This is a genomic window from Xanthomonas sp. WHRI 7064 (assembly GCF_040202355.2).
Classification (GTDB): Bacteria; Pseudomonadota; Gammaproteobacteria; order Xanthomonadales; family Xanthomonadaceae; genus Xanthomonas; species Xanthomonas arboricola.
On the sequence record NZ_CP167821.1, the window covers coordinates 1,032,034 to 1,089,704 of the forward strand.

A 57,671-nucleotide genomic window follows, 5' to 3' on the forward strand; every position below is an offset into this window, starting at 1 on the left:
GCGACTGCAACGCTTCGCCCGCGTGCTGCCGCAACTGGCCGACCCGCAACGCCCGATCGCCCGCGCCGACCTGCGCTACACCAACGGCTTCACGGTCGAACGGCGAATGGAGAATGGGGAATCGGGAATAGATAAAAAGCCCAAGCCGGCATCGCCCGCTGCGCCTCACGCTCTTGTCCTCAATTCTCCTCGCATTCGTGCACCGCTGTTGACCATTCCCCATTCGCTATTCCCTATTCCCGGCTTTAAGACATGAACCGCAAAGGCGACAAATCCCTTATCGTTGGACTGGACATCGGCACCTCCAAGGTCGTCGCGCTGGTCGGCGAGTACTCGCCCGGCAATCCGATCGAAGTGATCGGCATCGGTTCGCATGAATCGCGCGGTCTCAAGCGCGGCGTGGTGGTGGACATCGAGTCCACCGTGCAGTCGATCCAGCGCGCGGTGGAAGAGGCCGAGCTGATGGCCGGTTGCGAGATCCGCTCGGTATACGCGTCCATTTCCGGCAACCACGTGCAGTGCAAGAACTCGCCCGGCATCGTGCCGATCCGCGACGGCGAAGTGACCTGGAGCGATCTGGAGCGCGTGCTGGATGCGGCCAAGGCCGTGGCCATTCCTGCCGACCAGCGCATCCTGCATGCGATCCCGCGCGAGTACGTGCTGGACGATTCGCAGGAAGGCATCCGCAATCCGGTCGGCATGACCGGCGTGCGCCTGGAGGTGCACGCGCATCTGGTGGTGTGCGCGCAGTCGGCAGCGGCCAACATCACCAAGTGCGTGCAGAAGTGCGGCCTGCAGGTGGACGATCTGGTGCTGTCGTCGCTGGCTTCCAGCGTCGCAGTGTTGACCGCCGACGAGCGCGAACTGGGCGTGGTGCTGGTGGATATCGGCGCCGGCACCACCGACCTTGCGGTCTACGTGCAGGGCGCGATCTGCCACACCGCCTCGCTGCCGATCGCCGGCGACCACGTCACCAACGACATCGCGCACATGCTGCGCACGCCGACGCCCGAAGCCGAACAGATCAAGGTGCGCTACGCCTGTGCGCTGGCGCAGCTGGCCACCGCCGAAGAAAGCATCCAGGTGCCGTCGGTCGGCGATCGCCCGCCACGTCGCATGCCGCGGCATGCGCTCGCGCAGGCGGTGCAGGGCCGTTACGAGGAAATCTTCGAAATGGTGCAGGCCGAACTGCGCCGCTCCGGTTTCGAGGAAATGGTGCGCGCCGGCATGGTGCTCACCGGCGGTGCGTCGAAGATGGAAGGCGTGGTCGAACTGGCCGAAGAAATGTTGCAGATGCCGGTGCGCGTGGGCATTCCCCAGCACGTCACCGGCCTGGGCGAAGTCGTCGGCAACCCGGTGCACGCCTCCGGCGTGGGCCTGCTGCTGATGGGCAGCCAGATCGAACACCCGCGCCGCCCGTCGATCCCGACCGGCCGCGCCGGGAGCTTGTTCAAGAAATTGAAGAACTGGTATCGCGGGGAATTCTGAAGAATCGGGAATCGGGATTCGAGAATTGGTTGAAGCAAAGGCAAAGCGGTTGCGGCAGATTTGAGTGGAGAGCGGTGAGAGCGGGCAGGGCGTAGTTTTTTTGTGGTTCCGCCGAGGAAGTAGTGGTTGGCGTGGAGGTGATTCGCTGTTGCGATTCCCCATTCCCGACTCCCCATTCCCGGCATTCAAACAACAACATTCGCCGACATGCGGGTGTTGGGCTGGCGAACGGAGCAATCCGATTCCCCATTCCCGATTCCCCATTCACGGCATCTAAAGAGGACACTGACATGGCACATTTTGAACTGATCGAAAAGATGGCTCCCAACGCGGTAATCAAGGTCGTTGGCGTGGGCGGCGGCGGCGGCAACGCGGTTGCGCACATGGTCAACACCAATGTCGATGGCGTGGAGTTCATCACCGCCAACACCGACTCGCAGGCGATCAAGAACTGCGGCGCCAAGCTGCAGCTGCAGCTCGGCACCAACGTGACCAAGGGCCTGGGCGCTGGCGCCAATCCGGAAGTCGGCCGCCAGGCCGCGCTGGAAGACCGCGAGCGCATCATGGACGCGCTGCAGGGTGCGGACATGGTGTTCATCACCGCCGGCATGGGCGGCGGCACCGGCACCGGCGCAGCGCCGGTGGTTGCACAGCTGGCCAAGGAAATGGGCATCCTGACCGTGGCCGTGGTCACCAAGCCGTTCCCGTTCGAAGGCCGTCGCCGCATGCAGGTCGCGCTCAAGGGCATCGAGGAACTGAGCCAGCATTGCGACTCGCTGATCACCATCCCCAATGAAAAGCTGATCACTGTGCTCGGCCGCAATGCCACCATGATCCAGGCCTTCCGCGCTGCCAACGACGTGCTGCAGGGCGCCGTGCAGGGCATCGCCGACCTGATCGTGCGTCCGGGTCTGATCAACGTCGACTTCGCCGACGTGCGCACCGTGATGTCGGAAATGGGCCTGGCCATGATGGGCACCGGTTCGGCTCGCGGCGACGATCGCGCGCAGGCCGCTGCCGAAGCCGCCATCCAGAACCCGCTGCTGGACGACGTCAACCTGGCCGGTGCCAACGGCATCCTGGTCAACATCACCGCCGGCCCGGACTTCACCATGTCCGAGTTCGACGAGATCGGCCGCACCATCGAGGCATTCGCTTCGGAAGATGCGACTGTGGTCGTCGGCACCGTGCTTGACCCGGACATGCAGGACGAAGTGCGCGTCACCGTGGTGGCCACCGGCCTGAACCGTGCGGTTGCCCGCCAGACCCAGCGTCCGGACCAGCGCGCGCCGATCAAGCTGGTGCGCAACGCCACCACCGGCCAGCCGGAGTTCGGCGATTTCGACACCAGCGGCGGCGATGCGGTGTCCAAGGCCGTCGGCGGCAGCATGGGCCTGGGCCTGCGTCGTCCGAGCAGCGACTCGGTCGGCAGCGGCAGCAACAACGGTGGCGGTTCGGCTGCGCCGGCCGCAGACCTGCCCAACGACTACCTGGATATCCCGGCGTTCCTGCGCCGCCAGGCCGACTGAGGATCGTCGGCTGCGTCGCTACGGCGGCGCGGTCCGTTCCGCCCCGGGGTTCGCCTCGGGGTGCAGTGCCATGTCCTTTCTGCCGGATCGGCCACGATCCGGCAGCTTTTGCAGTGGCGTGACCCGGGGATTACAGTTCCCGTCACGCGCGACTTGTTAAAATTCAGATAATCTCTACGGATTAGACAGCCGGTTCAGCGTCTGTCTGCATTGTTCATCCAGACTTCGCATATGACCCAGCAACGCACTCTCAAGAACACCATTCGCGCCACCGGCGTCGGCCTGCATAGCGGCGACAAGGTGTACATGACGCTACGACCGGCTCCGGTCGATCATGGCGTGGTGTTCCGGCGTGTGGACCTGGAGCCAATCGTCGAAGTCCCCGCCGATGCCGAACTGGTCACCGAGACCACGCTGTGCACCGGCCTGACCTGCAATGGCGCCAAGATCCAGACCGTCGAGCACCTGATGTCGGCACTGGCCGGCCTGGGTGTGGACAATGTCATCGTCGAACTGTCCTCGGCCGAGTTGCCGATCATGGACGGTTCGTCCGGCCCGTTCGTGTTCCTGCTGCAGTCGGCAGGCATCGTCGAGCAGAACAAGGCCAAGCGCTTCATCCGCATCAAGCAGACGGTGGAAGTGCGCGAGGGCGACAAGGTTGCGCGCTTCGAGCCGTACGAGGGCTACAAGCTCGGCTTCACCATCGAATTCAATCATCCGATGATCCCGGCCAAGCAGTCGCGCCAGGAAATCGAGTTCTCCACCTCGGCCTACGTCAAGGAAATCTCGCGCGCCCGCACCTTCGGCTTCATGCGCGACCTTGAATACATGCGCGAGCGCAATCTGGGCCTGGGCGGTTCGATGGACAACGCCATCGTGCTGGACGAGTTCCGCGTGCTCAACGAGGACGGCCTGCGCTACACCAACGAATTTGTGCGGCACAAGATTCTGGACGCCATCGGCGACCTGTACCTGGCCGGCGGTGCCATTCTGGGCGCCTACGAAGGCTTCAAGTCCGGCCACGCGCTCAACAATAAGCTGGTGCGTGCACTGCTGGCGGATCAGGCCGCCTGGGAATGGGTCAGCTTCCCCGAAGGCACCGTGCAACCGCCGGTCACCTACGCCAGCCCTGTCTACGCCTGATGTCGGGGAATGCCGCAGTTGGCGTTCGAAGTGTGAACTGCGTCGGATTACCGGCCAGTTCTTAACTTTTATTTAAGACTTCTCTAACTCCTGCGTGGCTGAGGCCCGCTAGGATGCGTCGGGTCGTGCGCGGTCTTCGCAATTCTTTCACGCTGCGGCGGCCGCTTCGCACCAGCGGCGCGGTGCTCACCGTTTGGTGGGTGGAACGTCCTGCAGGGAGGCCAGCGCATCGCGCAGACCTCTGTGCGTGGCCTCCGAGACGGGGCGCGGACGCTCGCGATTCTGCTGCATTGGGGAATGCAGCGGGGTGGTGGTGGTCTTGATGGTCACTGCGGTGGCCTTCAGTCCGATGGATCGGGCGGCATCCAGTAATTGGGTCTCGGCAAGTCGCAACTTGGCATGCCAGACAGGTGAATCAACCAGAAAAACGAGCTGTTCGTCTCTGACATTGGCCAGCCGGCAACGGGTGGCCAGATGAGGCGGTAACAGGGGGCGCAACTGCCGGTCCAGCGCATCGAGCCACAACGCTCGGCGCAAGGGGTCGCCAGCCTTTTCACCCAACGCGGCTTCGATGGCCGGTTGTGGGACGGAAGGGTTGCGTGCGTTGGACTTGGGCTTGGACATGACACTCATATGGCGTTGAAGAAAGTTGTAATCAAATCTCGCGAAACCCGGGCGCAGCGGTTGGCCCGCCAGTTCCAGGGCTTTGCCGCGGATCGACCGATGGTAGTCCTCGGCGCCGTGCTTGGGCTGGGCATGTTGATCGGCATCGGTGCCAGCACCGCCACCGGCATGGTGACCAATTCCGCGTTGCAGGCCAAGGTTGCCCGGCAGCAGGCCGAGCTGGCCCAGGCGCAGCGCGCCTCGCAGGCGCAGGTCAACGCACTGGCCGCGCGCATGGGCGAGCTGCAGGCGCAGGCCACCCGTCTCAATGCATTGGGCGAGCGGCTGACCGAAATGGGCAAGCTGAAGGACGGCGAGTTCGACTTCGACGCCCCGGTCGGCGTCGGTGGCGGCGATGAGCCGGTCAGCGACATGCCGGTCGAGTCGCTCAAGCAGACGCTGGGGCAGGTCGAACAGCAGTTCTCCGCCTCGGGCCAGCAACTGAACGTGCTGGCCGCGCTGATGTTCGATCATCAGCTTGAACAGAATTCGGTGCCCTCGCGGATGCCGATCCGCAACACCTACATCACCTCCGGCTTCGGCGGCCGCGCCGATCCGTTCGACGGTGGTTCGGCCTTCCACAAGGGCGTGGACTTCCATGCCAACGTGGGCGACCCGGTGATGTCGGTCGCCGACGGCGTGGTCAGCTATGCCGGCGTGCGCGGTGGCTACGGCAACGTGGTGGAAGTGGATCACGGCAACGGCTATGTGACCCGCTACGCGCACAACTCGCGCCTGGTGGTGAAGGTGGGCGACCTGGTTCGCGCCGGCCAGCAGGTGGCCCGGGCCGGATCCAGCGGCCGCTCCACCGGCGCCCACGTGCATTTCGAGGTGTGGGCGGACGGGCGGGTGGTCAATCCGCGCAAGTTCCTGGGCGATACCAACACGCCGGTGGGCCGCCGCGGGCGCGGTTGACGACGGCGCGGGCGGCGCTTGATTCGTGAAGGCCCGCCCCAAGCTACAATAGGGTGTTGCCATCGACAGGGCGCAGTGCGCCCTGTTTCGTTTACGGCGGCCGGGTCTTGGGGACCGGCGTCGGTCAAACCGTTCCTTTTCAACCGGTTTCTTCAATGATCAACAGTCTGCTTACCCGTGTCTTTGGCAGTCGTAACGAACGCCAGCTGCGCCAGCTCAACCGCCTCGTCACCCAGATCAATGCGCTGGAGCCGACGATCGAGAAGCTCTCCGACGCCGAGCTGCAAGCCAAGACCCCGGAGTTCAAGCAGCGACTTGCCGCCGGCGAGTCCCTGGACAAGATTCTTCCCGAAGCCTTTGCGGTGTGCCGCGAGGCCAGCCGCCGCGTGCTCGGCATGCGCCATTACGACGTGCAGCTGATCGGCGGCATGGTGCTGCACCTGGGCAAGATCGCCGAGATGCGCACCGGTGAAGGCAAGACCCTGGTCGCTACGCTGCCGGTGTACCTCAACGCGCTGCAGGGCGAGGGCGTGCATGTGGTCACGGTCAACGACTACCTGGCGCGCCGCGACGCCGCGCAGATGGGCAAGCTGTACAACTGGCTGGGCCTGAGCGTGGGCGTGGTGTATCCGGGCATGCCACATAGCGACAAGCGCGAGGCCTACGGCAGCGACATCACCTACGGCACCAACAACGAGTTCGGTTTCGATTACCTGCGCGACAACATGGCGCTGTCCAAGGCCGACCGTTACCAGCGCAACCTGCATTACGCGATCGTCGACGAAGTCGACTCGATCCTGATCGACGAGGCGCGTACCCCGCTGATCATCTCCGGCCCGGCCGACGAGTCGCCGGAGCTGTACATCCGCGTCAACCGCATCGTGCCGCAGCTGACCAAGCAGGAAAGCGAAGAGGGCGAGGGCGACTTCTGGATCGACGAGAAGGGCAAGCAGGTGCATCTGTCCGAGGCGGGCATGGGCCACGCCGAAGAACTGCTGATGCAGGCCGGCATCCTGGAAAATGCCGAAGACGGCCTGTACGCCGCGCAGAACCTGAGCGTGGTGCATCACCTCAATGCCGCGCTGCGCGCGCATGCGATCTATCAGCGCGACGTGGACTACATCGTGCGCGATGGCGAGGTGGTGATCGTCGACGAATTCACCGGCCGCACGCTTAGCGGGCGCCGCTGGTCCGACGGCCTGCACCAGGCGGTCGAGGCCAAGGAAGGCGTGCCGGTGCAGCGCGAGAACCAGACGCTGGCCAGCATCACCTTCCAGAACCTGTTCCGCATGTACAAGAAGCTGTCCGGCATGACCGGTACGGCCGACACCGAAGCCTACGAATTCCAGAGCATCTACGGGCTGGAAGTGGTGGTGATCCCGACCAACCGCCCGACCGTGCGCAAGGACCATCCGGACCAGGTGTTCCTCAACCGCAAGGGCAAGTTCAACGCGGTGCTGGCCGACATCGAAGACTGCGCCAAGCGTGGCCAGCCGGTGCTGGTGGGTACCACCTCGATCGAGACCTCGGAGATGCTGTCCGAGCATCTGCGCAAGGCCGGGGTCAAGCACGAAGTGCTCAACGCCAAGCAGCACGAGCGCGAAGCCACCATCGTCGCCAATGCCGGCCAGCCGGGTGCGGTGACCATCGCCACCAACATGGCCGGTCGCGGTACCGACATCGTGCTGGGCGGTTCGCTGGAAACCGAGCTGCATGCCATGGGCGACGACATCAGCGACGAGCAGCGCCTTGCGGCCAAGACCGAATGGCAGCGTCGTCACGATGCGGTCAAGGCGGCCGGTGGCCTGCACATCATCGGTACCGAGCGGCACGAGTCGCGCCGTATCGACAACCAGCTGCGCGGCCGTGCCGGTCGTCAGGGCGACCCAGGTTCGTCGCGCTTCTATCTGTCGCTGGAAGACAACCTGATGCGCATCTTTGCCTCGGACTGGGTCCAGAAGGCGATGCGCATGATGGGCATGAAGGAAGACGACGTCATCGAAGACCGCCTGGTCAGCCGGCAGATCGAAAAGGCGCAGCGCAAGGTGGAAGCGCACAACTTCGACATCCGCAAGAACCTGCTGGACTTCGACGACGTCAACAACGACCAGCGCAAGGTGATCTACGCCCAGCGCGACGAATTGCTGGATGCCGAATCGGTCAAGGACAACGTCGACGGCATCCGTGGCGATGTGATCTACGACCTGGTCGCACGTTTCGTGCCGCCCAACTCCGTCGATGAGCAGTGGGACCTGAAGGGTCTGGAAGCCACGCTGGAATCGGAACTGGGCATGCCGCTGGCGCTGAGCGAGATGGCACGCACGCAGGAAGAACTGGACGCCGAGCAGATTGCGGCCAAGGTGCAGGCAGCGGTGGATGCGCACTTTGCCGAGAAGGAAGCGGCGGTGGGCAACGACACCATGCGCGCATTGGAGAAGCACGTGATGCTGACCGTGCTCGACCAGGGCTGGAAGGAGCATCTGGCCAAGATGGATTACCTGCGCCAGGGCATCTATCTGCGTGGCTATGCGCAGAAGCAGCCCAAACAGGAATACAAGAAGGAGGCCTTCGAGCTGTTCTCCGAGATGCTGGAGAACGTCAAGCGCGAAGTGATCAACCTGCTGGCGCGCGTGCGCATCCGCAGCGAAGAGGAAGTGGCCGAGCTGGAAGAGCAGGAGCGTCTGCAGGCGCAGGCGCGCTTGATGGCCTCGCAGTTCCAGCATCAGGACGCCGGCGGCTATGGTGCCGACGAGGAAGTGGAACAGATGCATGGCGGCAACGCGCCGGTGCCGGTGTCGCAGGTAACCCGCGACGAGCCCAAGGTGGGCCGTAACGATCCGTGCCCCTGCGGCAGCGGCAAGAAGTACAAGCACTGCCACGGTCAACTCAGCTGAGCTGAGTTGACCGTGGCGCAGCCCGCGAAGCGGGCTGCGCACCAGGCATCCGCTACGCGGATGCCTGGTGCACGGTCCTTGCTTCCGATCCCCGCGCCTTTGGCGCGCCCCCTTACCAAGGGGGCTCTGCTTACGGACGGGATCCGCTGGAGCTGCTGATGTGCAGGGCATGGAGTGTCGGAGGCCGGGTGCAGTGCCCCGCCGGAACCTCGCACCCTTGTCCAGCTCCCTGCCAATGGCATTGCCTGCATCGTTGCCAGGCAACGACGGGACACCAACGGCATAGACGCTGGAAGAATCTGGCGAGCTGTCTTGCGGTGGGCCTCGGCAGGGCAGCTCTGCCGCGCGCTGTCCATCTCTCGCGGCGCCAACGCGGCGCCTATTTGTATGCAGGCGTCTCCGCCGGTGCCACTGCGGGGCGTATGCTCGATCCACATCCTGCGTGGAGTGCGGTCATGGCGTTGCTGTCCAGCCAGCAATTGAAGGTGTTCGTGCCTGCGCGCGACTACGCGGTGTCGCAGCAGTTCTATCGTGCGCTAGGCTTCGTGCAGGAGGACGAGGTAGGCAATGTGACCTGCTTCCGGCATGGCACGCATTGCGCATTCCTGCTGCAGGATTTCTATCTGCGCGAACTGGCCGAGAACCTGATGCTGCACCTGTGGGTGGACGATGCCGACAGCTGGTGGCAGCACGTGCACGACACCGGCCTGGGCGCGCAGTTCGGGGTGAGCTGCAGCGCGCCGGAGGATCGGCCATGGGGCGCACGCGATTTCACCTTGCACGATCCCAGCGGTGTGCTCTGGCGCATCGGGCATCCACTGTAGGCGTGAATCGGGAATCGGGAATGGGGAATTGCAAAGGCGGGCATGGTGCGTGCTTCAACCGATTCCCGATTCCCGAATCTCCATTCCCCGCCCCCAAGCGATTGCACTGAACGGCTCACTCGCGGCACTCTTGTGCCATGCCTGATTCTCTAAGATCCACCCACGTCGTTGCCGGCGTGATCACCGACGCCCGCGGCCGCATCCTGCTGACCCGCCGTACCGAAACCCGTGACATGCCCGGCCTGTGGGAGTTTCCGGGCGGCAAGCGCGAGCCTGGCGAAACCTCCGAACAGGCACTGGTGCGCGAACTCAACGAAGAGCTCGGTATCGAGGCGCAGGTCGGCGAGTGGCTGATGGACGTGCCGCAGTTGTACCCGGACAAGCGGCTGCGCCTGGAAGTGCGCCACATCACCGCATGGAAAGGCAGCCCGCGCGGCCGCGAAGGCCAGGCGATGACCTGGGTGGCCGCCGACAAGCTGGCCCGTTATTCGATGCCGCCGGCCGATGTGCCGGTGGTCGGTGTGCTGCGCCAGCCCGACCGCTATCTGATCACGCCCGAGCCGGACGATGACGTGCTGTGGCTGGAAGGTCTGGAGCGTGCGCTGCAGCACGGCATCTTGCGCATCCAGTTGCGTGCGCGGCAGGCCGAACCGGCGCGCTGGCAGGCCATGCTGCAGCAGGTGATGCGCCTGCGCGGCCGTGCGCGCGCGCAACTGCTGCTCAACCGTGACATCGCACTGGCCGGCGAACTCGGCATCGGCGTGCATCTGGGCTCGGAGCAACTGGCCAGCCTGCAGCAGCGCCCGTTGCCGGCCGAGCAGCCGGTCGCCGCCTCCTGTCACGGGCTGGAAGACCTGCGGCACGCCCAGCGTCTTGGCTGCGATTTTGCGGTGCTGGGCCCGGTGCAGGCGACCGCGTCGCATCCGGGTGCGACACCCTTGGGATGGGATGGGTTCGAACGCTTGCGCGAGCAGGTCTCCTTGCCAATCTACGCACTCGGTGGCATGCAGGTCGACGACCTGCGTGAATCACGTTCGCATGGCGCGCAAGGCATCGCGGCGATTCGCGCGCTGTGGCCGCAGTGACCCTGCAGTCAGCGATCTTGGTGGTGTTTGGCGGATTGCCGGGCGTCGGCAAGAGTTCCATTGCCCAGGCGCTACTGACGCAATGCACTGGGTTTTATTTGCGTATCGATACGATCGAGCAGTCACTACGCGAAAGTGGTGCACTCGCCAACGATGTCGGAGCATCGGGCTACATGGCCGCTTACGCACTTGCCGAGGCCAATCTGCAACTGGGTCACGTGGTGGTCGCCGATTGCGTGAACCCGTTGCCGGTCACCCGTGAAGCGTGGCGCGATGTAGCGCGTCGCACACGGAGCCGTTTGCTGGAGATCGAGGTAGTGTGCAGCGATCGCAACGTGCATCGGCAGCGCGTGGAATCGCGGCAAAGCGACGTGGTCGGATTGCGCGTCCCGGATTGGGCCTCCGTGCTCGCGCATGACTACGTGGCCTGGACCGAGCCGCACTGGGTGATCGACAGCGCCGTGCTGAGCCCGCAGCAGGCGGTCACGCAGATCATGGGCCGGCTTGTCGCATAGCCTGCAGGCGTCACCTATGAGGCATGAGGCTCGGGGTCTCTGAGCCGATACGCTCACTGCCTCGCAGCCCACACCACCATCGTCACCATCACCGATTGCCGGGGCGATGCGCCGTCGCATGTACTTGGCCGCTGCAATCCGCTTACGCCGGGCGCTGCGCTAAAACGTCACCCAGAAGCAGTTGTACTGCCGGCGCAGCCGCAACACGCTGCTTGCGGGCGCACCGCTGGCGAGGTTCTGTTCCAGGCGCAGGCCCCAGGGGCGTGGGCGGCTTGGCGGTGCCGGGAGTGGGGCGTCGATGGCGCTGCCGTCCAGGGGTGAAGCCGCTGCCGTGCCGGCATCGGCTTCCCAGGTTGGCGGATCGCGTTGCGGGTACATCGGCACGATGTCCAGCAATGGGCGTTGCACGATCGCCTCCAGCCGGCTCAGCACTTGGTTGGCAGCGGCGTCGGACTGGCCGCTCCACAGGTAGAGGCTGGAGAGCCGATTGACGTCGCGGCTGTCCACCGCCAGTTGCAGCAACGACACCAGTTCGCTCAGCCGGCGCGGGCAGCCGTAGCGCTGCAGGCCGGTGTTGCCCTGCGTGCGCGGGGCCGGCGGCGCGCGCGCCGCGGCGCCGACATCTTCGCAGCGGCGGTCTGTGAACATGGTCTGCCCGTTCGCTGTCACGCAGCGGCGGATCTCCTGCGCCTGCACGCGCGTGGCCGGGCATAGGCAGAACAGCAGCAGTAACGGCAGCAGGAGGCGAGGCATCGGCGCAGCGTAACGGGGCCTGCGTGAGCCGGCGAGCAACGCGCCGGGACCGTGGCAGCTTGCACGGCGTTTGCGCATCATGCGTGCGTTTGCCGCTGATGTGCCCGCACAGATACGCCCGCCAAGGGCGTGGCTTCGAGCGGCTGGCTCAGCGCCCGAGCAGCTGCAGCACCTGCGTGGTCGGCTTGGCCAGGTTGAGCGTGTAGAAGTGCAGGGCAGGCGCGCCACCGGCGATCAGGCGCTCGCACACGGCGGCCACCACTTCGGCACCGAAGGCGCGCACCGCATCGGCATCGTCGCCGTAGGACTGCATCTTCTTGCTGATCCAGCGCGGAATTTCTGCACCGCACTGCTCGGAAAAGCGCCGCAACTGCGAGAAGTTGGAGATCGGCATGATGCCGGGGATGATCGGGATCTCCACGCCCATGCGCTGCACGGCGTCGCGGAAATGAAAGTACGCGTCGGCGTTGTAGAAATACTGGGTGATTGCAGCATCGGCGCCGGCATCCACCTTGGCCTTGAAGTAACGCAGATCGCTCAGCGCGTCGGTCGCCTGCGGATGGGTTTCCGGATACGCACCGACTTCGATCCGGAACGCATCGCCGTGTTCGGCGCGGATGAAGGCGATCAGGTCCGAGGCATAGCGCAGGTCGCCGGGATGGCCCATGCCCGAGGGCAGGTCGCCGCGCAGCGCGACGATGCGGGTACAGCCGATCGCGCGATAAAGCTTGAGCAGCTCGCGGATCTCCTGGCGGCTGCCGCCGACGCAGGACAGGTGCGGGGCGGCTTCGAAACCGTGCTTCTGCTTGAGGTGACGCACCGTCTCGGAGGTATAGCTGAGCGTGGAGCCGCCGGCACCGAAGGTGCATGACACGTATTCCGGCGCGTAGCCCTTCAACCTGGCCGCCGTGCGGTCCAGCTGGGCGCGCTGGTCGTCGGTCTTGGGCGGGTAGAACTCGAAACTGAGATGCGTCATCGCGGCGGGTCCGGCGGATCGTGCCAGCATAATATCGCTTCATCGCGATGAATGCATATTTGGTTGCGGGTGTCCTGCATCCGGTTACCTCGCGTGCTGTCAGCGGAATGACGGCGCGATCTGCGGGGCCCTGCAGGCGCTTGCCGCGCGGCGGCGAGCGAAGCCTCGCATCGACCAGGTGAACCGCTTCTGTTGTAGCACTGGTTTCACGCGTGATGCCGGCCATCGCGTCATTGCCTGCCGTGAGTTGTGGAGACGGTGGTTGCGCCGCGCCTGCGTGCCATGTCGCGACCCGGCTTGCGCCGGGCGTTGACGCAGGCAGCTCTACACTGGGCGCACTTTCTACGGAGTGCTGCGCATGAGCGATACCACGATGACTGCAATTGCCATCCGCGATGGCAAGGGCGATGCGGATGCACTGTACGCCAGCAAGCAGCCGCGCCCGCGTCCCGCGCCGGGGCAGGTGCTGATCCGCGTGCATGCGGCCGGGATCAATCGTCCCGATCTGTTGCAGCGTGCCGGCCACTATCCGCCGCCACCCGGCGCGCCGCAGACGCTTGGGCTGGAAATTGCCGGGGAGATCGTGGAGCCGGCCGGTCGCTGGAAGGTCGGCGATCGGGTATGTGCGCTGCTGGGCGGTGGCGGATACGCACAGTACGCCGCGGTCGACGCGCGGCATGTGCTGCCGATTCCGCCGGGCATGGATCTGGCGCATGCCGCCGCGCTGCCGGAAACCATCTTTACCGCGTACACCAACCTGTTCGAGCATGGCCGGCTGGCGGCCGGGGAATGGCTGCTGCTGCATGGCGCCACGTCCGGGATCGGTGTGACTGCGATCCAGATGGCCAAGGCCGCCGGTGCGCATGTGCTGGCGACTGCGCGTTCGGCGGGCAAGGCAGCGCAGGCGCGCGAGCTGGGCGCCGATGTAGCGATCGATTCCACCACCGAATCGTTCGTCGATGTGGCCAAGGCGCACGGCGGGGTGGATGTGTCGCTGGACATGGTGGGCGCTGCGGTATTCGCCGACACCCTGGAGGCGCTCAACCCACGCGGGCGCATCGTCTACATCGCCTCGCAGGCCGGCTCCACCATCGAGGTGCCGATCCCGCTGCTGATGCGCAAGCAGGCCATCCTCACCGGCTCGACGCTGCGCCCGCGCAGTGCCGACGAAAAGGCGCGCCTGGCCGCGGAAGTGGAGCGCGTGGTGTGGCCGTGGATCGCGCAGGGCAAGCTGCGCGTGCTGCTCGACAAGCGCTTCCCGCTCAACGAAGCCGCTGCAGCGCATCGCTATCTGGAGCAGGGCAGCCACCTGGGCAAGGTCGTGCTGGAGATGTGAGCGCATCGCAAGGCGCATGCAGGTCGCTCTGTCTGCAGCCGGCGTCGCAGGCCTGGCCATACATCGGCCGCAGGCCGGGCGCCCCACCGCAGCTGCCGCCGTGCTTCAGCGCGACCAGGTGGAAGGCCACGAACAGCAAGGCGTTCCGTGCAGTTGCACCGATGCAGCATGGCGGCTCCTGCGCGGCCACCGGGCGGCGCAGGTATAGCAAAACAAGCAGGAGCGATGTCTCGCAGCGAACCGCAGCCTGACCTTACACTGCGCCGTTGCGTGCGCTGTTGCAGCGCGCCGCTGCACCAGTCTCCGTGCATGTGCCCGAAACGGGCGATCGCGCGGGTCCCGCCACGTCCCTATCAGCCCGAAGGTTTCGATGAAGCATCCAGACGCATTGCGCATTGCCCTTGTCGGCATCGGCAAGATCGCCCGCGACCAGCACGTGCCCACCATCGCCGCGCGTGCCGATGTGCAGCTGGTGGCCACCGTGAGCCGGCATGGCACGGTCGATGGAGTGCCGGCCTATCACAGCCTGGAAGAGGCCTTCGCGGCGCATCCGCAGATTGAAGCGGTGGCGCTGTGTACGCCACCGGTCGGGCGGCATGCGCAGGCACAGGCCGCGCTGGCCGCGGGTCGCCATGTGTTCCTGGAAAAACCCCCGGCCGCCACCCTGGCCGAAATCGACGATCTGCGCGCGTTGGCGCAGCGTGCGCAACGCAGCCTGTTCACCAGCTGGCATTCGCGCTGCGCCGCTGCCGTGGAGCCTGCGCGGGCGTGGCTGGCCGACAAGCAGATCCTGCGCGCGCACATCACCTGGAAGGAAGACATTCGCCATTGGCACCCGGGCCAGGACTGGATCCTGGAGCCGGGCGGTATGGGCGTGTTCGACCCCGGCATCAATGCGCTGTCCATCGCCACGCATCTGTTGCCGCGCCCCTTCGCGCTGCGCGAAGCAGAGTTGCACACGCCGGAAAACCGCCAGGCACCGCTGTATGCCAGGCTCGGTTTTGTCGATACCGCAGGGGTGCCGGTAACGGCGGAACTGGATTTTCTGCAGACCGGCCATCAGCGCTGGGATATCGAAGTGGACACCACCGATGGCCTGCTCATGCTCAGCGAGGGCGGTGCCAGGCTCAGTATCGATGGCCAGCCGCAGCCAGTGGAAGCCGCCGGCGAGTACGACGGCTTGTACCGGCGTTTCGTGCAGCTGGTGCGCGCCGGCGAATCGGAGGTGGATGTCACCCCGTTCGTGCATGTGGCCGATGCGTTCATGCTCGGCGCGCGCAAGGTCACCGCGCCGTTCGCCTGGTAGCCGGTCGCACCATCCAACGTGTTGCAGCATCCAGAACACCGGCGATGAGCCGGTGTTTTCCTGTGTCAGGGGGGGCGCGTGTCTTTGCGATCAGGCTTCAACCACGCAGCGGACGCCTCGTGCTGGCCAGACAGCTCAGCGGCGCCACATGCGTGCACCGCGCGCCGGCAGCGTGAAGGTATAGGAGCCGCTGGAAATGCGCACCACGCTGCCCGAGCCCAGTGCATCCACATAATCCGCATTCCAGTACAGCACGCTGCCATTCATCGCCACGGTGGTGGTGACCGGATTGCCGCACTTGTTGATGCCGACGATGCCCAGGCTGCCGCGCCGGAACAGCACATGGCAGGAGCTGGACGACAGCACCTGCATGTCGCTGCCCTGCACGCCGTTGTGGAAGCCGATCATGCGGCGCAGGTCGTCGCGCAGATAGGCATTGACCCAGCGGTTGTCGCCGCTTTCGTTGTTGTCGGTGTAGACCATCGGCATGCCGCCGTTGCGGCCGATCAGATACGCGTATGCCAGCGTCTCGTCGACGGGGTCGAGGATGGCGTAGCGGAAACCGGCATTGTTGGGGATGTCGTGGGTGACGGCGAAGGTCACCGCGCGATTGCCCGGCAACGCCTGTCCGGTGGACGCGGGATCCACCAGCTGCTGCAGGCTGGCGCCAATGGCGAATGCATTGCGCACCGCGTTGAACAACGGGAAGTCGTAGGCTGCATGCGGCGTGGACTGCAGGTACGGCGCCAGGAACTGGTCGTAATCGCCGTTGCCGCTACCGCCGCCGGTGATCACTTCGCCGAACACATACACGCCGGAACGAATGCCCGCATCGAAGACCCGATTGAGATGGTCAAAGCTCATATGCTTGGCCGCATCGACACGGAAGCCGGTCACACCCAGGCCCTTCAGCGCTTGCAGATAGGCGCGCTGCTGTTGCACCACCCAATCATTGCCGACCAGGTCCGGCAGGCCCGGATCGCTGCCGCCACCGCAGATACGATAGGTGCGCACCTGATAGGCGTCGTTGTAGTTGGTGATGCACTGGGCCGGACCAAAATCGCTGGCGCCCAGGAAATTCGATTGCAAGGTGCCGAACAGGCGCAAGGTGTCATAGCGGCCTGGATTTGCAGCGTATTGCGCGAGCACGGCGCTGCCGGGGTAGTTGAGATCCGAGCGTGTCGCGGCCTCGTTGGCCATGTGGTTGAGCACCACATCGGCATAGGTTTCCACGCCGTTGTTGGCCAGCGCCTGCACCATGCGCGAGAACGCGGCGGTGTCGCCCAGCGGGCCATCGATCACGCGCAGATCCTGCGGCTGGTAGCGTGCCCACCACGCGCTGCCTTGCGAGTGATAGGCGGGAGCGACCAACACCTTGCGATAGCCTGCGTCGGCAATCTGCTTGGCGCGTGCCTCTACGGTGGCATACGGCCAATTGAAGGCGTGCAGGATCACATCGGCCTGCACATTGGCGGTGGTCATCAGCAGCACCAGCGCGGCGAGCAGCAGCCGCGAGCTGCGTTGAAGCCGTGCGGGTGGGGGTGGAGTGTGCGTATCGCGCATCGGATGGATCTCCAGTCGGTAAGCGCGAGCACACGCATGCTGCGCGATGCCCGCATCAAGGCCTCCGGCCCCTGTTCCGGAAAGCGCGCGCACGGCGTGCAGCGCGCGGTGATGCTAAGCGTGCATCGCGGCGCAACATCGCTGTTGTGCATACGTATTCAATGCGAGTACCTGCGAAAACCCCGATGCAGGTCGCGCTTTGCGCGGTGCGGGTGGATCGCGGTACCGCGGCACGGCGCGGTGCTGCAGCCGGCGCGGGCTTGGGCAGTCAGGCTGGGTGGCGCGGGGCGCGGTAAACTGGGCGCACATTCACCGGTTCCCCTCCCATGCGCAATCCGCTGCAAGAACAACTGCTCAAGGCCGGCCTGGTCAAGAAGGCCCAGGTGGACAAGGTCGCGCGCGAGCAGAACAAGCAGCGTCATGCCAAGGGCGCGGCCGTGGCACCGGCCGAGGTCGACAAGGTGGACGCGGCGCGGCTACAGGCCGAGCGCGCCGAGCGCGATCGCGCGCTGGCCGAAGAACGCAAGCTGCAGCTGCGGCGGCAGGAAGTGCTGGCCCAGGTCCGGCAGATCGTGGAGACCAACAAGGTCAAGCGCGATGGCGAGATCGACTACCGCTTCAACGACGGTAGCGTCATCCGCAGCGTGCTGGTCAATCCCACGCTACGCAGCCAGCTGGCCAGCGGGGCGCTGGTGATCGTGCGGCATGGCGATGGCTTCGAGCTGATTCCGCGCGCCGCCGCCGACAAGGTCTACAGCCGCGATGCGGACACTGTGGTGCTGGATCATGGCCGTAGCAGCACGCCATCGGCGCCGGACAGCGACGACGATTATTACAGCCAGTTCAAGGTGCCGGACGATCTGATCTGGTAAGTGGCCGCATGGCAGGGCTGCAGGCTACCCTGGCGTTCTTTGCCACCCACCACCGTCATGTCCATCGTTCTCACACCGTTTGCCCGCACCCGTCTGTTTCCCCGCGATGGTCGTCGCAACGCCATCCAGGATTGCACGCCCGAGCAGTTCATCCAGCGGCTCAATGAAGAGGCGCCGGTGCGTGTGATCGAAGGCTATGCGCCGTTTTGTCAGCTGCATGTGCACCGCAACTGGACCTCGACGCGCTGCCTCACTGCGCCGATCACCGACGACAACCGCCACCAGCTGCGCTCCGGCTACGAGGCACGCAGCACGCAGGAATTGCCGGTGCTGGTGCGCTGGTTCGAAGGTGTGGAGCCAGCGGTGGCGACGTATCTGCTGCCGATCCTGTATAGCCGCGATCAGCTGGCCAAGGAGGGCGCGCCGATCGACGCCGACTGGGGCGTGGTCGGTTGCCTCTACACCACCGAGCCGGAAGAAATTCCGATGGCGCCCATCACCATGCTGCGCAATGCACTGGGCGTGGAAGAGGGCGGCTCCGGTGTGGCACTGGACCGCGATGCCTACCGGCGCAGCGTGGCGTTCTGGGAACGCAATGCGAACTGGCGGCCGTAGCAGGTAGATGGCTCGCTTTGTGTCGTGGGATTTTCCCGTGGTAGGGAAAGCAGCGCTGCTCTTGAACTCCGGCGTGACGGCGGCGCGGTGCCACTTCGCCGCCACCGGTGCATCCTTTCGTCGAGCGTGACACGTGGTTGCACGTACGGCTGCAGAGTCGAGCTGCGTCTGCTGTTTCGGACTCGCCGCAGCTCGACATGCTGATGGCTGTCAGAACCGGTACTCGGCATTCACCGATGCCATGTCGGTGCTCAGATCGACATCGAGTTTCTTGGCGTTGTAATGGTCGTAGTTGGCGCCGATGCTGAAGTGCTCGCCCAGGTTGTAGCCCACGCCGGCGCCTGCATACCACGACAGCTTGTCCAGGTCGGAGCGGTCGGACACGGTGTCATTGCGCAGGCCCTGGCCCTTCCAGCCATACAGCCCGCCGCGCATGCTGGCGTACCACCTGTCGCCCAGTGCGAAGCGTTGATTCAGGCCAACGGTCCAGCCATGCAGCTGGCTTTCGTCTTCCACGACGGCATCACCGTTGAACAGGTTTTTCGCCTGGATATTGCCAAGATCGTTGTAGCCAGCTTCCAGGCCAAGCGATAACCATGGAAACAGCACGTTCCAGCGATACCCGGCGGCAATGTTGTAGCCGGTAGCGCTGCCATCGTAGGGCCCGCTCTTGAGCGAGGTGCGGCCGACGCCGCCGTTGACGAACCAACCCGCACCGTCGCCGGATGCGGACTGCGCAAAGACATCGGGTGCGGCCGTCAATGCCAGCGCCGAGAGCGCCAACGTGAGCATGCGTTTGTTCATGACAAATTCTCTTGAAAGTGCGAATGCGGTAAGGAATCACCAACGCACGCCATGACCGGGCGCAAGCGTTGCAGCGCCATAGTGGTCAGCGGAATTTGGAAAGTTATTAGCCGCAGGCGTATGTGCAGCAGCCGACATTCTCAAGCGCAGCCTTGCGTGGATTGCACCTGGCGAGCTGCCGGCAACCCTGGCGCTGATGCGTGCTAGCCGACGCCGAGCACGGGCATGTCCGGGGCGACCCATACGACGGTAGTGATCGCGCCTTGTACCAATCCCTGATCCCTGAGCTGCGCAAAGACGGCCGCCGGTGGCCAACCCGCAGGTGCGTCGGCAAAGGGAATCTGCAGTGACTGCAGCAGGCTGAGGATTTCGGAAAGTTCTTCAGAGCTCTTGAAGCTCAGACTGATGCGGTCTCGCATCGAAGTGCCACGCGTCAGCAATCGCTGGCGCATGGCACTGTCGCAGATCACATGGACATGTTGATCCAGGACAGCGGAAACATGGTTCATGCGTTGCAGCCGCTGCTCAGATCTCGCTGAGGATATGGCTGCGGCGCTGTTGGTACTCTGCATCCGTGATCAACTGCTGCGACCTCAGCGTGTCCAGCTCCAGCAGTCTGGCTTGAGCGCTCTTCGGCACTGCTGACCCCGTCGTTGCCACAGTCGATTTGCGCGACGCGCGCTTTGCGACCCAGACGATCAAGCTGATCACGGCAGCGATGCTGCAGAAGAAGAAAAGAACGATGATCCAGTGCCAGATGCTGAAGCCGCCCATGTTGGTTCCTTTTGACGATGGGTGTTACGTAGTGGTTGACCAGTCTTGCTGCCGCGCAGGTAAGCCGCAAGCCTTGCGCGAGTATCGTACACGGCAACAGCTGCCATGCCGACGGCAACGCTGTCTGGCGTGCTGGATTTCATGGTGTATTGCTCAAGGCGTTGCATGCGATGCATGTCGATGTCGATGTCGATGTCGCATGGCGCGAACGCAGATTGGTCGCCATGTCGGTCCGCTTGCACGCGGGGCCATCCGGCATCCTGCAAAGAAAACGGGCGCCTTGCGGCGCCCGTTCTGTTCAAGCTGTGACATGCGGGCAATCAACCGCCCGGCTGATCAGTAGCGGTAATGATCCGGCTTGTACGGGCCGGCCACGTCCACGCCGAGGTAGTCGGCCTGGTCCTTGGTCAGGGTGGTCAGCTTGACGCCGATCTTTTCCAGGTGCAGACGCGCGACTTCTTCGTCCAGGTGCTTGGGCAGGATGTAGACCTTCTTCTCGTAGCTGTCGCGCTTTTCCCACAGGTCGATCTGCGCCAGGGTCTGGTTGGCGAACGAGTTGGACATCACGAAGCTCGGGTGGCCGGTGGCGCAGCCCAGGTTGACCAGGCGGCCGTCGGCCAGCAGGAAGATCGCATTGCCGTTGCCGAACACGTACTTGTCGACCTGCGGCTTGATGTTGATCTTTTCCACGCCCTTGAGTGCGTTCAGCGCATCGACCTGGATCTCGTTGTCGAAGTGGCCGATGTTGCAGACGATGGCCTGGTCTTTCATCGCCTGCAGGTGCTCGACGGTGATGATGTCCTTGTTGCCGGTGGTGGTGACGTAGATGTCGCCGCGGCCCAGGGTGGATTCGATGGTGTTGACCTCGAAGCCTTCCATCGACGCCTGCAGGGCGCAGATCGGGTCGATCTCGGTGACGATCACGCGGGCACCGTAGGCACGCAGCGAGGCGGCACTGCCCTTGCCGACGTCGCCGTAGCCGCAGACCACCGCGACCTTGCCGGCCAGCATCACGTCCATCGCGCGCTTGAGGCCATCGGCCAGCGACTCGCGGCAGCCGTACAGGTTGTCGAACTTGCTCTTGGTGACCGAGTCGTTGACGTTGATGGCCGGGATCAACAGCTTGCCGGCTTCGGCGATCTGGTACAGGCGGTGCACGCCGGTGGTGGTCTCTTCGGAGACGCCCTTCCAGTCCTTGACCACGCGGGTCCAGTAACCCGGACGCTCGACGGCCACGCGCTTGAGCAGCGCCTTGATCACACCTTCCTCGTGCGAGGAGGCCGGCTCGTCGACCCAGGTGCTGCCGTTTTCGAGCTCAAAGCCCTTGTGGATCAGCAGGGTGACGTCGCCGCCGTCGTCCACCACCAGCTCCGGGCCGGTCTGGGTGCCGTCGGGCAGGGTGAAGGTCAGCGCGTCCAGGGTGCAATCCCAGTACTCTTCCAGCGTCTCGCCCTTCCAGGCGAACACCGGCGTGCCGGAGGCGGCGATCGCGGCGGCCGCGTGGTCCTGGGTGGAGAAGATGTTGCACGAGGCCCAGCGCACGTTGGCGCCGATGTCCTTGAGCGTTTCGATCAGCACTGCGGTCTGGATGGTCATGTGCAGCGAGCCGGTGATGCGTACATCCTTCAGCGGCTTGGTCTGCGCATGCTTGCGGCGGATCGACATCAGGCCCGGCATCTCGTGCTCGGCGATGTCCAGCTCCTTGCGGCCCCAATCGGCCAGAGAGAGGTCGGCGATCTTGTAATCGGTATGTGGGGCGATTTTCGTGACAGCGTTCATGCAATAGCTCCGGTAAGCAGACCAATGTCTGCAATGCGGGGCGCCGTTGAACGATGAATGCTTGTCGAGCCTGGCCGTATTTCCCGCACTCTTCGTGCAGTTGGCGGATCAGTCCGCCATACCGGTCGCAGCGCCCCTCGACGAGAGCGTTGATTATATCGGCAGCACCCCCCTCCGGCATGAATTGGCCGGCTTGAAGTGGCACGCGCCCCAACCAACGGCAGGGGAGCGGGGCGCGCGTGACTGTTATGGTCCGGAGTCGATCGACACTGGGGATGGACAATGCAGGCGACACCCGATGCACGGCACGGCAAGCGGCAGCAGCGATGGGCCCTGGCAGGCGTACTGGCGCTGAGCGCACCACTGGCTGCGGCCGCAGCCGTCGCGCCGGCTGGCCCGCCTGCCGCTGCGGCAAGCACTGGCTACCAACTGCCCTCCAAGGCGCTGCAGGCAGTGGTGGATGCCCCGCGCGCGCCGATGCTGCACCTGTCGCCCAAACGCGACCTGGGCGCGATGGTGCAGTTGCCGGCGTTGCCGGACATCGCCGAGGTGGCCCAGCCCGAACTCAAGCTGGCCGGCCTGCGCATCCATCCCAAGACGTTTGCCAGCAGCCGGTTCTCCTTTGCCGACAAGCTGTGGCTGCTGTCGGTGGCCGACGGCAGCGAGCGGCAGATCGCCGGGCTGCCGTCACCACTGTCGCTGGCTACGTTGAGCTGGTCGCCGGATCAGCGCTACCTGGCGTTCCGCCGCGAGGACGCGGCCAGCGGTGCCAACGAGCTGTGGCTGGTCGACGTGGCGGCCGGGCAGGCGCGGCGTTTGGTGGCCGGTTTGAACACCAGCGTCAACGACGATCTGCGCTGGTTGCCCGATGGCAGCGGCCTGCTGCTGCAGCAGCAAGTGGCCGGGCAGGGCGCGCCGCCCACCCGCGATGCGGTGCCCGACGGCCCGGCGATCCAGCAGACCAGTGCCGCTGCCGGCGTGCGTTCGCTGCCGACCTATCAGGACCTGCTGCGCAACGAGGCCGATGCGCGCGTGTTCGAGTATTACGCCACCGGCCAGCCGGTCATCGTCAGCGTGAGCGGGCAGGTGCGCCCGATCGCCACGCCCGGCATCTATCTCAATCTGTCGGTGTCGCCGGATGGCCGTTACATCCTGAGCGAACGCAGCGAACGGCCGTTCTCGTATCTGGTGCCGGTAGACAACTTCGCACGCCGTATCGAGGTGCTGGACCTGCAGGGCAAGCTGGTGCACCAGATCGCCCGGCTGCCATTGGTGGAAGGCCTGCCGACCGGCAACGATGCCGTGCCCACCGGCGTGCGCGACATCGCCTGGCGCGTCGATGCGCCGGCCACGCTGGTCTGGGCCGAGGCGCAGGACGGCGGCGACCCGGCACGCGAGAGCAAGATCCGTGATGCGGTGCTGATGCAGGCTGCGCCATTTACGCGTGCGCCGGTCACGCTGGCGCAACTGGGCAGCCGCTTCGAAGGCATCCAGTGGGGCCGCGGCGATCTGGCCATCCTCAGCGAAAGCTGGTGGAAGACCCGCCGCACCAAGCAGTGGCGCATTGCACCGGACCAGCCGCAGCGCGCGCCCGAACTGCTCTGGGACCGCTCCTCGCAGGACCGCTACAACGATCCCGGCACGCCGGCGACCGTGGCCGACGGCAAGGGCCGCACGCTGCTGCAGACCGGCGCCGATGGCAACAGCCTGTTCCTGCTCGGCAAGGGCGCCTCGCCGGAAGGCGACCGCCCGTTCGTGGATCGCTTCGATCTGCAGAGCAAGCGCGCCACGCGCCTGTTCCATTCGCAGGCGCCGAGCTATTGCGCACCGCTGGCTTTGCTGGATGCGCAAGGCACGCAGTTGCTGCTCAGCCGTGAGTCGCCCGAGGAGCCGGCCAACTATGTGGTGCAGGCATTGGGCGATGCAGCGCCTGCGCCGCGTGCGTTGACGCATTTCGCCCATCCGCTGCCGCAGTTGCGTGGCGTGCAGAAGGAGCAGATCCGCTACAAGCGCGCCGATGGCGTGGACCTCACCGCCACGCTGCTGCTGCCGCCCGGTTACGACCCCAAGCGCGACGGCCCGCGGCCGCTGCTGATGTGGGCCTATCCGGGCGAGTTCAAGAGTGCCGACACCGCCAGCCAGGTCACCGACTCGCCCTATCGCTTCAATGCGATCAGCTACTGGGGGCCGCAGGCGTTTCTGGCGATCGGCTATGTGGTGCTCAACAACCCGACCATGCCGATCGTCGGCGAAGGCGATGCCGAACCCAACGACACCTATGTGCCGCAGCTGGTCGCCGATGCGCAGGCCGCGGTGGACGAAGTGGTGCGGCGCGGGGTCACCGACCGCGAGCACATCGCCATCGGCGGGCACTCCTACGGCGCCTTCATGACCGCCAACCTGCTCGCGCACACGCGGCTGTTCAAGGCCGGCATCGCGCGCAGCGGTGCCTACAACCGCACGCTCACCCCGTTTGGGTTCCAGGCCGAGGAGCGCAACTACTGGCAGGCGCAATCGGTGTATCAGGCGATGTCGCCGTTCAACTACGCCGACAAGATCAAGGATCCGCTGCTGTTGATCCACGGCCAGGACGACAACAACACCGGCACCTTCCCGATCCAGAGCGAGCGCATGTTCGCCGCGATCAAGGGCCTGGGCGGCAACGCGCGGCTGGTGCTGCTGCCCAACGAATCGCATGCGTACCGCGCGCGGCAGTCGATCCTGCAGATGCTGGCCGAGAGCGAGCAGTGGTTGAAGACCAATCTCGGCGAGCCGGTGAAGGAGACCGGCGCTACGCGCACGCAGTGATCGATGGTGCGCTGGCACCGGTAGGAGCGCGCTTGCGCGCGATGAGGCTTTATCGATAACGCCTCGTCGCGCCCGGGTGCGCTCCTACGGTGAATGCGTCCGCCTCGCGTCCCGGGAAGATTCGCTGCGCCGTCCACGCGATTGCCGCGATCACCGGTAGGAGCGCACCCGGGCGCGACGCAGCATGACCAGGACAGCCACCTCGCGTAGCAGCGGACCTGCCCGCGATGGGGCATCACCGGGAAAGCCCCCTCGCGCGCCAGCGCGCTCCTACGAGGGCCATCGGCAGGGAGCGCCAGCACACGATGGTTGGTGTTGAAACCGTCGTGCCGGTCGCGATCATCTAATCCTTTTGGGTTAGTCTTCGACGACTTTGCGCTTGAGAGGGTGTGCGTTTCCGATGAACGAGTACCGCAGCAGTCTTGTGTTCGCTACCCCCGATCTTGCCTTGCGCGACGATGTGCGTCGGCTCGGTGCACTGGTCGGTGACCTGCTCGCCGAGCAGGTCTCTGCGGAATTCCTCGATGAGATCGAACGCGTCCGCACCACGGCGATCGCGCGCCGCGAGAGCGATGCACCGCCGTCGACGCTGAGCGAGCAGCTGGCCGGGCGCGAGCCGCGCGAGGCCGAGTCGCTGGTGCGCGCCTTCAGCACTTATTTCCAGGTGGTCAACATCGCCGAGCGCGTGCACCGCATCCGCCGCCGCCGCGAATACCAGCGCAGCGGCACCGACACGCCGCAGCCGGACGGGTTGCACGATGCCTTGCGCCGGCTCAAGGCGCAGGGCGTGACGCTGGACGAACTCAGCGAGTGGTTGCCGCGGATCGACGTGGAGCCGGTGTTCACCGCGCATCCCACCGAGGCGGTGCGCCGCGCGCTGCTGGAAAAAGAGCAGCTGATGGTCGCCAGCCTGGTCGACAACCTGGACGGCATGCGTACGCCCAACGAGCGCGCCACCGACGCGGCGCGCTTCCGCATGGCCTTGACCGCGTCCTGGCAGACCGCCGACTCCTCGCCGGTGCGCCCCACCGTGGAGGACGAGCGCGAGCATGTGGGCTTCTATCTCACCCAGGTGCTGTATCGCGTGGTCCCGGTGATGTACGAAACCCTCGAACACGCCATCGAAGAAACCTACGGTAGCGTGCCGACCCTGCCGCGGTTGCTGCGCTTCGGCACCTGGGTCGGCGGCGACATGGACGGCAACCCCAACGTGGATGCCGTCACCATTGCCGGCACGCTGGATGCGCAACGGCGTGCGGTGCTGGACCGTTATCAGAAGGAACTCTGGCAACTGGCCAGCCTGCTCAGCCAGTCGACCACGCTGGTGGCGGTGAGCCCGGCATTGAGCGAGCAACTGCAGCGCTATCGCGCGCTGTTGCCGGAGGACGCCGCACGCTCGCGTCCGCGCCACGGCGACATGCCGTACCGGCTGCTCAACGATCTGATGCGCGCGCGCCTGCAGGCCACGCTGGACGATGCCGAGGGTGCCTACGCCAGCCCGTCCGAGCTGGAACACGACCTGCAATTGATCCTGGACAGCCTGCAGGCCAACAAGGGCCTGCATGCCGGTTGGTTCGCGGTGCGTCGCCTGTTGTGGCGCGTGCGCACCTTCGGCTTCCACCTGGCGCGGCTGGATGTGCGCCAGGAATCGAGCGTGCATGCGCGTGCGGTGGCCGATGCACTCGGCCAGGCAGATTGGGACGAACAGGATGCCAGGCAGCGCGCTGCATTGCTCGGTCCGTATGCAGCCGGTGAGCAGGCGTTGCCGCGCGTGGATGACGAAGGCAATGCACGGCTGGATGCGGTGTTTGCCGCGCTTGCCGATGCGCGCAGCCGCCACGGCGCCGATGCGCTGGGCAGCTACATCATCTCGATGGCGCACAACCGCGCCGACGTGCTCACCGTGCTGGCGCTGGCGCGGCGCGGCGGCCTGGTCGACGACGCCGGCGCGGTACCGCTGGATATCGTGCCGCTGTTCGAAACCGTGGACGATCTGCGCGGCGGCACCGGCACCGTGCAGGATCTGCTGGCCGACCCTGTATACCGCCAGCACCTGGCCGCGCGCGGCGATACGCAGATGGTGATGCTGGGGTATTCGGACAGCGGCAAGGACGGCGGCATCACCGCCTCGCGCTGGGGGCTGCAGCGCGCGCAGGTGGAACTGCTCGAAGCCGCCGCCGAGCTGGGCGTGCGGCTGACCTTCTTCCACGGCCGCGGCGGCTCGATCGCACGTGGCGGCGGCAAGACCAGCCGCGCGCTGGATGCCGCGCCGCGCGGCAGTGTCGATGGCCGGCTGCGCGTGACCGAGCAGGGCGAGGTGATCCATCGCAAGTACGGCATCCGTGCCCTGGCGCTGCGCTCGCTGGAACAGATGACCGGCGCGGTGCTGCTGTCCAGCCTGCGCCCGCGTGCGCCCGAGCCGCGCGAGGATCGCTGGCGGCCGGTGATGGACCTGGTCGCCGAACGCAGCACCGTGGCATATCGCGCCTTCGTCGGCGCGCCGGATTTCATGCAGTATTTCCGCCGCGCCACGCCGATCGATGTGATCGAACGCATGACGCTGGGCTCGCGCCCGTCGCGCCGGCTTGGCCAGGACGCGGCCTTGTCCAACCTGCGCGCGATTCCGTGGGTGTTTGCCTGGAGCCAGGCGCGTGCCGTGATCCCGGGCTGGTACGGCGTGGGCAGCGGCCTGCAGGCGGCGGTGGATGCCGGGCACGAAGACACCTTGCGCGAGATGGCGCAGGACTGGCCGTTCTTCCGCACCTTTCTCGACGACGTGGCGATGGTGCTGTCCAAGGGCGACCTCACCATCGCCGAGCTGTTCTCGCGGCTGTCGGGCGACCTGCACGAGCGGTTCTTCCCGGGCATCGGCGCCGAGCTGGCGCTGACCAAGGGCTGGGTGAAGGCATTGACCGGCCAGCAGTCGCTGCTGCAGCACGACCCGCGGCTGGCCTTGTCGATCCGCCTGCGCAACCCCTACATCGACCCGATCAGCGTGCTGCAGGTGGACCTGCTGCAACGCTGGCGTGCCACCGATGGCGAAGACGACGAGCTGTTGCGCGCGCTGGTCGCCTGCGTCAACGGCGTCTCGCAAGGCGTGCAGAACACCGGCTGATCCGGTTCGCTGATTGGACCGTCGGATTCGATTGTCCAACCCGATCCGACCGTTGGTCGGAGAGGGCGCGGAATCGGCAAGCGGACTCTGGCGTAACCGGACAAATCTGTCCGATAATGCCACGATGACGACTTCCCGCCCTGATGCCGCGCTGCGCCGCCGGCAGATACTCGATGCCGCCGACGAAGTGTTCAGCGAACACGGCGTCAATGCCCCGCTGGAGCTGGTGGTCGAGCGTGCCGGCCTTGGCCGCGCCACGCTGTACCGCAATTTCCCCGACCGGCTTGCGCTGATGACCGCGCTGATGACCCGTGGCCTGGATGGCCTGGAGCGGCTGGCCGCCGATCTGGCCGAGCGCCCGGACGGACTGGCCGTGCTGCTGCACGACGTGGCCGAGCACATCGCCCAGTCCGCGCCGCTGGTGGATTTCTGGCGGTCCATCGAACGCGCGCACCCGGCGGTGGAAACCGCCGACCGGCGCGTGGTGAGCATCTTCCTGCCGTTCGTGCATCGCGCCCGCGACGCCGGCCTGTGCCGCGCCGATGTCGACGACGAACAGCTGCTGCTGGTGATCGACATGCTGGGCAGCTGCCTGCGCGGCAATGACGAATCCGAACGCAAACGCCTCGCCCATCGTTCGGCCGATCTGTTGATGCACGCATTGGGCATGCAGGTACCGGAAGGCGGCACCCGATGAAATCGGCCACGCGTTCGCGCATCAGGCGCTGGGCGCTGCGGGTGGCGCTGGTGCTGGCCGCGCTCTGGGGCGGGCTGGCGATCTACTTCGCACTGACCGGCAACGCGTTCGTGCGCGCAGCGTGGGTGGGCTCGTGGTGCGCGATGGCAATCGCGGCATTGTGTGGCCTGCGCCGTGGCCGGGAGAACTGGGCCTTGGTGGGCATCTTCAGTGCGGCATTTGCGGTGCTGGCGGTGTCGTGGTGGATGATGCAGCCCAGCCAGGACCGCGACTGGGCCGACGATGTCGCCCAGCGCCTGCAGCCCGAGGTGCACGGCAACATCGTCACGCTGCACAACGTGCGCAATTTCGACTGGCACAGCGAAACCGACTACCAGCCGCGCTGGGAAACCCGCCAGTACGATCTGGACCGTCTGGTCAGTGCCGATCTGGCGCTGTCGTACTGGATGGGCCCGGCGATCGCGCACACCCTGGTGTCGTTCGGTTTCGACGACGGCTCGCACGTGGTGTTCTCGCTGGAAATCCGCAAGGAACGCGACGAGTCGTTCTCGGCATTGGGCGGGTTTTTTCGCAGTTTCGAAGAGACCCTGGTAGCCGCCGACGAGCGCGACATCCTGCGCGTGCGCACCAATGTGCGCGGCGAGGACATGTATCTGTATCGGCTGGCGATTCCCAAGGCCGGGCTGCGCCGCATGTTCATGGGCTACGTGGGCCTGGCCAACGACTTGAATCGCGCGCCGGCGTTCTACAACACGCTCACCAGCAACTGCACCACGATCGTGTTTGCGTTGGCGCGGCAATTGCAGCCCACATTGCCGCTGGATCATCGCCTGCTGCTGTCCGGCTACGCCGACGCATACGCCTACGATCACGAGGGGCTGATGCCCGGCTACGACTTCGCGACGCTGAAGCAGCGTGGGCATTTCACCGCACGTGCGATCGCCGCCGACAAGGCGGCCGATTTCTCCGAGCGCATCCGCGCCGGCATGCCGCAGGCACCGGCGCCTGGGGCCACCGCGAGCGCACCCCGGTGAAGGCTTGCCTGCGTGGATGTCGTACCGCTGCAGTGCTGGCGGGTGTACTGGCGAGCCTGTGGCTGAGTGGCTGCGCCATGGTCACGGTGCAATCGCACAGCAGCGGCGACTTCATCGCGCGCACGCGTGGCGATGTGCTCAGCACTGGCGCGTTGAGCCAGGCCAGCGGCGAGACGGTGCAGGTGGCCGGTCTGCAACCCAAGGCCTGCCGCAGCGACCCGCTGCCCTGCCTGCAGCAACTCGCCACCGTCGCAGGCATCGGCGATGAGCGCCGGCTGGCAACGCAGGCCGAGCTATGGACCGCGCATGCGATTGCGCTGGGCGGGCGCGACCCGACAACCATGAGCGATGCCGCAGTCGACGCCTGGCTGGAGGCCGCGCGGCATGCGTACGCGTATCTGTTTTTCACCGATCGGGCACCGAGTGCGCGTGCGTTCGAAAATCGCCAGACGCAGGTGCGCGACTATTACAACTACGCCGTGCAGCAGGTGATCGAACGCCTGTTCGCACGCGCGCAGCAGACCGGCCAGAGCGAGCGCGAACCGACCAGCATAGGCCGCTGGCAGGTGGGTATCGACATGTCAGCGTATCGGTTGCCGGGCGGCGGCAACACGCCGCGCGCGATCTTCGCCGCCTCGGCGTTGCGCTTCGATGGGCTGCGCAGCACGTATCGACGCGACGGCTTCGGCGCCGAACTGGTGGCCGAGGTGGACCCGCAGGTGGTCGGCGACCCTGCTGGACTGGCCTTGCAACAATCTGCTGCCGCCGTCGCGACACCTGAGCGTCCGCTGCCCACCTTCAGCGAGATGCCGTATGCACCGGCAACGCTGCTGCTGCGCTTCGAGGGCGATACGCTGGATGCGGTGCTGCGCGGTCGTGGCGTCACCGTGGTGCCTTACGATCCGTATCGCCAGAACGAAGTGGTACTGCATGGCCAGCGCGTGCCGCTGGCGGCCAACTTCACCGCCGCGTATGGCTTGTGGCTGGCCAGGTCCGGGTTTGCCGCGCAGTCCCTGCGCTCGATGCTGGGCAGCGCGCGCGGCATCGACCGCCCGCATCTGTATCTGATGCAGCCCTACGACCCGGACCGACGCGTGCTGCTGATGCTGCATGGCCTTGCCAGCAGCCCGGAAGCCTGGGTCAATGTCGCCAACGAAGTGATGGGCGATGAAGCACTGCGCCAGCGCTACCAGATCTGGCAGGTGTACTACCCCACCAATGCGCCGGTGGCGGTCAACCGCGCCGAAATCCAGGCTCTGGTGGAGCGCAGCCTGCAGCACTTCGATCCGTCCGGCACGGCGATCGCATCGCACGACATGGTATTGATCGGCCACAGCATGGGCGGGGTGATCGGGCGCCTGCTGGTGTCTTCGTCGGGCGAGCGCCTGTGGAATTCCCTGCTGGAAAACTACCGGCTGGACGGCGAGCGCGGCGCACGCGTGCGCGCGAAGTTGTCGCCGTTGCTGCATTTTTCGCCGATGCCGCAGGTCGACCGCGCCATCTTCATCGCCGCGCCGCATCGCGGCACGCCCCTGGCCGAAGGTGGGCTCGGGCGCTTCGTCGGCCGCCTGGTGCGTTTGCCGATCGCCTTGCTGGATCGCTTCGGCGATGTGTTTCAGGACCTGGCCAGTAGCGAGCGGCGCGCGCAGGGCGGCGACCCGCGACGCAAGCGGCGCCTGCTGCCGCCGACCAGCATCGACAACCTGCGCGATACCGACCCGTTCGTGCGCGCCAGCATGGACCTGCCGATCTCCCCGCAGGTGCATTACCACACCATCGTCGGACGCGAAAAACCGCAGGTGCCGCTGGCCGATTCCGACGATGGCCTGGTGCCGTATCGCAGCGCGCATCTGGACGGTGCCGAGTCGGAGCTGGTGGTGACCTCCTGGCACAGCGTGCAGGAAACCCCGCAGGCGATTCTGGAAATCCGCCGCATCCTGCACGAGCAGCTGCAATCGGAAGCGGCAGACACAAACCAGGCGCAGGCCGCGCGCCCGGCTGCGACGCCGGCGACGTTCTGAGTGCGCTGCACCATCGCTGGAAAACGTGGCTGCTAGTCACGCACCGCGGGGTGTGGAGTTTGTCCGCTGCCAATGCGCACCATTGTCCGGTACGCGTCCCGGCGTTGTGATTGCTCATGCCTAGGCCGGCCAACCTGGGCAACGCGCGGTCATCCGGTGGGTGCGGACGACGCGCAGTAGCCGGAGTACACGAGCATGCCGATCCCGGCACCACCGCACTGCCTGACGGTCGCGTAGTCGTTGCGTTGGCCGCGTTTAGCGCGTTGTTTACCTGGCCCGTGCTATCAGGCGGTTCTCGAACACGCTCGAACCAGGGAAGACGCAATGCGCAAGACGCTGTCGGCAGTGATCTGGGTGCCCTTGCTGCTGTCCGGTTGCGGCCGCGGCGAAGGTCAACGCGAGGCAGCCGACCCTGCGGGCGCCACGCCGCCGGCAGCGCAGACCGCAGCGCCTCCGTCCGCATCGCCACCGGTCGCCGATGAAGCGGTGCCCGAGTTCCCGGCCATCCCGTTGATCGTGGTGCCGGAGATTGCCGGCGTGACCCCGGCCCAGCGCGCACTGGAAGCCTCGCTGCAGGACGTTCTCGACCCGATCGAAGGCGTCAGCGTGACGCCGGCACGCTGCGGCGATGGCGGCAGCCTGATCAACGACGCCGGCATCACCAGTGTCGATGCCAACGGCAATCTGCTGCGCAACGGCGACGGCGGGCTGTTCGACCTCAAGGCCGATGGCAGCGGTACCGCCAACTTCGACGGCGGCCTGATCCGCGTCAATGCCGACGGCAGCGGCACCATCAACGCCAGCGGCGCCGGTGGCGACGACGCGATCATCCAGGTCCAGGCCAGCGGCGCCGGTACCTACAACGGCCCGGCCGGCCTGATCAGTCTGGATGGCAAGGGGGCAGGCACCTGGAACAGCGACAAGAGCGGCTTGGTCGACAACCACGGCGATGGCAGCGGCACCTGGAACGGCCCGCGCGGTCTGATCACCATCAACGCCGACGGCTCGGGAACCTGGAACGGTCCGGACGGACTGGTGCAGAACCGCGGCAATGGCACCGGCACCGTCGGTACCCCGCCGCGCGAAGTGCGCATGCCGCCGCTGCCGAAGGTGCCGCCGGCCGGGCGCTTCCCGCTGCTGCAGAAGTTCGCACTTCCCGGCGCACCGTGCGGCTATCTGATCACCTTGAACGAGCGCATCCTGTTCGACTTCGACAAGGCCGAAATCCGCCCCGACGCCGCGCGCGTGCTCGACGTGCTGGCGGCCGCACTCGGCAAGGTCAGCGCCAAGGACATGGAGGTTCGCGGGCATACCGATGCCAAGGGCAGCGATGCCTATAACCAGGCGCTGTCCGAGCGCCGCGCCGAGGCGGTGCTGGCCGCATTACGCACCCGCGGTGCCGCGCAGTCGGCCGGCGCGAAAGGCTATGGCGAATCGCAACCGGTGGCACCCAATACGCTGGATGGGCAGGACAACCCCGGCGGGCGACAACTTAACCGACGCGTGGAAATCTTCCTGCGCACCTGAGTGCGGGCCGATCTGCACGCATACAGTCGCATGCAGGCGCAGGAGTACGACGATCCCGGACAGCTGGCGCGCTGCGCAGGCGTGTGTCGATGGACGGATGCCGGTCCACCTCATGTCAGTACGCCGCTGCCTCATGCAGTGCATCCAGACGGTCGGTGCGCGGGGATCTACTCAAAGCGGCACACCATGCGGTGAGTTGCAGGTGGACAAGACTGATGCGGCACTTCGAGCGGCCAACACACCGACCGAGCCGCCGGCATGCGGGGCGGCCGGCGCTAGGAAGCGGCACGGACCACTCGTACATTTCAATTCTGGGCGCGCGTCCGCTCCCACCTGACGACCGCCAGCTTTCTTGTGTTGGCCGCTCTTGGTACCGCAACCGTGCGACTGCTTCCGAGCATTCATCGCCGCGTGGCAGCTTCCCGGACATGTTGGATAAGTTCCGCCAGGTGTCGTCTGCCTTGCACATTGGCCCGGTAAATTCCGCGATGAACAACGGGATGACCGACAGATATGGGTTTCAGCCACGCGAAGAAAACGGGGCAGGGTGGTGAACAGACGCCCGCAGGCGATGACGGCAACGACGCGATGGGGATCACGTCGTTGCCGTCGTGCAGGATCGTCGCGCCGTTGCACGCAGGCGTAAGGCAACGTTCGACGGCAGCGCTGCGGCCACGATGGCGGATGCCGGCACTCGCACTCGGCGCGTTGCTGCTGATCGGCTGCACGCCGCGTCCGCCCGGGCCGCCCGCAATCGCGCAGACCGCGCAACTGGAACGCGTGGTGGTTGTCTTCCGGCACGGCGTGCGCGCACCGCTGCAGGGCGAAGCCGCCGCCGCGCACTATGCAGACGCGCCGTGGCCGCAATGGTCCACACCGGCCAGCCTGCTGACGCCGCACGGGCGCTTCGGCGTGCAGTTGAGCGGCGACTATCTGCGCCAGTGGCTGGCGCAGCAGGGCGTGTTGCCGCGTAGCGGCTGCCCGTCAGCAGGCAGCGTGTCGGTCTGGGCCAATACCGATCAGCGCACCATCGACAGCGGCGCCTTGCTGGCCGAGGCGCTGGCACCGGGCTGCGGGATCGTCGCCGGACATCGCCAGGCCGGCAGCAACGATCCGTTGTTCCGCCCGATCGAAGCCGGCGCGGTGCCGTTCGATGGCACGGCGGCAGTTGCGGCGATCGAAAAGCAAACCGGTGGCCCCGCCGCATTGCTGCGAGGGCACCCAGCCGAGTTGCAGGCAATGCAGCAGATTCTGGGTTGCACGCGCACGCCCTGCGACTTCGCGCAGATGCCGTCCACGCTGGCACCATCGGCCAACGGGCGCGGCCTGGCCCTGGGTGGGCCGATCGACCTGACCTCCGGCACCGGCGAGGTGTTGCTGCTGCAATACGCCGAAGGCCTGCCGCTGTCGCAGGTCGGCTGGGGCCGCGCCACACCCGAGCGGCTGGCGCAGGTCTCGCGCCTGCATGCCTTGTTGTTCGACATCTACGCGCGTCCGCATTACATGGCCTCACGTTCGGGCGCACCGCTGGCGCGCGAAGTGCTGCAGCGCTTTGGCGATATGCAGGCGCCAAAGGTCTCGGTCTTCGTTGGCAGCGACACGCATATCGCCGCGTTGAGCGGTTTGCTGGGCGTGCACTTTCATCTCCCCGGCTACGGCGCCGACGATCCGCCGCCGGGCGGCGCGTTGCTGCTGGAGCTATGGCGCGAACCGAATGGGCAGCAGGTGGTGCATGCGCGGTATCTTGCGCAATCGCTGGATCAACTGCGGACGCTGGCGCCGCTAAATCTTGAACATCCGCCGTTGCAGCAAAAGTTGGCGCTTGGCGTTTGCACAGCAGAGCAACGGATGGCGTGCCCGTTGAAGGCGTTCGCTCAGGCGTTGGAGCAACAGTTGCAACGCGAGCCTTGAACGCAATGCCGGGGCTGCGATGTGCAGCCACCTTCAGCTCATCGAAGCATCTGCATGGAACCGATGGAACAAGATCCAGGTCACGACCAGTCAACCAGCCGCCGCTTTTCTTTCAGTTGCCGACAATGATCGGTTGCCGACAATGATCGGTGGTGCTTGCGCGGGTACCGGCGTGGGACCTTGAGCGGCATGGATGCCGCGCCAGAGCCTACATGGACGTACTTGCGGCGTGTCCCACACCGGTACGCGTGCAAGCGCCTTCAGCAAACCGAAGCAGTCGCATGAAAACGCCAGATGTCGTGCGCAAGATCGATCGGTGTACGGAGTCGGTCGGCAGCGCTGCGCCGCATCCGGTGTCGGGACACGCCGTAAATCCATCCCTGGAGGCCCGGTGGCGACATCCATGCCGCCACACGGTCCCGCCTCCGGACGCGGCGCCGCGCTTCCGACACTGCCACTGCTGATCGGCGGGCGATGCTTCCCACGCAAGCCTCGATGACGGTACGCATTTCGCCAAAACGCAGATGGGCCGCATCTGCGGCCCATCTGCACTTCTTGCCAGTTTCACTCCCGCAGGAGCGGTTGGCTTACTTCAGCTTGGCGTCGGCGCGCAGGGCGTCGGCGCGGTCGGTCTTTTCCCACGAGAACGCGGTGGCGGTGTGCTGCGCACCGGTTGCGTCGGTGTAGGAGAAGTCCTTCGGCTTGCGGCCGAAGTGGCCGTAGGACGCGGTCTGCTGATACATCGGGTGGATCAGGTCGAGCATCTGGATGATGCCGAACGGACGCAGGTCGAAATGCTTGCGGATCAGCTTTTCGATCTGCTCGTCGGCGATCTTGCCGGTGCCGAAGGTGGTGACCGAAATCGAGGTCGGCTCGGCCACGCCGATGGCGTAGGAGACCTGCACTTCGCAACGGTCGGCCAGGCCGGCAGCCACCACGTTCTTGGCCACATAGCGCGCGGCGTAGGCTGCCGAGCGATCGACCTTGGACGGATCCTTGCCGGAGAACGCACCGCCACCGTGACGCGCCCAGCCGCCGTAGGTGTCGACGATGATCTTGCGGCCGGTCAGGCCGCAATCGCCCACCGGCCCGCCGATCACGAACTTGCCGGTCGGGTTGATGTGGAACTTGGTGCCCTTGTGCAGCCACTTGGCCGGCAGCACCGGCTTGAGGATTTCCTCGCGCACGGCCTCGACCAGATCCTTCTGCTTGATGCCCGGATCGTGCTGGGTCGACAGCACCACCGCGTCGATCGCGGTCGCAACGCCGTCTTCGTAGCGCAGGGTGACCTGCGACTTGGCGTCCGGACGCAGCCAGGACAGCGCCGAGTTCTTCTTCTTGCGGATCTTGGCCTGCTGCTCGACCAGGCGGTGCGCCAGATGGATCGCGGCCGGCATGTGGCTGTCGGTCTCGTTGGTCGCGTAGCCGAACATCAGGCCCTGGTCGCCGGCGCCCTGCTGTTCCGGGTTCTTGCGATCCACGCCCTGGTTGATGTCCGGCGACTGCTTGCCGATCAGGTTGAGCACGCCACAGGTCTCGCCGTCGAAGCCGACGTCGGAGCTGTTGTAGCCGATGTCCAGAATGACCTTGCGGGTCAGCGCTTCCAGGTCGATCCAGGCACTGGTGGTCACTTCGCCGGCAACGATCGCCACGCCCGTCTTGACCATCGTCTCGCATGCCACGCGGGCGCGCTTGTCCTGGGCCAGGATGGCATCCAGCACTGCGTCGGAGATCTGGTCGGCGATCTTGTCCGGATGGCCTTCGGAGACCGATTCGGAGGTGAACAGGTAGCTGGACATCAGGCTTATATCCCTTGATTCGGATGAAAAGATGGGTGCGGATGATACACCGTCCGACAACCCTGTGCATTGTGCGCCTGAACAGCCCGCTGTGGCGTTAAACCCGTGTCGTGGCGGGGGTTTGCACGGTCATCCGGGTGTCGTCAGCTTGCCATGCAATGGTCGTACTGACCGGTCAGCATGCGCGCGTGCCTGGCGGCATGGCTGCGTGCAGCCACGGCGCTGGAGGGGAATGAGCCATATCGTCGGACAGTGTGCCGGGGCGAGGGCGCATGGCTGCCATGGCGACCACGAGCCGGGATGCGGGCGTCCGATTGCAGCGCTACGCCGCGGCTTGCTGCGGGGCGCATCTGTGTCAGCGCGCTGCCGATGCCTGCGGGCTGCGCACGCAGTCTGCCTGCGCAGCGCCCGATCGCGGCCGACATTTTTTGCCCTGGAGATGTCCGCATGCACGTGTCCACATTCCACCCTCCCGTCCGCGCCCTGTTCCTGTCCGACCTGCACCTGGGCTCGCGGCACTGCCATGCCGCCGAGATCGCCGCGTTCATCGGCCGCCAGCGTTGCCAGACCCTGTATCTGGTCGGCGACATCATCGACCTGTGGTGGATGTCGCAGCGGCGCGCGGTCTGGGACGCGGCGCATCAGCAGGTGATCGCCGCCCTGCATGCGCAGGCCAGGCGCGGTACCGAGATCATCTACGTGCCCGGCAACCACGACCGTGCCATCCGCCGCTTCTGCGGTCTGGTGATGCCGGCCATGCAGGTGCGCCGACGCAGCGTCCACACCTTGCTGGACGGGCGCCGGCTGCTGGTCACCCATGGCGACGACTACGACGCGCAAACCCATTTCGGCGGCTTGCAGGAACGATTCGGCGACTGGCTCTATTACCGCATCCTCACCGGCAATCAGCTGACCAATCGTCTGCGGCGGCGCCTGGGCATGCGCTACTGGTCGCTGGCCGAGTTCCTGAAGCGCCGCAGCGGTGCGGCCGAGCGCTACATCGGCCGCTTCGTGGCGGCCGGCCTGGCCGATGTGGTGCGCCGCGATCTGGACGGCATCGTCTGTGGGCACATCCATCGCGCCGCACTGCGCATGCAGGCCGGCCATCTCTACGCCAACACCGGCGACTGGGTGGAGAGCCTGACGGCGCTGCGCGAGACACAGTCCGGCGCACTGCAACTGGTCAACCATCACGGCGACGTGCTGGCCGAGCTGGCGCCGCAACCTCATGCCGCGCAGCAGCGCGCGGCGTGAGGTTGGTCAGGCGCAGCAGCTGCCGGCAGACCGCAGCTGCCGGTATGTGCCATCGGATGTGCGCGGCGTGCAGCGTTCGCTGTCCTGGTGCAAGGATTGCGGACGGCGGCTGCAGCGTCGTTTTCGACCGCGAGCCGCAGCGCAATGCGAGCACCGCGGCTGCTGGCTGACTGCCGGCCAGCCAGAACGCACGTGATGGCACTGGACGATGCCCGTCCTGCTAGCATCGGCCGATGGATTCATTGACCCAGATCGTTCTTGGCGGCGCCGTCGCTGCCGCCATCGCACCGGCCGGACAGCGCCGTGCTGCCCTGTTGGCCGGCGCCGCACTGGGCACCTTGCCCGATCTCGATGCGCTGGTATTGCTGCCGCTGACCGACGATCCGGTCACGCTGATGACGGTGCATCGCAGCGCCAGCCATTCGTTGTTCGTGCTGCCGTTGCTTGGCTGGCTGATCTGGTGGCTGTTTCGCCGTTACGGCAACGGGCGCGTGGCCACTGCGCCCAAGCGCTGGTTCTGGGCGATCCAGTTGGCCTTGATCACGCATCCGCTGCTGGATGCCTTCACCGTCTACGGGACCCAGCTGTGGTGGCCGCTGCAGCCGCATCCGGCAATGTGGTCGAGCGTCTTCATCATCGACCCGGCCTACACGCTATGGCTGTTGCTGGCCTGCGCGGTGGCATGGTTTGCGCGCGCGCGGCCGGTCGCGCAGCACGCGCTGGTGATCGGGCTGGCGCTCAGCTCCGCCTATCTGGGCTGGTCGTTGCTGGCCAAGCACCTGGTCGACCAGGAAGCGGACCGTGCACTGGCCGCGCTCGGCTTGAAGGATGCGCCGCGCTTCTCGGTGCCGATGCCGCTCAACACCTTGCTGTGGCGCGTGGTGGCGATGACGCCCAATGGTTATGTGATCGGCGAACGCTCGCTGGTGGCCGACAAGGGCCCGATGCAGTTTCGCGGCTATTCCAGCAACACCCAGGCCCTGGGCGAGGTGGCCGGTTTCGACGCGGTGCGCCGGTTGACCTGGTTCAATCGCGGTTTCATGCGCGCACGCCTGGTCGATGACGAGCTGATGCTCAGCGACCTGCGCATGGGCCTGGAGCCGGACTACAACTTCAACTTCGTGGTGGCGCATCGCCAAGACGGGCAATGGCAGCCGATTACGCCGCGACAGATCCAGGCCGCCTACCGCGCGCCGGTGGCGCGCGATCAGATCGGCGAGGTGCTCGCGCAGATGTGGCGCCGTATCTGGCACGAGCCCACCGGCACGGTGCTGACCGGCGATCTGGAACACGCCACCACGCCTGCGCCGGCCGCTCGGTAGGCTGCTGGCGGAGACGCTCGGCAACGCGTACGTCGTAAGCGTGTGCGGTTGACCCGCTCAATACACCGTCGCGCGCGCCTGCACGAACGAGTAGAAGAACACCGCGTTCGGGTCGCTGTGCACCTGCGCCAGTTCGCGGCGCATGCCGTCCACGGTGTCTGCGTTCACCGCGCCGGCCTCGCGCAACTGGTCGGCCGCCGACAGCAGCACTTCTTCCCAGAACCCGATCATGGTCTTGCGCCGGCCCGGCTCGCGGTTGTCCAGATGCAGCGTCTTGATCTCGGTGTGCACATCGCGAAAGCCGCCGGCCAGCAGCAGGTTGCCCAGCTTGGCGCCGACGAACGGGTCGCCGCCCTGGTCGTGCTGGAAATCGTTGAAGGCCATCCAGTAGCGCCACAGGTTGGGCGAATACGGATGCAGCAGGAACGAAGCGTTCATCACCTCAGTGACATACACCGGCGAGCCCGGCAGCAGCACACGCCGCACCTCGTTGAGCACGCGCGCAGGCGAGGGCACATGCTCGAGCACCCAGCACAGGAACGCCGCATCGAACTGACGCGCCTCGAACGGCAGATCGCTGGCATCGGCCTGCTGCAGCGTGTAGCGCTCGCGGCACCATGCCAGCCGTTCCAGATTGGCGCGTGCCGCGCCCAATTGCGCCTCGCTCAGATCCACGCTGGTGACGTGCAGGTCGGGAAAACGGCGCAGCAGGATTTCGGTCTGCGCGCCCACACCGCTGCCCACTTCCAGCAGCCGGCGTGCGCCGCTGTAGTCGATCTGGTTGAACAGCGTGGCTTCCAGCAGGCGCGCCTGTTTGAGCAGGCGTGCCTGTTCGGTGGACGAAAACCCATGCAGATAGGTCGGGGTGTCGCTTGGTGCGGTCATGGCTGCAGCTCCAACAACGCAGGAAAACTCAGGCGGCAACCGACAACGCTGGCGGCACACCGGCGATCAAGGCGTCGAAATACGCGCGGGTCAGCTCCAGCTGCGCTTCCGGGGTTTCGGCGCGATTGACCACCGCACGGAAGTCGGCGCTCTGCGGGTGATCCTTGGCGTACCAGCCCAGATGCTTGCGCGCGATGCGCACGCCCTGCGGCTGCCCATAGAACGCATGCAGTGCTTCCAGATGGCCGAGCAGGGTGTCGCGCACGAACGCCAACGACGGCGGCGGCAACAGCTCGCCGGTGGACAAATAATGCGCCACCTCGCCGAAGATCCACGGGCGCCCCTGCGCGGCACGCCCGATCATCACCGCATCCACGCCGGTCTCGCGCAGCACCTGCGCTGCCTTCTGCGGCGAGTCGATATCGCCATTGGCGATCACCGGAATCTGCAGCGCCGCCTTGATCTGCGCAATCGTGGCGTACTCGGCAGTGCCGGTGTAATGCTGGTCGCGGGTGCGCCCGTGCACGGCCAGCGCGGCGATCCCGCAGTCCTGCGCGATGCGCGCGATGGTCGGGCCGTTGCGGTGATCGCAGTTCCATCCGGTGCGGATCTTCAGGGTCACCGGCACATCCACCGCCTGCACCACCGCGCTGAGGATGCGTGCCACCAGGTCCTCGTCGCGCATCAGCGCCGAGCCGGCCCAGGCGTTGCAGACCTTCTTGGCCGGGCAGCCCATGTTGATGTCGATCAGCTGCGCACCGTGGTCGACGTTGTAGCGCGCCGCCTCGGCCAGTTGCTGCGGCTCGGTGCCGGCAATCTGCACGCTGACCGGATCCGGCTCGCCGGCATGATCCATGCGGTGCAGCGATTTGCGCGTGCCCCAGAAGCGCGGGTCGGAGATGGTCATCTCCGACACCGCCAGCCCGGCGCCCAGCCGCTTGCACAGCAGCCGGAACGGCTTGTCGGTGACGCCGGCCATCGGGGCCAGGATCACTTTCGGGTCGATGGAGTAGGGGCCGATCTGCATGGTGGCATTGTAGCTGGGTGGGGGATTGGGGAATCGGGAATCGGGAATCGGGAATAAGGTGGCGCGTCAGCGCCGGATGAGGGTAAAAGTGCCCGACGCGGCATGACGCCAGGTACCGCCGCCCAGATTGCTATCCGATGAAGAGAACCGAAGCTCAGCGCAGCCGGGTTTGTAGCGTCCGTCGATGGACAGGCCTCAACATGCCGTTCGCGGATCGAAGCGGTCTCCTGTGTATGCCGACGCCTTGAACGCAAAAGGCGACCGCATCGCTGCGATCGCCTTCGTTGTTTGCTTGAAGCGTGCGGATCACACGGCCGATTCGGGCACCATGCGCGGCATCGAGGTGGCGGCGCCTTCCACTTCGGTGGAGCGCGCGGCGTAGCGGGTGGCAAAACGCACGTGAGTGATGAAGCTGGCAGTCGGCGCCTGCGCCAGCGAGGCCACCAGCGCGCCGTTGAACGCGTCGCCGGCGCCGGTGGTGTCCACCGTCTGCGCGCTTTCCGCGCCCACGCGGTAATGCGCGGCCGTGTCGCCGCGCAGCTGTTCTTCCGCATGCGAGATGAAGGCGCCCACCGATCCCAGTGTCACCACCACGGTACCGCCCGGCAGCAGCTTGCGGCACAGCGAATGCAGCGTGTTGCCGTCCAGCGCCGCCACATCGTCGGCATTGATGCGTTCGCCGACGTGCCGGCCGAGCAGGGCCGCAAATTCGGTTTCGTTGGGCGTCAGCACGTCCGACAGCTTGAGCAGGCCGATCGAGGTCGGCGCGTTGGCCGGTGCGGCGTTGAGCACGGTCAGCACGCCGCATTCGCGTGCCAGCGCCAGCGCCGACTCGATGGTCTCCGCCGGCGATTCCAGCTGCGCCAGCAACACGCCGGACGAGGCCACCAGCGCGCGCTGGTTGTCCACAAACGCTGCGCTCAGCACCGAGTTGGCACCGGCGCCGATCACGATGGTGTTGCGGCCGTGCGCGTCGACATAGATGCCGCCGGTGCCGGTCGGCTCATTGCTGGGCTCGGCGATCAACGCAAAGCCGTCGTGCGCAGCCAGCGAGCGCGCCAGCGCGCCGCCGGCATCGTCGCCCAGCGCGCACAGGAAGTGCGTCCTGGCGCCGGCACGTGCGGCCGCGACCGCCTGGTTGAAGCCCTTGCCACCCGGGCCGGTGCTGTAGCGACCGGCGATGGTGGCACCCGGCGCAGGCAGGACATCACAGCGCCACACGTGATCGACATTGAAGGACCCGACAACGACGACCGAACTCATAAATACCCTTGACTTGAATGACTGAATGAAACGTGGCGTGCGGCGATTAGACCGTCACACCGATGAACCCGCACCGCCTCAACCGAAATGCGAGAGCACGCCGGCAATGGTAGCGGTCATGAACGTGGCGATCGAACCGCCCAGCACTGCGCGCAGGCCGAACTTGGCCAGATCGTGACGGCGTTCCGGTGCCAGCCCGCCGATGCCACCGATCTGGATCGCAATCGAGCTGAAGTTGGCAAAGCCGCACAGCGCATACGTGGCGATCAGCCGACCTTCCGCGCTCAGGCCCACGCCCGGCACTTCGCCCTTCACGATACGCGACAGCTCGCTGTAGGCGACGAACTCGTTGATCACCACCTTCTGCCCGATCAGCGAACCGACCGTGGTCGCGTCCACCCACGGGGTGCCGATCACCCAGGCGATCGGCGCCAGCACGTAGCCGAAGATCGTCGACAGGTTGGTCGGCCGGCCCAGCAGCGCGGCGGCGCCGGTGATCTCGCCCAGCCAGGTCAGCGGTGCGTTGATCAAGGCGATCAGCGCAATGAAGGCCAGCAGCATCGCGCCGATGTTCAGCGCCAGCCGCAAACCGTCGCCGGCGCCTGCGGCCGCCGCATCGATGACGTTGCTGGTGGTCTTTTCCACTTCCATCTTGACCGTGCCGCGGGTCAGCGGGGTGCCGGTCTCCGGCACCAGCAGCTTGGCCACCACCAGGGTGGCGGGCGCGGCCATGATGCTGGCAGCGAGCAGATGCTTGGCATAGAACGCCTGCTGCGCGGGGTCGCTGCCACCGAGCATGCCGACATAGGCGGCCAGCACGCCGCCGGCGATATGCGCCATGCCGCCGATCATCATCGTCAGCAGCTCGGACTGGGTCATCTTGGGGATGTACGGACGCACCGTCAGCGGCGCTTCGGTCTGGCCGATGAACACGCTGGCGCACACGCTGGTGGTTTCCGCGCCGGACACGCGCATCACCTTGGTGATCGCCCACGCCATCGCGCGGACCACCACCTGCATCACGCCCAGGTGGTAGAGCACGCCCATCAGCGCCGAGAAGAAGATGATGGTGGGCAGCACCTGGAACGCAAAGATGAAGCCGTAGCTGTCGATGTTCATCAGGTTGCCGAAAATGAAGGTGGACCCCTCATTGACGAAGCTCAGCACCTTGACGAAGCCCTTGCCCAGCGAATCGAACACATCGCGTCCGCCCGGCACCAGCAATACCAGTGCGGCGAACGAAATCTGCAGCGCCAGACCGGTGGCGACCAGCCTCCAGTCGATCGCGCGGCGGTTGCTCGAAAACAGCCAGGTGATGCCGATGAGCACCGCCAGACCGAACAGGCCGAAACCGATTCTTCCCAAACCTTCGACCATTCCAATCCCCGGGGCTGCTGACGGCAAAACGAGAAGCCTAGAGCAGGGGGTGACCGTGGGCAAGGCGAGCAGCATTCAGGGCCCGCCCGTTGGCCCGCAGGCAAGCCAGGGCGGGCGCGGGCAGTTGCCTGCGCGCGGGCGGGCGAGCCGCGCTTGCGCAAGGTCATGGGGCGGGGGCGTCGATCCGCTGCCCGTGCGTCGCTCGCAAAGACCGCACCCCGAAGCACGGTCACCCGACCGGATGCCGCTTTTCCTTTCAGCCGTCGACGAAAGCCGGTGCTGCCTGCGCGCGTACCGGCATGGAACCTGGAGCGGCATGGATGCCGCGCCAGAGCCGACACGGACGTACTTGCGGCGGGTCCCATGCCGGTACGCGTGCAAGCGCCCGCAGCAGACCGAAGCATTCGCGTGGAACTCTAGATGTCGTGCACAGGATTGATCGGTGTGCGGAGCCGGTCGGCGGCGCGGCGCCGCATCCGGTATCGGGACACGCCGTGAATCCGTCCCTGGAGGCTCGGTGGCGGCATCCATGCCGCCACACGGTCCCGCCCCCGGACGCGGCACCACGCTTCCAACATTGCTATCGCTGATCGGCAAGCAATGCTTCAAGCAGGTGTTGATGCCGGCGGATTTTCCTGGCCGATGTAATCGGCAAGCCATTTATCTGCTCACATCGCCAGGATGGACGCTCCGAAGGGCCTCCAGCCCAGCATGCCCTCCGCATTTCTTTCAGCAACCGATAACAACCGGTGGTGCTTGCGCGGGTACCGGCGTGGGACCTTGAGCGGCATGGATGCCGCGCCAGAGCCTACATGGACGTACTTGCGGCGTGTCCCACGCCGGTACGCGTGCAAGCGCCCGCAGCAAACCGAAGCATTCACATCAAACTGGCAGACCACGTACGCGAGGCTGGTCGGCAGCGCGGCGCCGCATCCGGTATCGGGACACGCCGTGAATCCGTCCCTGGAGGCTCGGTGGCGGCATCCATGCCGCCACACGGTCCCGCCCCCGGACGCGACACCACGCTTCCAACATTGCTATCGCTGATCGGCAAGCAATGCTTCAAGCACGTGTTGATGCCGGCGGACTCCGTGGCCGATGTGATCAGTAAGCCATCCATCTACTGGCATGTCGCCAGCGATGGTGACGCTCCGAAAGACTTGCAGACCACCAGGCCCTCCGCATTTCTTTCAGCAACCGACAACAACCGGTGGTGCTTGCGCGCGTGCCTGCCGGCATGGGACCTTGAGCGGCATCGATGCCGCGCAACCCTGTCGCCCCGGTAGCACCACGTCCTACACTGCGCACGCCGATCCGGGGCAGGGCGCCGCGGAGGTTGCTGGAGTCTGCCAATGCAATACCGTCGTCTGGGGTCCACCGGGCTGCAGCTGTCGGCCCTGTCGTTCGGGGCCTGGGTCACCTTCGGCAAGCAGATCGGGCGCAGCGAAGCGCGCAACCTGATTGCCGCCGCCTGGGACAACGGCATCAATTTCTTCGACAACGCCGAGGTCTACGCACGCGGCCGCGCCGAGGAGGTGATGGGCGATGTGATCGCCGACCTGCGCCTGCCGCGCGATGGTTACTGCGTGTCGAGCAAGGTGTTCTTCGGCGCGGTGGACAGCCCGCGTCCGACCCAGCGCGGACTCTCGCGCAAGCATGTCACCGACGCCTGCCATGCCGCGCTCAAGCGCCTGCGCGTGGACTATCTGGACCTGTACTTCTGCCACCGGCCCGATCCGGACACGCCGATCCGCGAAACCGTGCGCAGCATGGATGCCCTGATCCGCCAGGGTAAGGTGCTGTACTGGGGCACCTCCGAGTGGAGCGCCGAGCAGTTGCGTGAGGCCATCAGCATCGCCGAGCAGGAACACCTGCACGCTCCGGCGATGGAGCAGCCGCAGTACAACCTGCTGCACCGTGACCGGCTGGAGCGCGAATACGCGCCGCTGTGCGAGGGCGGGCTGGGCACCACGATCTGGTCGCCGCTGGCCTCGGGCCTGCTGACCGGTAAGTACAACGCCGGCGTGGACGCGGACAGCCGCCTCGGCCAGCCGGGCAATCAATGGCTGCAGGACGAAGTGCTGGGCGCACCGGAAGCGCGCCGCCTGGAACGTGCCCGCGCGTTCTGTGCGTTGGCCGCTGAGCTGGGGCAGTCGCCCGCACGCCTGGCCATCGCCTGGTGCCTGCGCAACCCGCACGTGTCCACGGTGATCCTGGGGGCCAGCCGGGTCACGCAGCTGGAAGAAAATCTCGGCGCGCTGGAGACCCTGACCCAGGTCGATGCCGACGGTTGGGCACGGGTGGAGGCGGCGACGCGCTGAGGAATGCCCCATGCGGTGGGTGCAAGTGCGGGACGGTTGGCTGCGACGCTTTTTCGTCGGGCGCTTCAAAACAAGCGAGAAGCCGCATCTGACCGGTCGTGCACGTCAGCCAACCACTGCGGGGCAAGGTGCGTCATGCCAGTCGCGCTTTCGCTTGTCAGTGCGTGCCTTCCACCTGCGATGTAATCAGCAAGGCCAACGTCACCGTGCGTAAAAACCGCCGGTGGAACCGGTGGCTAGATCCTTTCAATAGACATGGTGAATCGAAATTGCTCAACCCATGTAAAGGTCGTGTCGAGAAGATGAGAATGGCTCTTGATCATTAAATGAGAATGGTTATTATTTGTCTGGCCAACCGATTGGAGATCCAGATCATGACCGCTCATCCCGTGCTACTCCGCTCCGAACCGGTCAACCTGCGCGACCGCGCTGCGCCGCGTGCCGTCCCCGCAGAAGACCTCATCAGCAGCGAGGCGCTGCTCAAAGGCCGTCGCGAAGTGCTGATCCAGCATGGCGACCGCGTCTACCGCCTGCGCCATACCAGCAACGACAAGCTCATCCTGACCAAGTAAGTTCCACCCTCCGATTCCGCGCATTGGCGCAGGGAATCGGGTTGCCTGCCGCGGGCGTTGCCGCCGCCGTCCGCGCACCCCACGCTGTCCCCCGGCGGCCGGTCGCGGCCTAGTCTGCAGCACACGCTGCCGGGAACTTCCCTTCAAAGGTTCCCGATGATTCGCCTGCATCCGCTGGTGGTCGCGCTGTCGCTTGCGCTGCCCGCTCTTCCGTTGAGTGCCCACGCTGCCGACCTTGCCGCCAATGGTGACGCCGCGCGTGAGGTCCACGACTTCGACCGCTTGCAGGTGACCGCCACGCGCACCCAGCGTGCCCTGGTCGATGTGCCGAGCACGGTGGATGTGATCGATCGCGAGCAACTGGACAACCAACTGGTGCGCGAGCTCAAGGATCTGTTCCGCTACACGCCCGGCGTGTCGGTGACCAGCAGCAGCGGCCGCTTCACCGGCGCCAACGGCATCCGCATCCGCGGGCTGGACGGCAACCGCGTGGCGATCCTGGTCGACAACGTCCCGGTGTCGGACACCTTCAGCTTCGGCAGCTACCTCAACGCCAACCGCAACTTCGTCGATCTGGAAACGCTCAAGCGCGTCGAAGTGGTGCGCGGGCCGGCCAGCTCGCTGTACGGCTCCGACGCGCTGGGTGGCGTGGTGGCCTTCGTCACCAAGGATCCATCCGATTACCTGAGTGCCGACAAGCACAGCTATGTCGGCCTGAAGTTCGGCTACGAAGGCGACTGGAACGGCCTGTTCGCCGGCGCCACCGGCGCATTCGGTGGCGAGCGCTGGAGCGGCATGGTGGCGGTCAGTCATCGCCAGGGCCAGGAAGCACAGAACCAGGGCGACAACCGCAGCCGCGATTTCACCCGTACTGCGGCCAACCCGCAGCGCATCGATGGCCGCAGCGTGCTGGCCAAGCTGGTGTACGCGCCCAGCGCGCAGCAGCGTTTCAAGCTCACCGTGGAAGGCAACGAAGACTACGGCAGCATCGAGGCATTGACCGGCATCGACCCGCGTGTGACCACGCCATCGCAGCGCATCCTGTCGCAGGACGGACGCGACCATCAGACCCGCGCGCGCGTCTCGCTGCGCCACGAACTGGATGCGTTGGATTGGGCGCTGGCCGACGATCTGCAGTGGCAGCTGTATCGCCAGGACAGCGAGAGCCTGCAGCGTACCGACGAGCTGCGCGGCAACAACACCCGCCGTCATAACGAACACAACTTCGATCAGCGCGTGTACGGCCTGCTGGTCAACGCACACAAAGCCATCGACACCGGCACGCTTAGCCACGACATCACCTACGGGCTGGACGGCACCTGGACCGACACCCGCGCCAAGCGCGATGGCTACTCGGTCAATCTGGCCAATGGAGTGGTCACCAATCGCGTGGGTCAGGACGTGTTCCCGGTGCGCGATTTCCCCAAGAGCGAGACTACCAAGCTCGGGCTGTATGCGCAGGACGAGATCCGCCTGTTCGATGGCCAGCTGTCGCTGACGCCCGGGGTGCGCGTGGATTACTTCCGGCTGTCGCCGCAGGTGGACGACATCTTCCGCGAAGACAATCCCGGCGTTGCCGCCGAGACCATCGATGAAACGCAGGTGTCTCCCAAGTTCGGTGCGGTGTGGCGGTTTTCGGATGCCTGGTCGGCGTATGCCAATTACGCGCACGGCTTCCGCGCGCCGCCATACAACGACGTCAATATCGGCTTCACCAATCTGCAGGCGCGCTACACCGCCATCGCCAATCCAGACCTGAAATCGGAGACTAGCCGCGGTGGCGAACTGGGGCTGCGTTTCAACGATGCAGTCGGCTATCTGGGTGTCAGCGTGTACTACACCGACTATCGCAACTTCATCGAATCGTATGCGCCGGCCGGCTTCAATGCCGAAGGGCTGATGCTGTTCCAGTCGCGCAACGTGGACGATGTGGTGATCAAGGGCGCCGAAGCGCGCGGCGGAATCGATCTGGGTGCACTGGCCGGCTGGCAGGGTTGGTCGCTCAACAGCGCCGTGGCGTATGCGGAAGGCGACAATCTCACCGACGACACTCCGCTCAACTCGGTCGACCCGCTGCGCGGCACGCTCGGCGTGGCCTTCGACAGCGATGCCTGGGGGGCGGAACTGATCGGCACCTTCGTCGCGCGCAAGCGTCGCCCGCAGCTGGACAGCTACTACACCCCGGCCGGCTACGCCACGCTGGACCTGTTGGGGCATTGGGAGTTCGCACCCGGTGCCAAGGTCACTGCCGGCATCTTCAATCTCGCCGACCGCCGCTATGTGGACTGGAATGCGCTGCCCAACGGTACGCTGGCCAGCAGCACGGTGATCGATCGCTTCACCGGCGCCGGGCGCACCGCCTCGGTCAGCCTGGCGGTGAGCTGGTAGCGGCCATGCCCATCGCCCGCCCGCTGCCGTCGTTGCCGCATGCACGTGCCACCCGCGCCGCGCTGCCGCGTCCGCAGCAGTTGGCGGCGTTGGGCACGGTGCTGTGCCTGTACCGGCCCGCATTGGGCAACGAACTGGATGGCTGGCAGCACGCGGTGGATGCGGCGGCGTGCCGGCAGGTCGACAGCGATGGCGTGCGCGAGAGCATCTGGTTTTTCGATGCCGAGGGACAGTGCTGCTGGCGCATCTGCCTGCTGCCTGACAGCGATTTCCTGATCTGGGATCGCCTGGTCTCGCGGCTGCCGCCGTTGCCGATGGAAACCCATGAGCTGGGCGTCGGCGAGCGGCTGTGGCGTCGTCTGGCCGGGCGCATGCGTGGGGAGGCGTGGCGCTTGAGCGCGCTGCGCCTGCAGGCCGCCGCCACCCGCGAGCAGCCGTTTGTCGCCAGCCTGGCGACCGTGTCGGCGCTGGGTGCGGAGGTCGCCGCACGCCTGGCGCGCGAAGAGGGCATCGACGGCCGCGTGGCGGTGGACGATTGCTGCTGTGCGCGCGCTGCCGCCTTGCGCACGGCCTCCGCCACATCCAGCAACAACAACCCATCCGACATGACCACGTCGCTGGTGCGCCTGCGCCGCTGACGTCTCCAACCACTCCCGAGAGTTCCGATGAGCCGAACGTTTTCCCGTTGTATCGCAGTGACGCTGAGCCTGTTGCCGTTGATTGCCGCCGCCGATGCCCAGCGCGATCGGCAGAGCATCCTGGCGATGCAGGGCGAATACGCGGTGGACTTTGCCTTCGACGAGACGGTGTTGCTCAAGCCCGGTTACGAGCGTGCATCGGCCATGCGCAGCGGCGCCAGCGAAGTGGTGATCGTGGTGGAGGATTCACCGCGCAAGCTGGTGTTGCAGCATCTGCTGGTCGACGAGAAGAGCAAGCACGTGACCAAGCATTGGCGGCAGGACTGGATCTACGAGGCGCCGCAGCGTTTCGAATTCAGCGCCGATCAGACCTGGACGGTGCACGCGTTGCCGCCGGCAGTCACCACCGGCGCCTGGACCCAGTGCGTCTACGAGGTCAGCGACGCGCCACGCTATTGCGGCACCGGGCGCTGGGACTATGCCGACGGCCATCCCACCTGGACCAGTGATCTGAGCTGGCGCCCGTTGCCGCGCCGCGAGTACACCAAGCGCAGCGACTACAACGCGCTCGCGGTGATCAATCGCCACACGCTCACGCCCAACGGCTGGACCCACGAACAGTTCAACACCAAGGTGCTGCGCAAGCCCGACGGCAGCCAGGAAGCGATCGCGCGCGAGTTCGGCTTCAACGATTACCGCAAGACCACCGAGGTCGACTTCGCCCCGGCCTATGCGTACTGGAAGGGCACCCAAGGCTACTGGGCCAAGGTGCGCACGCGCTGGGCCAGGTTTCTCGATACGCCACCCGGCCTGCATCTGAAGACCAAGCCGGACGGCATGGCGATGATCATGCCGATGTTCCAGCAGGCCGAGGCGGTGCAGAGCGGCAAGCGGATCAAGGACGCGCAGCTGGACGCGGTGTTCGCGCAGTGGGCCGAACCGGCGAACTAGGCACCCGCATGCCGTAGGAGCGCACCCGGGCGCGACGTGGCATTCCCAAGAACGCCCATCGCGCCGCAGGACGCTCACGCGAGGTCGCGCCCTGGTGCGCTCCTACCAGCGAGACGGCTGGAAGGCGCCCAGCAAGCCGGACGGCATGGCGATGATCATGCCGATGTTCCAGCAGGCCGAGGCGGTGCAGAACGGCAAGCGGGTCAAGGACGCGCAGTTGGACGCGGTATTCGCGCAGTGGGTCGAACCGGCGAACTAGGCACCCGCATGCCGTATGAGCGCACCCGGGCGCGACGTGGCATTCCCGAGAAGGCCCATCGCGCCGCGGGACGCTCACACGAGGTCGCGCCCGGGTGCGCTCCTACCGGAGAGACGGCGCTTGGTGGTTATTCCTTGAACATCAGGAATGCCGCGACCAGGATCAAGCCGAATGCGGCCCAGTGATTCCATTTCAACGACTGGCCCAGGTAGAAGGTCGAGAAGCCGGCGAACACCAGCAGCGTGATCACTTCCTGCATGCCCTTGAGCTGCGGCGCCGAGTACACCGCGCTGCCCAGGCGGTTGCCCGGTACCTGCAGGCAGTATTCGAAGAACGCGATGCCCCAGCTGACCAGGATCGCGATCATCAGCGGCGTGCTCTTGTACTTCAGATGCCCGTACCAGGCAAAGGTCATGAACACGTTGCTGGCGATCAGCAACAGCACCGGATACAGATAGGCAGTGAAGGGGGCGGTAGGCATGACGGCAGACGGCAGGTAAGGGGCCGGCAGCATAAGCCAGCCCCGTTAAGCGCACGCGACCGTGCCGATGAGCCCGGCACGTGGGCTCAGGGCGTTGGTGGCCGGCGCAACACGTTCATCTGCAGCGTGGCCAGGCAAAACGCCTGGCCACGCATCGCTGCGCTCGCAGCGCCTGCGGTCATCCCGCTAGCGCTGCATGCCCCAGCGGCGCACGGTCAGCCGCTCGATGGCCTGGAACACCACGCCCTCCACCAGCAGGCCCAGCACGATCACCATCGCCAGGCCGGCGAACACGCGGTCGGTATAAAGCTCGTTGCGGTTCTGGAAGATGTACCAGCCCAGGCCGCCCTGGCCGGAGGTGGCGCCGAACACCAGCTCGGCGGCGATCAGGGTGCGCCAGGCGAAGGCCCAGCCGATCTTCAGCCCGGACAGGATCGCCGGCAGCGCGGCGGGAATCAGCAGCTGCGCCACGTAGCGCGGCCCACGCAATCCGTAATTGCGCCCGGCCATACGCAGGGTTTCCGGCACCGCCTGGAAACCGGCGTAGGTGGTCAGCGCCAGCGGCCACAGCACTGAATGCACCAGCACGAACACCAGGCTGCCGGTGCCCAGGCCGAACCACAGCAAGGCCAGCGGCAGCAGCGCGATCGCCGGCAGCGGATTGAACATGGCGGTCAGCGTGCCGAGCACGTCGCGGCCCCAGCGCGTGGAAGCGGCCAGCGCGGTCAGCACGAAGGCCAGCACCACGCCGAGCGCATAGCCCTGCGCCAGCACGCGTAGCGAAGCGCCCACGCGGCGCAGCAACTCGCCGGACAGCAGCCCGTCGTAGAACGCGCGCGCGGTCTGCAGCGCGCTGGGCAGCATCAGATCGTCGCCAACCACGCGTGCGGCGATCTCCCACACCGCGACCAGCACCACCAACACCAGCGCCTTGCGCAGCCACGGCGGTGCCTGCCAGCGCGTTGGCGCGGCGGCTGCAACCAATGCCGGGTCCAGCGGCTGCAGGGCGACTTCGTACTCGGCCCGCACCGGCGGAAGCGGCGGCAGCGCGGTGGCGGTACTGCGGCTCATGGCAGCGCCTCGCGTTGGCGTTCGGCCGGGCGACGCAGCGGCGCCACCTTGGCGTCATCCAGGGCATCGTCGGGCAGGTCGAACAGTAGCCGATGAATGCGCTGTGCGGTCTGCTGGAACGCCACGCTGCCGGCGCTGTGCGGGCCGAACGCATGCGCGTTGAGCTCGGCGCGCACCTGGCCCGGATGCGGCGACAACAGCAGCACGCGATTGCCGACCACCAGCGCTTCCTCGATCGAATGGGTGACGAACAACAAGGTGAAGCGCGATTGCTCCCACAGCTCCAGCACCTGCTCCTGCATGCGCGAACGCGTCAGCGCATCGAGTGCGGCGAACGGCTCGTCCATCAGCAACACGCGTGGGCGCATCGCCAATGCGCGCGCAATCGCCACGCGTTGCTTCATGCCGCCGGACAATGTGTGCGGGTAGGCCTGGGCAAACGCGCTCAGCCCGACCTGCGCCAGGCTGTCGTCGGCACGTTCGCGCGCTTCGGCGCGCGACAGCTTGCGGGCTGCGCGCAGGCCGAACACCACGTTCTCGCGCACGGTCTTCCAGGGCGCCAGCTGATCGAATTCCTGGAACACCACCACCCGGTCCGGCCCCGGCCCGGTGACCGCCTTGCCATCCAGACGGATCTGCCCCTCGCGTGGGGTGACGAAGCCGGCCACCGCCTTGAGCAGGGTGGATTTGCCGCAACCCGAAGGCCCCAGCAGCACGAAGCGGTCGGCTTCATGCACATCGAAACGCACGCGATGGGTGGCGCGCACCACGCGTTGCGCCGAGGCGTATTCCAAGCTGACGTGATCGACCTGCAGCAAGGGTGTGGACGGACTCATCGCTCAGCTCCCGCCCGCAATCAGCGGATCGTCGAAGAAGTAGTCGCTCAGCTTGCGCGGGGTCTGCTTGATCGCGCCGCTGTGCTGCATGAACTTGCCCAGCCCCAGCGTGTTCTGCGGCACCACGGTGAACTGCACTTTCGGGTCCTTGAGGATCTGCAGCACCAGCGCGCGATCGATGCTCGAGCCATTGCGACGCAGGAAGATATCGGCCGCCTGCTCCGGATGCGCGGTGACGAAGCGTGCGGCCTGATCCAGCGCCGCGACGAAGGCGCGATAGGTTTTGGGATTGTTGCGGCGGAATTTCTCGGTGGCATACAGCACGGTGGCCGAGGAGGGGCCACCTTCGATCTCGTAGGAGCTGGTTACGATGTGCGCGGCCGGGTTGCGCGCCAGTTCCTGCTCCTGAAATGGCGGGCTGGCGAAATGCGCGGTGATCTCGGTGCGGCCACGGATGATCGCGGCGGCCGCGTCCGGGTGCGGCAAGGCGACCTGCAGCGGATCCAGCTGGTGGGTGCCCTTGTCGCCCCAGCGTTGCTGGGAGGCGTGCTGCAGGAAACGCGACTGCACCGACACGCCGGTGGCCGGCACCGCGATGCGGTCCTGCGGGGTGAAATCGCCGATGCTCTTGATGCGCGGATTGTTGCTGATCAGGTAGTACGGGAAGTTGCCCAGCGACGCCACGCCGCGCACGTTCTGGCGGCCATGCGTGCGGTCCCAGATGGTGAACAACGGCCCGACACCGGCACCGGCGATATCGATCGAACCGGTCAGCAAGGCATCGTTGACGGCGGCGCCACCGGACAGCTGCAGGAACTGCACGTCGATATCCACGCCGGCGGCCTTGCCCTGCTGCTCGATCAGCTTCTGATCCTGTGCCACGTCCAGCAACAGATAGACGATGCCGAACTGTTTGGCGATGCGCAGCTTTCCTTCGGCCTGCGCATGCGCACTGTGCAGCAACGGCAATGCGGCCAGGAGCAGCAGCGCGATACGTCGGGAGAAACGTCGGCGCTGCGGACGTGCGTGAGAGGTGACGGTCAAACGCATGCGGCGCTCCAGTCGAGGGGGGAGGAAGAAGGCGCATTTCCCAGCGCATTACGTGTTGCGAAACGCGCGCGAGGCAGCACCCGGCTAGAACGGCGCATCGCCTTCGATGGTGGTGCGGTTGAGCCGACGACGCAGGTGATCGGGCGTGCCGGCGGCCAGATGCATGACCGAGCGGTTGTCCCAGAACACCATGTCGTGCGGCTGCCAGCGATGCCGATACACCAGCGCATCGCCGGTGCTGTGTTCAAACAAGGCCTGCAGCAGTGCAGCACTTTCGTCGTCGGGCAAGCCGACGATGCGGGTGGTGAAATGCTCGCTGACAAACAGCGCTTTCTGGCCGGTTTCCGGATGGGTGCGCACGATTGGATGCTGCACGGGCTTCACTTCGGCAATCTGCTCCGGCGTCAGCGCCGGGCGCCACGGATTGCGCGCACGCAGTTCTTCGTACTTGGCCAGATAGCTGTGCTCGGCACGCAGGTCCTGCACCGCGTGCTTGAGCGCGTCGGGCAGGGTCTGCCAGGCCAGATGCTGGTTGGCGAACAAGGTGTCGCCGCCCTCGCTGGGCAGTTCCTGCGCATGCAACAGCGAGCCCAGGCTGGGGGTGTCCTTGTACGACAGATCCGAGTGCCAGTAGTGGCCGGCATCGCCCAGGCCGATCGGCTCGCCGTTCTCCTTGATGTTGGACACCACCAGCACTTCCGGATGTCCGCGCAACTGGAAGTTGCGCAGCACATGAATCTGCAACGGGCCGAAGCGACTGCTGAAAGCGACCTGCTGCGCCGGCGTGATGCGTTGCTCGCGGAACACCAGCACGTGGTAGTCCAGATGCGCCTGATGGATGCGCGCGAAGGTGTCTGCATCCAGCGGCTGCGACAGATCCAGACCGATCACCTCGGCGCCCAGCGGGGCATCGAACGGTACGATCCGGACACTGGAAGATTGCTCTGTGGAAACCGCATCGCGCGGCGGCTGCGCACGCGCAGCGGAAGTGACGCTGGCCATGACGGTGGCACCTCGACGGCAACGGATGGCCGCCTGGGCCGGCGGCCGGACACACCACTGTAGGCAGTCCGGTCGCCGCTGCGAACGTACGATTGGCAAGGTGCTTATGCGCTGCCGGTATATGCAGCGGTGCGACGGAACACAAACGGGCGACGCCTGCGCACCGCCCGTCCGCGGGTTCAACCGACCCGGCCTTAGTCGGTCCGCAGTGCCAACGCCGGCGGCGTGGACAGGATGCGTCGCGTGCCCGACCAGCCGGCCAGCAGGCTCAACGCAAGGCCAAACGCGCCGCCGAGCAGCAGGCGCGGCCAGTCCGGCGTCAACGCGATCTCGAACGCTTTCTGCCCGACCACCGCACCGATCACCGCGGCGGCGGTCACCGCCAGCGTCGCCGCCAGCAGGCCGAGCGCGCCGAACTCCACCAGCACCGCGCCGCGCAACTGGCCGCGACGCGCGCCCAGCGTGCGCAGCACCGCGCTGTCATAGCGACGCTCGCCGGCAGTGGCCTGCAAGGCCGCCAGCAGTACCAGCACGCCGGCCAGCAGGCTGAACCCCATCACCAGTTGCACCGCCTGCGCCACCTGGTCGATCACCTCGCGCACGCGGCCGAGGATCGCATCGATATCCAGCACCGAAATATTGGGGTAGTCGCGGCTCAGCGATGCCAGCTTGGGTGCATTGCCGGGCGGCAGGTGGAAGCTGGAAATCAGGTTGTACGGCGCATCGCCGACCGAGCCCTGGTTGAGCAGCAGGAAGAAATTGACCCGGAACGAGTCCCAGTCGGCCTTGCGGATGCTGGTGACGGTGAAGCTGCGCTGCTGCTCGCCCAGCAGCAGGGTGATGCGATCGCCGAGTTTGAGCTGATACCGCTGCGCCCAGCCTTCTTCCACCGAGGCCTCCGGCGCGGTGCTGTCGGCCGCCCAGAACTTGCCTTCCAGCAAGGTGTTTGCCGGCGGAAATGCATGCCGCCAGGAGAAATTGACCGGCCGGTTGTCGCCGTCGCCATCGTCGGCCGGATCGCGGTCGCCGCGCAATGGCGGCTTGTCGTTGATCGCCACCAGGCGCCCGGTCGAAAACGGCTCCACGGCCGCATCCTGCACACCCAGGCCGCGCAGCGTCTGCAATACCGGTTCGGTCTGCTCGGGCTGGATATTCATCAGGAAATAGTTGGGCGTGTCCGCCGGCAGCCGATCGCGCCATTGCCCGAGCAGGCCGGGGCCGACCACCGCCAGCAATAGCAGCGCGCACAACGACAGCGACAGCCCGACCAGCTGCACCACGCTCAGCCCGCGGCGCCGCGTCAGCGAGGCCAGGCCCAGCTTCCAGGCGCCGCGCAGGCGGTGCTGGATCGGCCGCAGCAAGGCCAGCAGGCCCAGTCCCAGCGCCATCGCCACCAGCGCCAATGCAGCCAGGCCACCCAGCACCCAGCCGGCCAGCACCAGGTTGCCGGTCGCGTATACGGTCAGCGCCAGCGTGGCCGCCAATGCCGCGGCGTAGACCAGCAAGGAACTCGGCGGCACCGCGGCAAAGCTGCGGTTGAGCACGCGCATCGGCGGCACGTTGCGCAGCCGCAGCAGCGGCGGCAGGCCGAAGCCCAGCAACAGCACCAGGCCGATGCCTGCACCGGCCAGGGCAGGGGTGGCCTGCGGCAACGGCAGCCGGTTTGGGATCAGGCTACCCAGCGCCTGCACCAGGCCTTCCTGCGCCAGCATGCCCAGCCCGATCCCGACCAGGCAGGCAGGGATCGCGGTCAACAGCAATTGCAGCGACAGCATCGCCAGGATGTCGCGCTGGCGTGCGCCCAGGCAGCGCAATACCGCCACGGTGTCGATACGGCGCATCGCAAAGCGGTTGGCCGCCAATGCAGTGGCCACACCGGACAACAGCACCGCCAGCAACGCCGACAAGGCCAAAAAGCGCCCCGCGCGATCGAACGCCGCGCGCATGCCGCGCTGGGTGTCCTCGATGCCGACCAGGCGGTATTCGCTGGCGCGTGGTTTCAGCCAGGCACGCAAGTCGGCGATGGCCTCCGGCGCACCGGAGAACATCAGCCGGTACGAGGCGCGGCTGCCCGGGCCGAGTAGGCCGGCACCAGCGATATCGGCGCGATTGACCAGCAACGGCGGCGACAGCTGCATCAGCTCGCCGGAGGCATCCGGTTCGGCACGCAGCACGCCGGTGATGGTGAGATGGCCGGCGCCAAATTCCAGCTGTTCGCCCACGCGCAG

General features: G+C 66.2%; 47 protein-coding genes and 1 riboswitch (2 of these 48 only partly in view). Of the genes, 28 read left to right on the top strand and 19 right to left on the bottom strand.

Going from position 1 to position 57,671, the window contains the following annotated elements; genetic code table 11:
- From ABQY74_RS04355 to lpxC, 4 genes are all read left to right on the top strand, one after another.
- Window positions 1–256, top strand: partial view of a cell division protein FtsQ/DivIB gene (locus ABQY74_RS04355; protein ID WP_039530677.1) — the final stretch only. The gene continues 581 nt to the left of window position 1, outside the view; only the last 256 of its 837 coding nucleotides appear in the window; its start codon lies off the left edge, out of view; it ends in the stop codon at window positions 254–256.
- Window positions 253–1,488, top strand: a complete 1,236-nt coding sequence (gene ftsA, locus ABQY74_RS04360) for a cell division protein FtsA (protein ID WP_003485272.1) — start codon at window positions 253–255, stop codon at window positions 1,486–1,488. The genes ABQY74_RS04355 and ftsA overlap by 4 nt, the downstream gene beginning before the upstream one ends.
- A 290-nt stretch (window positions 1,489–1,778) precedes the next feature.
- Window positions 1,779–3,017, top strand: coding sequence for a cell division protein FtsZ (ftsZ, locus tag ABQY74_RS04365; protein ID WP_016902188.1), 1,239 nt, complete (start codon window positions 1,779–1,781; stop codon window positions 3,015–3,017).
- Window positions 3,018–3,248: 231 nt separating this feature from the next.
- Window positions 3,249–4,160 (top strand): UDP-3-O-acyl-N-acetylglucosamine deacetylase, encoded by a 912-nt coding sequence (gene lpxC / locus ABQY74_RS04370; protein ID WP_024938333.1) that lies wholly within the window; start codon window positions 3,249–3,251, stop codon window positions 4,158–4,160.
- A 186-nt stretch (window positions 4,161–4,346) separates the two neighbouring features.
- Here the strand turns inward: lpxC and ABQY74_RS04375 are convergent, their stop codons facing one another.
- On the bottom strand, window positions 4,347–4,793 hold the full coding sequence (locus ABQY74_RS04375; protein WP_024938332.1) for a DUF721 domain-containing protein: 447 nt from the start codon (window positions 4,791–4,793) through the stop codon (window positions 4,347–4,349).
- Here ABQY74_RS04375 and ABQY74_RS04380 point away from each other — a divergent pair, their 5' ends adjacent.
- From ABQY74_RS04380 to ABQY74_RS04400, 5 genes are all read left to right on the top strand, one after another.
- Window positions 4,794–5,738, top strand: coding sequence for a M23 family metallopeptidase (locus ABQY74_RS04380; RefSeq protein ID WP_024938331.1), 945 nt, complete (start codon window positions 4,794–4,796; stop codon window positions 5,736–5,738).
- Between the two features lie 155 nt (window positions 5,739–5,893).
- Window positions 5,894–8,632 (top strand): preprotein translocase subunit SecA, encoded by a 2,739-nt coding sequence (gene secA, locus ABQY74_RS04385; RefSeq protein WP_104624429.1) that lies wholly within the window; start codon window positions 5,894–5,896, stop codon window positions 8,630–8,632.
- A gap of 455 nt (window positions 8,633–9,087) precedes the next feature.
- Window positions 9,088–9,456: a VOC family protein gene (locus ABQY74_RS04390; RefSeq protein WP_104575668.1), complete on the top strand. Its 369-nt coding sequence runs from the start codon at window positions 9,088–9,090 to the stop codon at window positions 9,454–9,456.
- A gap of 137 nt (window positions 9,457–9,593) precedes the next feature.
- The gene (locus ABQY74_RS04395; protein ID WP_349794211.1) at window positions 9,594–10,541 is read left to right on the top strand and encodes a Nudix family hydrolase; all 948 of its coding nucleotides are present in this window, start codon (window positions 9,594–9,596) and stop codon (window positions 10,539–10,541) included.
- Window positions 10,529–11,056 carry an AAA family ATPase gene (locus ABQY74_RS04400; protein ID WP_372470040.1) on the top strand — a complete coding sequence of 176 codons (528 nt, stop codon included), beginning with the start codon at window positions 10,529–10,531 and terminating at the stop codon, window positions 11,054–11,056. Before ABQY74_RS04395 ends, ABQY74_RS04400 begins: the two co-directional genes overlap by 13 nt.
- A gap of 159 nt (window positions 11,057–11,215) precedes the next feature.
- Here the strand turns inward: ABQY74_RS04400 and ABQY74_RS04405 are convergent, their stop codons facing one another.
- A complete protein-coding gene (locus ABQY74_RS04405) occupies window positions 11,216–11,887 on the bottom strand; it encodes a hypothetical protein (RefSeq protein WP_349794213.1) in 672 nt (223 codons plus the stop codon).
- Between the two features lie 70 nt (window positions 11,888–11,957).
- Window positions 11,958–12,785, bottom strand: a complete 828-nt coding sequence (gene metF, locus ABQY74_RS04410) for a methylenetetrahydrofolate reductase [NAD(P)H] (RefSeq protein ID WP_065048106.1) — start codon at window positions 12,783–12,785, stop codon at window positions 11,958–11,960.
- A gap of 358 nt (window positions 12,786–13,143) precedes the next feature.
- Between metF and ABQY74_RS04415 the strand changes: the two genes are divergently transcribed.
- Both ABQY74_RS04415 and ABQY74_RS04420 read left to right on the top strand, forming a co-directional pair.
- Window positions 13,144–14,121 (top strand): NAD(P)H-quinone oxidoreductase, encoded by a 978-nt coding sequence (locus ABQY74_RS04415; protein WP_104560703.1) that lies wholly within the window; start codon window positions 13,144–13,146, stop codon window positions 14,119–14,121.
- 370 nt (window positions 14,122–14,491) lie between these two features.
- Window positions 14,492–15,427, top strand: a complete 936-nt coding sequence (locus ABQY74_RS04420; RefSeq protein WP_349794216.1) for a Gfo/Idh/MocA family oxidoreductase — start codon at window positions 14,492–14,494, stop codon at window positions 15,425–15,427.
- A gap of 135 nt (window positions 15,428–15,562) precedes the next feature.
- Here ABQY74_RS04420 and ABQY74_RS04425 read toward each other — a convergent pair whose 3' ends face one another.
- Entirely contained in the window at window positions 15,563–16,933 is a 1,371-nt protein-coding gene (locus ABQY74_RS04425) for an alpha-amylase family protein (RefSeq protein ID WP_349794246.1), read from the bottom strand.
- 383 nt (window positions 16,934–17,316) lie between these two features.
- Here ABQY74_RS04425 and ABQY74_RS04430 point away from each other — a divergent pair, with 383 nt between their 5' ends.
- Complete coding sequence (locus ABQY74_RS04430; RefSeq protein WP_349794218.1) at window positions 17,317–17,862, top strand: DUF2058 domain-containing protein; 546 nt, start codon at window positions 17,317–17,319, stop codon at window positions 17,860–17,862.
- 57 nt (window positions 17,863–17,919) lie between these two features.
- Window positions 17,920–18,477 (top strand): DUF3228 family protein, encoded by a 558-nt coding sequence (locus ABQY74_RS04435; protein ID WP_349794220.1) that lies wholly within the window; start codon window positions 17,920–17,922, stop codon window positions 18,475–18,477.
- Between the two features lie 210 nt (window positions 18,478–18,687).
- Here the strand turns inward: ABQY74_RS04435 and ABQY74_RS04440 are convergent, their stop codons facing one another.
- From ABQY74_RS04440 to ahcY, 4 genes are all read right to left on the bottom strand, one after another.
- Entirely contained in the window at window positions 18,688–19,281 is a 594-nt protein-coding gene (locus tag ABQY74_RS04440) for a porin family protein (protein ID WP_166767940.1), read from the bottom strand.
- 203 nt (window positions 19,282–19,484) lie between these two features.
- The gene (locus tag ABQY74_RS04445) at window positions 19,485–19,790 is read right to left on the bottom strand and encodes a hypothetical protein (protein ID WP_039530660.1); all 306 of its coding nucleotides are present in this window, start codon (window positions 19,788–19,790) and stop codon (window positions 19,485–19,487) included.
- Between the two features lie 16 nt (window positions 19,791–19,806).
- A complete protein-coding gene (locus tag ABQY74_RS04450; protein WP_046345726.1) occupies window positions 19,807–20,055 on the bottom strand; it encodes an SHOCT domain-containing protein in 249 nt (82 codons plus the stop codon).
- Window positions 20,056–20,391: 336 nt separating this feature from the next.
- Window positions 20,392–21,834 (bottom strand): adenosylhomocysteinase, encoded by a 1,443-nt coding sequence (gene ahcY, locus ABQY74_RS04455; protein WP_047128144.1) that lies wholly within the window; start codon window positions 21,832–21,834, stop codon window positions 20,392–20,394.
- Window positions 21,835–21,865: 31 nt separating this feature from the next.
- Window positions 21,866–21,979: riboswitch (S-adenosyl-L-homocysteine riboswitch) on the bottom strand.
- Between the two features lie 188 nt (window positions 21,980–22,167).
- Between ahcY and ABQY74_RS04460 the strand changes: the two genes are divergently transcribed.
- The 7 genes from ABQY74_RS04460 (at window position 22,168) to ABQY74_RS04490 (ending at window position 34,947) form a co-directional block, all read left to right on the top strand.
- A complete protein-coding gene (locus ABQY74_RS04460) occupies window positions 22,168–24,642 on the top strand; it encodes a prolyl oligopeptidase family serine peptidase (protein WP_372470089.1) in 2,475 nt (824 codons plus the stop codon).
- A 400-nt stretch (window positions 24,643–25,042) separates the two neighbouring features.
- A complete protein-coding gene (gene ppc / locus ABQY74_RS04465; protein WP_349794225.1) occupies window positions 25,043–27,757 on the top strand; it encodes a phosphoenolpyruvate carboxylase in 2,715 nt (904 codons plus the stop codon).
- A 124-nt stretch (window positions 27,758–27,881) separates the two neighbouring features.
- A complete protein-coding gene (locus ABQY74_RS04470) occupies window positions 27,882–28,454 on the top strand; it encodes a TetR/AcrR family transcriptional regulator (RefSeq protein WP_016902213.1) in 573 nt (190 codons plus the stop codon).
- Window positions 28,451–29,488: a DUF4105 domain-containing protein gene (locus tag ABQY74_RS04475; protein WP_349794227.1), complete on the top strand. Its 1,038-nt coding sequence runs from the start codon at window positions 28,451–28,453 to the stop codon at window positions 29,486–29,488. The genes ABQY74_RS04470 and ABQY74_RS04475 overlap by 4 nt, the downstream gene beginning before the upstream one ends.
- Before the next feature lie 77 nt (window positions 29,489–29,565).
- Window positions 29,566–31,509, top strand: a complete 1,944-nt coding sequence (locus ABQY74_RS04480; protein ID WP_349794229.1) for an alpha/beta hydrolase — start codon at window positions 29,566–29,568, stop codon at window positions 31,507–31,509.
- A gap of 324 nt (window positions 31,510–31,833) precedes the next feature.
- The gene (locus tag ABQY74_RS04485; protein ID WP_349794231.1) at window positions 31,834–33,036 is read left to right on the top strand and encodes an OmpA family protein; all 1,203 of its coding nucleotides are present in this window, start codon (window positions 31,834–31,836) and stop codon (window positions 33,034–33,036) included.
- A gap of 684 nt (window positions 33,037–33,720) precedes the next feature.
- Window positions 33,721–34,947, top strand: coding sequence for a histidine-type phosphatase (locus ABQY74_RS04490; RefSeq protein ID WP_349794233.1), 1,227 nt, complete (start codon window positions 33,721–33,723; stop codon window positions 34,945–34,947).
- Window positions 34,948–35,534: 587 nt separating this feature from the next.
- Here the strand turns inward: ABQY74_RS04490 and metK are convergent.
- Complete coding sequence (gene metK / locus ABQY74_RS04495) at window positions 35,535–36,746, bottom strand: methionine adenosyltransferase (RefSeq protein WP_024938312.1); 1,212 nt, start codon at window positions 36,744–36,746, stop codon at window positions 35,535–35,537.
- Between the two features lie 447 nt (window positions 36,747–37,193).
- On the opposite strand from metK, the gene ABQY74_RS04500 reads away from it, so the two are divergent.
- Window positions 37,194–38,000 (top strand): UDP-2,3-diacylglucosamine diphosphatase, encoded by an 807-nt coding sequence (locus ABQY74_RS04500; protein ID WP_349794235.1) that lies wholly within the window; start codon window positions 37,194–37,196, stop codon window positions 37,998–38,000.
- A gap of 233 nt (window positions 38,001–38,233) precedes the next feature.
- Window positions 38,234–39,322 (top strand): metal-dependent hydrolase, encoded by a 1,089-nt coding sequence (locus ABQY74_RS04505; protein ID WP_184353386.1) that lies wholly within the window; start codon window positions 38,234–38,236, stop codon window positions 39,320–39,322.
- A 57-nt stretch (window positions 39,323–39,379) separates the two neighbouring features.
- Here ABQY74_RS04505 and ABQY74_RS04510 read toward each other — a convergent pair whose 3' ends face one another.
- From ABQY74_RS04510 to ABQY74_RS04525, 4 genes are all read right to left on the bottom strand, one after another.
- The gene (locus ABQY74_RS04510; RefSeq protein WP_047128151.1) at window positions 39,380–40,207 is read right to left on the bottom strand and encodes a class I SAM-dependent methyltransferase; all 828 of its coding nucleotides are present in this window, start codon (window positions 40,205–40,207) and stop codon (window positions 39,380–39,382) included.
- A 28-nt stretch (window positions 40,208–40,235) separates the two neighbouring features.
- Window positions 40,236–41,234, bottom strand: coding sequence for a tRNA dihydrouridine synthase DusB (gene dusB, locus ABQY74_RS04515; protein ID WP_047128152.1), 999 nt, complete (start codon window positions 41,232–41,234; stop codon window positions 40,236–40,238).
- Between the two features lie 306 nt (window positions 41,235–41,540).
- Window positions 41,541–42,497: a ribokinase gene (locus tag ABQY74_RS04520; protein ID WP_039530636.1), complete on the bottom strand. Its 957-nt coding sequence runs from the start codon at window positions 42,495–42,497 to the stop codon at window positions 41,541–41,543.
- A gap of 78 nt (window positions 42,498–42,575) precedes the next feature.
- On the bottom strand, window positions 42,576–43,874 hold the full coding sequence (locus ABQY74_RS04525) for a NupC/NupG family nucleoside CNT transporter (protein ID WP_016903833.1): 1,299 nt from the start codon (window positions 43,872–43,874) through the stop codon (window positions 42,576–42,578).
- 1,352 nt (window positions 43,875–45,226) lie between these two features.
- Between ABQY74_RS04525 and ABQY74_RS04530 the strand changes: the two genes are divergently transcribed.
- The 6 genes from ABQY74_RS04530 (at window position 45,227) to ABQY74_RS04555 (ending at window position 51,003) form a co-directional block, all read left to right on the top strand.
- Window positions 45,227–46,195 carry an aldo/keto reductase gene (locus ABQY74_RS04530; RefSeq protein WP_349793634.1) on the top strand — a complete coding sequence of 323 codons (969 nt, stop codon included), beginning with the start codon at window positions 45,227–45,229 and terminating at the stop codon, window positions 46,193–46,195.
- A gap of 332 nt (window positions 46,196–46,527) precedes the next feature.
- A complete protein-coding gene (gene hemP, locus ABQY74_RS04535) occupies window positions 46,528–46,767 on the top strand; it encodes a hemin uptake protein HemP (RefSeq protein WP_024938306.1) in 240 nt (79 codons plus the stop codon).
- Between the two features lie 156 nt (window positions 46,768–46,923).
- The gene (locus ABQY74_RS04540; RefSeq protein WP_349793632.1) at window positions 46,924–49,155 is read left to right on the top strand and encodes a TonB-dependent hemoglobin/transferrin/lactoferrin family receptor; all 2,232 of its coding nucleotides are present in this window, start codon (window positions 46,924–46,926) and stop codon (window positions 49,153–49,155) included.
- Between the two features lie 5 nt (window positions 49,156–49,160).
- Window positions 49,161–49,793: a hemin transporter gene (locus ABQY74_RS04545; RefSeq protein WP_047128156.1), complete on the top strand. Its 633-nt coding sequence runs from the start codon at window positions 49,161–49,163 to the stop codon at window positions 49,791–49,793.
- A gap of 27 nt (window positions 49,794–49,820) precedes the next feature.
- Window positions 49,821–50,744 (top strand): DUF6607 family protein, encoded by a 924-nt coding sequence (locus ABQY74_RS04550; RefSeq protein WP_349793629.1) that lies wholly within the window; start codon window positions 49,821–49,823, stop codon window positions 50,742–50,744.
- Between the two features lie 94 nt (window positions 50,745–50,838).
- Window positions 50,839–51,003 carry a hypothetical protein gene (locus tag ABQY74_RS04555; RefSeq protein ID WP_166767732.1) on the top strand — a complete coding sequence of 55 codons (165 nt, stop codon included), beginning with the start codon at window positions 50,839–50,841 and terminating at the stop codon, window positions 51,001–51,003.
- 127 nt (window positions 51,004–51,130) lie between these two features.
- Here the strand turns inward: ABQY74_RS04555 and ABQY74_RS04560 are convergent, their stop codons facing one another.
- The 6 genes from ABQY74_RS04560 to ABQY74_RS04585 all read right to left on the bottom strand — a co-directional run.
- Window positions 51,131–51,484 carry a DMT family protein gene (locus ABQY74_RS04560; protein ID WP_024938302.1) on the bottom strand — a complete coding sequence of 118 codons (354 nt, stop codon included), beginning with the start codon at window positions 51,482–51,484 and terminating at the stop codon, window positions 51,131–51,133.
- Between the two features lie 186 nt (window positions 51,485–51,670).
- A complete protein-coding gene (locus ABQY74_RS04565; RefSeq protein WP_039530625.1) occupies window positions 51,671–52,555 on the bottom strand; it encodes an ABC transporter permease in 885 nt (294 codons plus the stop codon).
- A complete protein-coding gene (locus tag ABQY74_RS04570; RefSeq protein ID WP_039530624.1) occupies window positions 52,552–53,391 on the bottom strand; it encodes an ABC transporter ATP-binding protein in 840 nt (279 codons plus the stop codon). The genes ABQY74_RS04565 and ABQY74_RS04570 overlap by 4 nt, the downstream gene beginning before the upstream one ends.
- Window positions 53,392–53,394: 3 nt before the next feature.
- The gene (locus tag ABQY74_RS04575; protein ID WP_349793627.1) at window positions 53,395–54,441 is read right to left on the bottom strand and encodes an ABC transporter substrate-binding protein; all 1,047 of its coding nucleotides are present in this window, start codon (window positions 54,439–54,441) and stop codon (window positions 53,395–53,397) included.
- A gap of 84 nt (window positions 54,442–54,525) precedes the next feature.
- Window positions 54,526–55,443 carry a TauD/TfdA family dioxygenase gene (locus ABQY74_RS04580; protein WP_104570369.1) on the bottom strand — a complete coding sequence of 306 codons (918 nt, stop codon included), beginning with the start codon at window positions 55,441–55,443 and terminating at the stop codon, window positions 54,526–54,528.
- Between the two features lie 194 nt (window positions 55,444–55,637).
- Window positions 55,638–57,671 carry the 3' portion of an ABC transporter permease gene (locus ABQY74_RS04585; protein ID WP_039530621.1) on the bottom strand. Its footprint extends 450 nt past the window's final position, so only the last 2,034 of its 2,484 coding nucleotides appear in the window; its start codon lies off the right edge, out of view — the gene reads right to left on this strand; it ends in the stop codon at window positions 55,638–55,640.

What these genes read in the sequence shown, in the direction of transcription:
- ftsA (WP_003485272.1), top strand. Translation starts at nt 253, where the DNA reads ATGAACCGCAAAGGCGACAAATCCCTTATCGTTGGACTGGACATCGGC.
- ftsZ (WP_016902188.1), top strand. Translation starts at nt 1,779, where the DNA reads ATGGCACATTTTGAACTGATCGAAAAGATGGCTCCCAACGCGGTAATC.
- lpxC (WP_024938333.1), top strand. Translation starts at nt 3,249, where the DNA reads ATGACCCAGCAACGCACTCTCAAGAACACCATTCGCGCCACCGGCGTC.
- ABQY74_RS04375 (WP_024938332.1), bottom strand. Translation starts at nt 4,793, where the DNA reads ATGAGTGTCATGTCCAAGCCCAAGTCCAACGCACGCAACCCTTCCGTC.
- ABQY74_RS04380 (WP_024938331.1), top strand. Translation starts at nt 4,794, where the DNA reads ATGGCGTTGAAGAAAGTTGTAATCAAATCTCGCGAAACCCGGGCGCAG.
- secA (WP_104624429.1), top strand. Translation starts at nt 5,894, where the DNA reads ATGATCAACAGTCTGCTTACCCGTGTCTTTGGCAGTCGTAACGAACGC.
- ABQY74_RS04390 (WP_104575668.1), top strand. Translation starts at nt 9,088, where the DNA reads ATGGCGTTGCTGTCCAGCCAGCAATTGAAGGTGTTCGTGCCTGCGCGC.
- ABQY74_RS04395 (WP_349794211.1), top strand. Translation starts at nt 9,594, where the DNA reads ATGCCTGATTCTCTAAGATCCACCCACGTCGTTGCCGGCGTGATCACC.
- ABQY74_RS04405 (WP_349794213.1), bottom strand. Translation starts at nt 11,887, where the DNA reads ATGCGCAAACGCCGTGCAAGCTGCCACGGTCCCGGCGCGTTGCTCGCC.
- metF (WP_065048106.1), bottom strand. Translation starts at nt 12,785, where the DNA reads ATGACGCATCTCAGTTTCGAGTTCTACCCGCCCAAGACCGACGACCAG.
- ABQY74_RS04415 (WP_104560703.1), top strand. Translation starts at nt 13,144, where the DNA reads ATGAGCGATACCACGATGACTGCAATTGCCATCCGCGATGGCAAGGGC.
- ABQY74_RS04420 (WP_349794216.1), top strand. Translation starts at nt 14,492, where the DNA reads ATGAAGCATCCAGACGCATTGCGCATTGCCCTTGTCGGCATCGGCAAG.
- ABQY74_RS04430 (WP_349794218.1), top strand. Translation starts at nt 17,317, where the DNA reads ATGCGCAATCCGCTGCAAGAACAACTGCTCAAGGCCGGCCTGGTCAAG.
- ABQY74_RS04435 (WP_349794220.1), top strand. Translation starts at nt 17,920, where the DNA reads ATGTCCATCGTTCTCACACCGTTTGCCCGCACCCGTCTGTTTCCCCGC.
- ABQY74_RS04440 (WP_166767940.1), bottom strand. Translation starts at nt 19,281, where the DNA reads ATGAACAAACGCATGCTCACGTTGGCGCTCTCGGCGCTGGCATTGACG.
- ABQY74_RS04445 (WP_039530660.1), bottom strand. Translation starts at nt 19,790, where the DNA reads ATGAACCATGTTTCCGCTGTCCTGGATCAACATGTCCATGTGATCTGC.
- ABQY74_RS04450 (WP_046345726.1), bottom strand. Translation starts at nt 20,055, where the DNA reads ATGGGCGGCTTCAGCATCTGGCACTGGATCATCGTTCTTTTCTTCTTC.
- ahcY (WP_047128144.1), bottom strand. Translation starts at nt 21,834, where the DNA reads ATGAACGCTGTCACGAAAATCGCCCCACATACCGATTACAAGATCGCC.
- ppc (WP_349794225.1), top strand. Translation starts at nt 25,043, where the DNA reads ATGAACGAGTACCGCAGCAGTCTTGTGTTCGCTACCCCCGATCTTGCC.
- ABQY74_RS04470 (WP_016902213.1), top strand. Translation starts at nt 27,882, where the DNA reads ATGACGACTTCCCGCCCTGATGCCGCGCTGCGCCGCCGGCAGATACTC.
- ABQY74_RS04475 (WP_349794227.1), top strand. Translation starts at nt 28,451, where the DNA reads ATGAAATCGGCCACGCGTTCGCGCATCAGGCGCTGGGCGCTGCGGGTG.
- ABQY74_RS04480 (WP_349794229.1), top strand. Translation starts at nt 29,566, where the DNA reads ATGGTCACGGTGCAATCGCACAGCAGCGGCGACTTCATCGCGCGCACG.
- ABQY74_RS04485 (WP_349794231.1), top strand. Translation starts at nt 31,834, where the DNA reads ATGCGCAAGACGCTGTCGGCAGTGATCTGGGTGCCCTTGCTGCTGTCC.
- ABQY74_RS04490 (WP_349794233.1), top strand. Translation starts at nt 33,721, where the DNA reads ATGCCGGCACTCGCACTCGGCGCGTTGCTGCTGATCGGCTGCACGCCG.
- metK (WP_024938312.1), bottom strand. Translation starts at nt 36,746, where the DNA reads ATGTCCAGCTACCTGTTCACCTCCGAATCGGTCTCCGAAGGCCATCCG.
- ABQY74_RS04500 (WP_349794235.1), top strand. Translation starts at nt 37,194, where the DNA reads ATGCACGTGTCCACATTCCACCCTCCCGTCCGCGCCCTGTTCCTGTCC.
- ABQY74_RS04505 (WP_184353386.1), top strand. Translation starts at nt 38,234, where the DNA reads ATGGATTCATTGACCCAGATCGTTCTTGGCGGCGCCGTCGCTGCCGCC.
- ABQY74_RS04510 (WP_047128151.1), bottom strand. Translation starts at nt 40,207, where the DNA reads ATGACCGCACCAAGCGACACCCCGACCTATCTGCATGGGTTTTCGTCC.
- dusB (WP_047128152.1), bottom strand. Translation starts at nt 41,234, where the DNA reads ATGCAGATCGGCCCCTACTCCATCGACCCGAAAGTGATCCTGGCCCCG.
- ABQY74_RS04520 (WP_039530636.1), bottom strand. Translation starts at nt 42,497, where the DNA reads ATGAGTTCGGTCGTCGTTGTCGGGTCCTTCAATGTCGATCACGTGTGG.
- ABQY74_RS04525 (WP_016903833.1), bottom strand. Translation starts at nt 43,874, where the DNA reads ATGGTCGAAGGTTTGGGAAGAATCGGTTTCGGCCTGTTCGGTCTGGCG.
- ABQY74_RS04530 (WP_349793634.1), top strand. Translation starts at nt 45,227, where the DNA reads ATGCAATACCGTCGTCTGGGGTCCACCGGGCTGCAGCTGTCGGCCCTG.
- hemP (WP_024938306.1), top strand. Translation starts at nt 46,528, where the DNA reads ATGGTTATTATTTGTCTGGCCAACCGATTGGAGATCCAGATCATGACC.
- ABQY74_RS04540 (WP_349793632.1), top strand. Translation starts at nt 46,924, where the DNA reads ATGATTCGCCTGCATCCGCTGGTGGTCGCGCTGTCGCTTGCGCTGCCC.
- ABQY74_RS04545 (WP_047128156.1), top strand. Translation starts at nt 49,161, where the DNA reads ATGCCCATCGCCCGCCCGCTGCCGTCGTTGCCGCATGCACGTGCCACC.
- ABQY74_RS04550 (WP_349793629.1), top strand. Translation starts at nt 49,821, where the DNA reads ATGAGCCGAACGTTTTCCCGTTGTATCGCAGTGACGCTGAGCCTGTTG.
- ABQY74_RS04560 (WP_024938302.1), bottom strand. Translation starts at nt 51,484, where the DNA reads ATGCCTACCGCCCCCTTCACTGCCTATCTGTATCCGGTGCTGTTGCTG.
- ABQY74_RS04565 (WP_039530625.1), bottom strand. Translation starts at nt 52,555, where the DNA reads ATGAGCCGCAGTACCGCCACCGCGCTGCCGCCGCTTCCGCCGGTGCGG.
- ABQY74_RS04570 (WP_039530624.1), bottom strand. Translation starts at nt 53,391, where the DNA reads ATGAGTCCGTCCACACCCTTGCTGCAGGTCGATCACGTCAGCTTGGAA.
- ABQY74_RS04575 (WP_349793627.1), bottom strand. Translation starts at nt 54,441, where the DNA reads ATGCGTTTGACCGTCACCTCTCACGCACGTCCGCAGCGCCGACGTTTC.
- ABQY74_RS04580 (WP_104570369.1), bottom strand. Translation starts at nt 55,443, where the DNA reads ATGGCCAGCGTCACTTCCGCTGCGCGTGCGCAGCCGCCGCGCGATGCG.